Consider the following 57,671-nt stretch of genomic DNA (forward strand, 5'->3'; position numbering starts at 1 on the left):
CTAATGCAGATTCAGCAATAAGCTCACCGGCATTTGTACCGACAATTGAAGTACCGATAATTTTATGATTCTCATCATAAAGTACTTTAGTCATACCTTCAGTACGATCAATACTTAGTGATCTACCACTAGCTGCCCATGGAAATACACCTTTTTCATACTTGATGCCTTTTGCTTTAGCAGAAGTTTCAGTTTCACCAACCCAAGCAACTTCAGGATCAGTATAAGCAACTGATGGGATTACTAGCGGATCAAAACTATGATTAAGACCAGAGATAACCTCAGCAGCAGTTCTACCTTCCGGCACAGCTTTATGAGCAAGCATAGGTTGACCAATCACATCGCCGATTGCAAATATATGCGGTACATTCGTACGAAGCTGTTTATCTGCAGGAATAAATCCTCTCTCATCAACTTTAACACCAGCTTTCTCAGCATCTATAAGCTTACCATTTGGCTTACGGCCAATAGCCATAAGCACACGATCGTAACGCTCATTCTTAGCAGCATGGTCGCCTTCCATAGTTACATAGATACCATCTTTTTTAGCTTCCATAGCCGTTACACCCGTCTTCAGGCGAACTTCATAGCGAGCATTCATTTTTTGGTATGCTTTAACAATATCCTTGTCAACACCGCTCATTAACTGATCAGCAAACTCTACAACTGTGATTTTAGTACCAAGCTCAGAGTAAACTTGAGCCATCTCAAGACCTATAATACCACCGCCCACTACAAGCATAGTTTCAGGAATTTCTTTCATCTGCAAAGCGCCAGTAGAGTCAATAATTCTGTCATCTTCGGGTACAAATGGCAGATTTATCACACTTGAGCCAACTGCAATAATACAGTTATCAAATGATATAGTTTTTGTGCCTTCAGCAGTTTCTACAGCAATCTCTTTATCAGAAGTAAACTTACCATAACCCTGTACGATATCAACTTTACGAGCTTTTGCCATGCCTTTTAGACCAGTAGTTAACTTACTGATCACACCATTCTTATAATCAACGATCTTGTCTTTATTGATATCCATATCGCCAACTTTCACGATACCTAAAGACTCAAGGTGACGAGCCTCGTTGATAACTTTTGCAATATGTAACATAGCTTTAGATGGGATACAGCCCACATTTAAACATACGCCACCAATTTCACTATATTTTTCAACTAAAGTTACTTTTAAACCTAAATCTGCTGCTCTAAAAGCTGCACTATATCCACCAGGGCCACTACCCAATACTACTAATTGTGTTTTAATATCACTCATTTTTTTAAACTCCGCTAATATTGAATTTACATTATAATTTCGCGTAAATCAGAAAGAATCTGATTATATCTAGTCAAGAACTTAGCAGCTAACGCTCCATCAATTACTCTATGATCTGCTGACATAGAAAGTGGAAGCATAGTTCTTGGCTCAAACTCTTTACCATTCCAAACTGGTTTAACAGCAGCTTTAGATACACCCATAATAGCCACTTCTGGCATATTGATAATAGGCGTAAATGCTGTGGTACCTAGTACACCAATACTTGAGATTGTAAATGTAGCACCAGACATGTCTTTACTACCAAGCTTACCATCTCTAGCCTTACCTGCTAGTTCCATAATATCTTTAGAAATCTCAATAATACCTTTTTTATCGGCATCTTTGATGACTGGGACCATAAGGCCCGCTGGTGTATCTGCAGCAAAACCAATATTATAATATTTCTTCAAGATTAGATCTTCACCATCATTTGAAAGAGAACTATTCATTCTAGGGAATTCTTGCAACGCTACTGCAGCTGCTTTCACTAAGAATGATAATGGAGTAATTTTTACACCCATCTTTTCAGCAAATGCTTTTTTAGATTTCCTAAACTCTTCAAGATCAGAAATATCTGCATCATCATAGAAAGTTACATGAGGTATTTTCACCCAGTTTCTATGCAAGTTTTTAGCAGAGATTTTATTTATACGAGTTAATGGTTGTGTCTCAATTTCACCAAACTTAGAGAAATCAACCACAGGATCAGCTAACAAATCAAGACCTGACCCACTTGCAGCAATTTTACCTGTTTGAACTTGTGTTACAGCATTTTTAATATAGTTATAACAATCTTCTTTTGAAACTCTACCTTTGCGACCAGTAGCTTTTACTTTGCTTAGGTCTACATTCAAGATTCTTGCAAGCTTTCTAACTGCAGGTGATGCATGGGCATTTGAATTATCAACTTCATACTGGTTTACAGTATTTTGAGTTGATGTTACAGGTTTAGACTCTTGCTTCTTAGGTGTTTCCTGCTTGGCTGGTTGACTAGACGCTGGAGCTACAGAAGCAGATCCCTCTGTTTTAACCTTTAATATAAGCTTACCTTCACCAACTTTATCACCAATATTTACTAGAACCTCAACTACTTCTCCTGCTACAGGTGATGGCACATCCATACTAGCTTTGTCAGTTTCAAGTGTAATAAGAGCGTCTTCTTCTGCAATTTTATCACCAGCTTTAACAGCTATTTCAATAATTTCTGCTGCATCATAGTCACCAATATCTGGAACTTCAACATCAATTACTTCACTAGCTAATGATTGTGTCGCTGGAGCATCATTAGAACTAGTATCGCTAGAACCTTCAACAGTAGCGCTACCAGTTTCTACTTTAAGAATTAAATTACCTTCACCAACTTTATCACCGATATTAACTAAAATTTCTACTACCTTACCATTAACAGGAGATGGCACATCCATACTAGCTTTATCAGTTTCTAATGTAATTAAAGGATCTTCTTCTGAAATTTCATCACCAACTTTTACAGCCATTTCAATAATTTCTGCTGCATCATAATCACCAATATCTGGCACAGCCACATCAACGACTTCTGTAGAAGAAGACGTAGTTGTTTGAGTTTCTGCAGGTTTAGCTTCTTCAATAGTACTCGCTCCTTCAAGCTCAACTTCTAATATCACATCACCTTCACCAACTTTATCGCCAGTATTTACTGTAATTTTAGTTACTTTACCTGCAACAGGTGATGGAACTTCCATACTAGCTTTGTCAGTCTCTAATGTAATTAGAGCATCTTCTTCAGCAATACTATCACCGACAGCAACATTTATTTCAATAATCTCTGCTGCATCATAATCACCAATATCTGGTACTTTAACTATTTCTATAGACATCATTATCTCCTTTAATTAGCTATATAATGGCGCTAAACGCTCTGGGTCTATATTGTACTTTTTGATAGCTTTCTCAACTTCAGCGTCTTTCACCTTGCCTTCTTTAGCAAGACCATAAAGAGCAGCTACTACCACATGGTATCTATCAACCTCAAAGAAGCTTCTTAATGCTGCACGAGTATCTGATCGACCAAAACCATCTGTACCTAAGTTTACAAGCGTATTTGGGATAAATTCTCTTAACTGATCTGTATAAAGCTTGATATAGTCAGTAGATGCAATTACAGGACCTTGCTCACCCTTAAAGCACTTAGTTACATAGCTTTCTTTAGGCTTAGCTGTAGGATGTAACATATTTTCTCTAGCAACATCTTTTGCTTCTCTATAAAGTTCATTTGAACTAGTCATGCTCCAGATGTTTGAAGTAACACCGTACTCATCTTTAAGCATTACAGCAGCAGCTTCAACTTCTTTCAGAATAGTACCAGAGCCCATAAGCTGTACATGCTTCTCAGCAGGTTTATTATCTTCAAGCTTATATAAACCTTTAATAATACCTTCTTCGCTACCTTCCGGCATAGCTCTATGAGTATAGTTTTCATTCATAACTGTAATGTAATAATAAACTTTATCACCATCAACATACATTCTCTTCATACCTGAATCTAAGATCACAGCTAGCTCGTAAGCATAGGTAGGATCATAAGATACACAGTTTGGAATCAAAGATGCTTGAACTAAACTATGACCATCTTCATGCTGTAGACCTTCACCATTTAGAGTTGTACGACCAGCAGTACCTCCTATCACAAAACCTTTTGCCATAGAGTCACCGGCTGCCCAAGCCAAGTCACCAAATCTTTGGAAACCAAACATTGAGTAGTAAATCATAAATGGAATCATTGGCACATTATGCACACTATAAGAAGTCGCTGCTGCTATCCATGAACAGAAACCGCCTTGTTCGTTAATACCTTCTTGTAAAATTTGACCATCAACGGCTTCTTTATAAAACATTACTTGTTTTTTGTCTTCTGGAACATACTGTTGACCTTTAGGATTATAAATACCTAATTGCCTAAATAAACCTTCCATACCAAAAGTACGCGACTCATCAACTGTAATTGGCACTAAATGCTTACCAAGCTTCTTATCTTTTGCTAAATGAGTTAACATTCTTACAAAAGCTGTAGTAGTTGAGAACTCTCTTTCACCACTATCTTCTAAGAGCTTACCTGCAAAATCCTGATAATTTGGAATTTCTAAAGCTTGGTTATTTTCTCTTCTTGCTGGGATATAACCACCAAGAGTTTTTCTCTTAGAATGAAGATATTTCATTTCTTCAGAGTTTTCATCTAGCTTAATAAGCCTATAATTATCAATATCCTCTTTTGTAGCAGGCACATCAAACCTTTCTTTAATATACTCAAGAGCATCTGTGTCTAATTTTTTAACATTATGAGCAATGTTTTTAGACTCACCGTATTCACCTAAACCATAACCTTTTACAGTCATTGGTAAAATGAGTGTAGGCTTACCGTTAGCTTCTTCAGTAGCTTTTTTGTATGCTGCAAATACTTTAAGAGGATCATGTCCACCACGGCGAAGTGCTGCGATATCAGCATCAGACATATCTTTAGCTAAAGCTTCCAAATCTTCATCACCACTAAATACAACTTTACGGCACTCTTCGGCACCATGAGCTTTAATAGTATGGAACTGTCCATCATTTAGTGAGCTCAATCTATCTGCTAATTTTTTACCAGCTTTTTGGTCAGCAAGAAGCTTATCCCAATCACTACTCCATAACACCTTGATAACATTCCAACCAGCACCTTCAAACACACCTGCTAATTCTTCAACAATATTACCATTACCATTTACAAGACCATCTAGTCTTTGTAAATTACAGTTCACTACAAATATAAGGTTATCTAAACCTTCTCGACCAGCTCTTGTGATAGAACCAATTGACTCTGGCTCATCCATTTCACCATCACCACAGAAAGCCCACACTCTACGATCAGAAGTTTTAGCTAAACCTCTTGCCTCTAAATACTTCATGAATCTAGCTTGATAAATAGCCTGTAACGGACCAAGACCCATAGAAACTGTTGGGAATTGCCAGTAAGTTGGCTGTAAATAAGGGTGCGGGTAAGATGAAACAGCATTATCACCATCAAATGCTTGCTTACGGAAATTATCTAATTGCTTCGATGATATACGACCTTCAAGGAATGAACGAGCATATACAATTGGAGATAAATGTCCTTGATAGAATATCAAATCACCTGCATGGTTTTCATTTGGAGCCTTCCAGAAATGGTTAAAACCAATTTCATACAGAGTCATAGCACCGGCACCAGTACCGATATGCCCACCAATAGAGCCATCCTTTTTATTTGCAGCTGCAACAATAACTGTAGAGTTCCATCTATTTATTGCTTCAATGCGTTTCTCAAGTTCTATATCACCTGGATATGCTGGTTGATTACTCACATCAATTGAGTTTATATAGCTTTTTACTTTAGCGCCAGCATAAGAATTTTCTATACCAAGCTCACTACTTTTAGTAAGTAACTGCTCAAACAAAAACTTAGCGCGATCTGCACCTTCTCTACTGACAACATCTTCAAAAGCCTCAAGCCACTCTTGGGTTTCTAAAACATCTATATCTTTAGTGAAATCCGACATCGTATATCCTCCGAATTTATCGAACATTGTTAAATGAAATTACATATAAGTGAGATTATAAGTTAATAGCTTATCAACATCAACAAATAACACACTAAGTGAATTAATATTATTAATTCAATGAGACACTAACTCTTAACGAAAATAAACCCTTAAAATAAAGAATTTATAGAAAATTATCACCTATCATTATCTTTACACTATCTTTTAGGTTTTTTTTATACTATTATTGTCTGGGTAAGGATAACTTGTGACTATAAATATATTTTCCAGATATTCAATTACAAATGGTGTAAACAACTTCGTTTACTACTAAATTTAAATAAACAAAATAAGAGAATAAAATAATGAGTAATCAAGAAAAAGGTACAGTAAAATTTTTCAATGAACAAAAAGGTTTTGGTTTCATAACTCCAGAATCTGGTAGCAAAGATATCTTTGTTCATATCACAAACCTAAATGGCGGAAGTCTTTCAGAAGGTCAAACAGTTGCATTTGAAACTCAAGAAGGCAGAAAAGGTCCTGAAGCTATAAATATAGAGGTACTATAATGCCAAGTATTAGAGTTGACGAGCGTAAGCCTTTTGATATAAGCCTAAGAAACTTTAAGCGTGCTTGTGAAAAAGCAGGCATTAAGCAAGAGCTAAGAGATAGACAACACTATACTAAGCCTACTGAAAAAAGAAAAATAGCTAAGCGTTTAGCTGTTAAAAGAGCAAGAATTGCTACTCGTAGAGCTTTTGCGTCTTAATAACTTTTTTCAATCTATCTATCTCTAAAAACCATTCTTAAACATAACATTTCAGTTATAAAATTCTTACAAATAAAACAATATCTACATATGCGGATTAACCGTATATTTTGCTATATATTAAACATATGTTTAATAACTACTCATTTAAAAACCTTGATTTAGCTATGCACCCATTTTATAAACACATATTAGAGGTATTGGCTTTTCTAGGGCTTTCAACAAAAATTATTAATAGGTTTAATAGCTTTTTTATAAATTCTGTTCAAGTAAAATATTTTCTGAGCCACCTTCTTTCACAACCCATAACAGCATTGTTTTATATGGCTTGATAGATATGGTTTCAAGCTTATCATTAACTCTTACAGTATATACACCTTTATCTAAATCAGCTGAAAAGACTGATACTGCCTGCGGCAATAAATTCCAACTTCTTTGATCCGCTTGAGTCGTTGCCATATTGTAAATTGATGTCCCTATTGCGGCAAGCGCTGTGTAATCACCCGAGCTCTGAATTGCTGCTGCTGATATAGCTGTTTTTGTAATAAGTCTCAAAACCTCTCTTGTAACTATAGCTGGATACCTATCAGATAATGATTTAGCTGCCATTGCAGTAGTATCAACTAAAATTTCAGTTTCACCTTTTTTAACTGACCTACCTGACTTCATCACATCTATACTTGCAGGGCTTCCAAGTGTATAAGTTTTATAGTAAGGCAGAGAAATTTTCTGCATTCCAGCTACCTGGAAAAACAATATAATTGGTAAATCAAACTTTTGAAGAGATTCAACCCAGTCATTCTCGTAGAGGATTACTAATCTTCCTTGATTGTTATCATAGAGCTTACCCGCTCCATCAAATGCCTGCTTAACTCTCTCAGCATCATGCTTCACATAAGAGTTATTAGGAACCACACTTAATGCATTCTGCATAGAAAGATTAGTATTATTAAGATCGGTATCATAAGCTTGGTATATCATTGCAGCTAAATAGTATCCAAAAGCATTCTCATACGAGTTGTTTATTTTACTGGCGATACTTGATAACTGGCGATACTGATTAGAAGTATTTATTTCTGAAGATATTTTCGTAGTATTAACGTGTCGCATCTGACTATAGTTAGCTCTAGATACAGTATTAGATAACTGCTTAGTCTGATATGTTGCATATTGTGCATACGAAAGATTTCTTATACTTACGGCTGCATTCTCTAGATCATTCATTTTTAAATAATTCAATGACTGATATGCATATAAAAATGTGACCTCATAATCAGAAAGATAATAATATCTCTCTTTATCACTTAATAGCGTAGCCTGTACATTTTTTATAACATTTCTAACTCGAATTTTAGCTTCAGCTTCTGATTTAGTAACATAAGCTGTGGCTTTAGAATATTTATTTAAAGAAGTATCAACATTACCAACAAGCTGTTCAAACCTACCTGTTTCTAAGAAACCAAGAGATGCATTGACACCATCCTCTGCAAAAGAATGCAAAAACTTATTCTCGATAATACTTGCAGAGTTGTTTTGAAGAGCTTGCTTTGCATTATCAACCTTACTAGGGTGGCTACCACTAAAAGTTGCACACCCTGAAAGACTTGAAAGTATAATAGCTACACTAATGATCTTAGTTTTCATTTGTTTAAGAACTCTGTTATTTGACTAAATAAGATCTCGCGCCCTTTTGAATCTTGCTAAGACTGCCGTCAACAACTATACCTATGGAGTACTTAGGCATAACATCAGTAATTCTTACCTTAGCTAAGACTTTCGCATCTAGCACAATATGTTGTCCAGTAGCCTCATCAACCGTAGTACCCCCACTCTGGCGTACCTCATAGATACTACCTTCTTTAACTCTATTACCACCTTGGTTAAAATAAATTTCTCCATCAATAACTTTTAGTACTTGAAGAGGGTATATTGCTCCAATAGCTTCATCAGCAATTCTTGAACCAATCTGTTCATCAAGATAAGTAGCTATCGCAGAAAACTGTCCATCATTTGATTGCATTGTTTCATTTGCAACATTAGTTGGCACATTAATTTTCACAACGTTAGACCATTTAACTTCCATAGTCGCAAGCTCTAACACTCTATAAGCAACTGTTGCAGAGACACTCCATGTAGTAAAATGCTCACCATAGTACGATGTTTTCTTTTGATGTGAATTAACTGACAATACATTTCCAGTCAAAATAAAATCTGCACCTATTTTCTTATTTAACTTAGTTCTATCATCCTTAGAATCACTATTTATAATCTTTTCTATCTCTTTTTGATAAGCCTTATCGTCAGTATCATCCCTGCTTGCCACTCTAAATTTACGTGACTGCGTAAATTCAGCAACAATAGCTTGGTTCAGGCCTCTTTGAAAAACTTTAGCATTTGTGTCTTTAGGCAATTTAGATTCATCAACCTCAAATGGTTGAATAGCAATACTAAACATTTCCAATTTATCACGCTCATCGACACTCTTATAAGTACTTCCTGAGTTTAATTGCGCTTTATTAGTTGTATCAGCAAAACCGCCTGTCAGACTCAATAAAGCTGCAATACTTGAGGTTATTATCTTTTTCATATCAACTACTTAAAACTGATTTAAATACTGATTATCATCACTTTGTCTAATAATAACCTTGCCATCTAAAGAACTTTCGCCTTGTTGTTCTTTTTTAGTATGTTTACTACGATATTCATCATAGTTGAAATTCTTGATTTTATTAGCAGTTGCAACTTGTTTTGGATCCCATTTCAAAACCACTCCGTAAACTGTATTTTCAGTACTTGGAAGTTTGTATCTCCATCTTTTAACTGTTTTCAAACCGATAATATCAAGCTTAGCTTTTGTTTGATAGTAAGTAGATAAACTCTTCTCAATGTTAGAGCTATCTATACGACGAGTCTGGTTTGTTTTTGTATTTTTAGCTAGTGTGCTAGAGATGTCTTCAGATAAAGTTAGCGCCTCTTTAGTTGACATTTGTCCAGCTATTAAAGTCACAATATTTGCTCTAGCTTGTATAGCTGCTTGCTTATAACCATAATCTCCTGCTGAAACTCCTTGAATTGATGGTCCAGTATACGAGCCTTGCCCATAAGATAATATATACGGCTTACTATCTTCACCAAAACCTACACGAATACCATAGTCACCCATCATATCTTCACCTGATTTATCTTTATAGAGATCAGATGGAGCTTTACCACCATTACCAACTATAACAGGCTCATTTCCATGCTTAATGTCTTCAAACATGCCTTTTATTTTATCCGAATAAATAACCACAACACCAATAGCTGCATTACCATTTTTCTCAACGACAAAAGTTTTAATTGGTAATAAGCCAGATAAATTACCAAAACCAGTTGTTAAACTCTTAACTGTCATTTGCTGACTTAGAAGTGCTTTCTTCTTTTCATCAACAGAAGTAAAGCTATCAGGATCTAAACCTTGCTCTTTTAACTGTTCATTAAGCTTAGCTTCTTCAAGTGCAGTTTTCTTAGCATCAACAGCTTCTTGCGTACCTTCTTTTGGCTTGTTGTTACTATCTTCTATAGTATTTGCCTTAGTACCTTGATTACTATCAATGCTCATACTCTTATCAACTTGAGTATCTGCTGATATAAATGATATATATTCTGCTTGAGCTTTAATTAAAGCTTTCTCAAACGCTAATTGAGCACTATCAACATAATTTGAGTTAGTCTGATTTTGTGATGATACTCCAATAGCTGAGCCAACATAATCATACCTATCACGCAAATTATTTTCATCAATATAGCCTTCCATCACATCATTTAGAATTTCTTCTGCTGATCTTTTATCTTCAGATGCTTGAGCAACTGGCTTTGACTCAGCTGAAATGGCTGAATTTAAATTTGCTACATCTGCACCCATATCTACTTTAGATGTCGTTGCTTCACCTTGCTGTTCTGCCTGATTTTTTGCTACAGAAGTTCCTTTGACCTCATATGCGAAAACGCTGGTCGCCATAATTGACGACAAAATTATAGTACTTAAAATATTCTTTTTCATATCATATCTCCTAATAGTTCAACAGCTACTCATAAAAGAGCAATTACCTAAAACAATCGCCTACCAACCAAATGTTGATTTAGTTTGTGATTTACGAATTTGCTTATCATCCTGCCAAATAACAAGACCAGTTTTTAAATCCATCATTTTCAATGTCGCCAAGAAAAACTTAGATCTTTTATCTTTATCAACACTCGTATTATCTATATCTTGAATACTACCATAAACCATATATCTAGCACCTATATGCTGACCTATCTTCGTAGCCGTACTTTGATCAACCATACCACTATTTGCCTGATACCCAAGCTGCTCTTTCACATTTTTAATTTGTGTCATATCTGTAACTTGAAAAAGCCCAGACTTAATAATTTGTGTTTGCACAGTGTTTGAAAGCATGGTTGTATTTATATGCTCACGAGTTTCATTTCTAATATTACTAAAGAATAACGTTGGCGTATCCATCGCTGTGATTTTCTTAACTGATCTTGAATTCAACATATCTTCGGACATATCTTTCGTCATAGCTTGTAAATCTGTAGAACTAAAGTCTATCGATGTAGTATCTATTCCATTAGCATCCTCATAAGCGACTGTTGTTTTACCGCATGAAGCTAAAGATATAACCAGTCCTGCTGCAAATGCAGTTGTAAGCATTTTATTTTTCATTTATTTAATAAATCTAAATTCCTTATAACTTCGATTATACATAATGCAAATCAAAATGTGGAATTTATATCGAGGTATTGAAAAATTTACTCTAAGGTTATTAATCCTTAATTATTAGCTATAAAGCCATATTTAACCAAAAAAATACTGATAAATGGAAGTGATGTAAACTAGAGTGGTTATTTTATAGGGTTCGACATAGAAAAAATACAAACTGATCCTACTTGGCTTATTTCATGATTTTCAAAATTTTTTTTTATGTATTGCTCAATTTTTTCGTAAGAATCATTTTCGTTATCAAAAATACCCTTTTTATTAAACTTATCTGCAACATTTATAGCCATTTTTGAATCATACCCATTAATAATAGTAGAACCAAAAGCCACGCCTGTAGACTTCAGCATCTTAGCAAGATTTTTAAAGACCATATCTTTAGTATTATTATCTGGCAAACAATGTATAAGGTAATTTGCACCAATTGAATCAAACTGATTATGAAATGATTCTGGCACATTCACAAGTATGTCCGTCTGAACTTTGCTAACTTCTTTATCTTTTAACACATTTTCAACATAATCAAGGCATGTCGGGTTTAAATCCATTAAAGTAACTTTATCTAATTTATTTCTAACTTTATTAAGTAAATAACCAGAGCCAACACCAACATCCAAATGATTACGGCTAACATTCTTACTATAAAGATCAACTAAGTTAGAGGTTTTGCATTTCCAGAGAAACCTATTATTAAAAAATAAAACCCAAAAATTATAGATTTTTAATACTGTTTTAGAATAAATCTTTTGTCCTGCATCAGAGCTTTTATTAGACATATAAACCTCTTATAGAATGATTTCTTTAATCTCATATACTAGCATATAGACTATATTCTGGATAGAACTTTAATCGTTATAACTTCAAATCATCAAGCTTATCAGCTGGAACTTCTTTCTCGACAGTTTTTACACTACCATTATTATTGGTTGTTTTAATAACCTTAGCCGTTTTACCATTTGAGTTTATAGTTATAGAACTAGACTTCTCACTAACTTGGGTCTTAGCTGTCGAACCACTACTAGGAATATTCGTAGAAATATCTGCATCAGCATCTATGCTATCCATCATTTTTTGAAAATGCTGTTGCATCTTTTGCTGTCTTTCTTGAAACCTTGCAAAGACTTTATCTACCATTCCTTGCTTACTAGCTTTTTCAGCTGCTGTACCTTGTTCAATCCAACCAACTTGGCCCGTAGTTTTGTCTACTATTTCAACCCAGCTATTTTTTACAAAAATAGCCTCATATTTAGGACTATTATTATCAACCCTAGCCACTTTTTTTGATGAGGTATCAGGTTTTTCATATACGGTATATGTTTCTGCAAAACCACTTGTTACTAAGCCTAAACCTAGAATTATCATAAGTGCCTTTTTCATAGTCTAATCTCCACTATCTTATTTAAGGAATTCAATTACAACATATAAAGTAATTTCTATTATTATTTTTTTCAAGATTTTTCATTGCGACTGATATAATTATCTTGATATCCATAAACAATACTTTTTTATGTCCGATAAGATAAATGTGCTAGTAGCTGACGATGATAAAGAAACTGCTAACTTCATAAAAACTAGATTTGTAAGAAATAACATCAATGTAACTGTAGCTCATGATGGTAAAGAGGCTCTATTTCTGATAAACACTAATGAATACGATGTAATTGTTATTGATTGGATGATGCCTTATCTTGATGGTATTTCTCTACTTAAAATATTACGCAAACAACAAGTAACCACACCAGTCATAGTACTTAGCGCTCTTGACAGTACCGAAAATAAAATCGCAGGTCTTACAGCAGGTAGTGATGATTATCTAACTAAACCTTTTTCTATAGATGAGCTAATGATTAGAGTGAATATTTTACATAATAGAACCAAACAATTATCACAGCCTACTACACACAAGATAACCTGTAATGATATAGTTCTTGATGAGTTAGCTCATGAGGTTCACCGTAATGGAATATTAATTCCTCTTCAACAAAGAGAATACAAAGTACTACACTTACTTCTAAAGCATCAGAATGAAGTCATAAGTAAAAATATGATACTTAAAGAAGTGTGGGACTATGATTTTGATCCACAAACAAATGTTGTTGAAGTACACATCTCAAGACTTCGTAACAAACTCACAGAGAATGGTGGTTTTGACCCAATAAAAACTGTACGAGGCTTTGGCTATGTCATACAGGACCAATCATAACCAACCAATTCAACGACAATATATAATCAGCTCTAGCTTTAAAATGGCAATACTTTTCACCATATTACTTGCCATGAGTATAATGTCTTGGGGTTATGTAATATACTCTTCAGTTGGTGGCAAAATACTTGAGCATATCGTTCCATTAAGTATCGGGATATTCTCAACTTTAAGTGTAGTTATTATAAGTTTTGCTATAAGTATATTTGTGGTAAGAACTATTAACCATATATCAAGCTCAGCAGCATCTATTGTAAATACTGAAGATTTTAGTCGCCGAATTAAATCTATTTCTAATTGGGATGATTTGAGTAACCTTTCAAGTGTGCTTAATATCCTTTTTGGAAGTATTGATACACTTCTAAAAGATATAAAAAGTGTAACAGATAATATAGCTCATGACTTAAAAACCCCTCTTACACGTCTAAAAAACAAACTTGAAAATATCCATGAAACTAACCCAAACAAAGAAATACTAGATGCTATGGATGAGTGTGATAAATTACTGGAAGTTTTCAATAGCCTACTTAAATTAAACAGACTTGAACATGGTCGTGAAAAACTTCAAAAAAAGCGTATAGAAATATCTTATCTTATAAATGATGCGACTGAACTTTATACACCAATTTTAGAGGAAAAAAATATTACAATAAAATCCCAACTGGCTCAAAAAACCTTAAACATTGATAAAAACCTAATATTTCAGAGTATTGTAAACATCTTAGATAATTGTTATAAATATTCTGGAGAAAATACTTGCGTTTCGATTAAAGGTTTTATAAAAGGTTCTAGTTATAACCTAAAAATCTCGGATTCTGGAAATGGAGTTAATTCTGACAATAGTGATAAAATTTTTGAAAGGTTTTTTCGTGAAGATACTAGCAGAACTCAGGTCGGTAACGGCTTAGGATTAGCTCTTGTTAAAAATATTATTGAGCTACATGGTGGTAGCATTGAAGCTAAAGCAAATATCCCTCAAGGTTTAACTATGACTATCAAACTTCCCTTACATTAACAAACTTTAACTCGCCTCTTAACCCTCTAACATATATTATTTCTAGCATAATAGATATAGAACTCAAATATCATGAAAAAAATTGCAATTATAGGTAGTGGAATATCAGGTCTAGCTTCTGCTTACCTCTTAAAAGATAAATTTGAAGTAACTCTGTATGAAAAAAATAACTATTTTGGTGGTCATGCTCGTACTTTAGATGTAAGTGATACACCTGTTGATACAGGGTTTATAGTTTTCAACCATGAGACTTACTATCATCTTACAAGATTTTTCAACCATCTTAATATCCCTACTGCTAAAAGCAATATGTCTTTTGGTGTTTCAATTAAAAATGGTGCTTTAGAATATGGTTCAAATGCACTATCAAGTTTAATAGCTCAAAAATCGAACTTACTAAAACCTAGCTTTTATAAAATGCTTAAGGATATTTTTAAATTTAACAGAATATCCAAACAACACCTTGAGAACGACACTCTTGATGCTAATATTTCATTAGCAGAATATCTTGAACAAATAAAAGCCGGTAAATGGTTTAAAGACTACTATTTGCTAGCAATGGGAGCTTGTATATGGAGTACCCCTCTTAAAAAGATGTATGAATTTCCTGCTCTTAGTTTTATTAGGTTTTTCAACAACCACGGTTTACTGACTGTAACAATGCCTGTGCAATGGTATACAGTTCAAGGTGGTAGTAAAACTTATGTCACTAAAGTAGTTGAAGAGCTTAAAAAAAGTGGCGTAAAATTTAAATATGGAGCATCTAAAGTTTTGCGTGATAAAACTATCGAAGTGACTAACTCAGATAATAGCACGAGATCCTTTGATAAAGTAATATTTGCTTGTCACTCAGATGAGGCACTTAAACTACTTGATAACCCAACAACTGATGAAAACAATCTAATTGGTGCTATCAAATATCAACCAAACAAAGTAATACTTCATACCGATAAAAATATCATGCCAAAGCGTAAAAAAGCTTGGTCAAGTTGGAATTATTTGAGTAAAGATTTAGATGACTCTCGCAAAGTGGTTTCATTAAGCTATTGGATGAATAATTTACAACCTTTAAACACTACCATCGACTATTTTGTGACGGTAAACCCAGACCAAAAACCAGATACAAGTAAAATAATTAATGAGCATGACTTCTCTCACCCAGTGTTTGATAAAAAAGCTATAGATGCTCAAGCTAAGATTCCAAGCATCCAAGGCGATAATAATACTTATTTTTGTGGAGCATATTTGCGTTATGGTTTTCATGAAGATGGTATACTTAGTGCAGTAAATGTAGCGAAAATATTAGGAGCTAATACTCCGTGGTAAAAAACTTTATTTTAAATTCTGAGGTGTTTCATAAAAGGCACCATCCAAAAGTTAACTCTTTTAAGTATAAGTCTTATTATATCGTCTTAGATATGCTTAACTCAAAAGCAAAAGCAAACCTTTTCAGTATCAACAAATCTAATATATTTAGTTTTCATGATAAAGATCATGGTAATCACGAAAGTTCTAAAAGTGTTGAATGGGCAATAAATCTGCTCAATGAAAACAATCTAACATTTGATGAGATTAAACTGATAACAATGCCAAGAATTTTAGGCTATCTTTTTAACCCAGTAAGTTTTTGGCTTTGCTATCATCAAAAGAAGCTCATTTCAGTAATCGCAGAAGTAAATAATACTTTTAAAGAAACTCATAGTTATATCTGCCATAAAAATGGTGATGAAATATCTGATAAGTGCTGGTTTAAAGCACAAAAGGACTTTCATGTATCACCCTTTTATCCAAGACAGGGTCACTATAAATTCAACTTTAAACTTAATTTTTCAGATAACGCTAAAAATCAAATTATCATAAACTACTACGATGATGATAAATTACAGCTTGGCACATCGATTTCAGCTAACGCAAAAGAATTAGCCAGCTCAAACTTGATAAAACAATTTTTTAGATGTCCCCTTTTAACTTTTAAAGTAATGTATTTGATACATTGGCAAGCTTTGAAAATTGTATTTAAGAAAATCAAATATATACCAAAACCCGAGCAAAAGAGTTTTAATATTTCTAAAGCAAAATATATTGAAAATAACCAAGCTGATAATTTCTAACTGAAGTTACAAACTTAATTCTTAATACTATTTAACCATTAAATCTATTTTATTAACAGCAGTTTATGTGTATATTCAAATCTAGGCAGATTATTAATTTTCTCAAAGGATAGTTCAATGGATACCGAAAATGCAAAAAAAATGACTTTGTTCAGTGCTGTTTTAATTGGCGTAACATCTATGGTTGGCTCGGGTTGGCTATTTAGTGCTCAGCTCACTGCTAAAGCTGCTGGTAATTGGGCTTTTTTATCATGGAGTTTAGCTGCGATCATGATAATGATGGTCGGACTATGTTTGGCAAAAGTTGTCTCAGTATATCCTGTTAGGGGAGCTACCACTAGGTCAAGTGCATTATCACACAATAGTGTTTTTGCTATGCCTTTTGCTTTTGCGAACTGGTTTGGAATAGTGGTAATGATTTCAACAGAAGCCCAAGCAACTACTCAATACCTCGCAGGTTTGGAGAGCTTTCACGGGCTTATGCAAAATGGTGTAATGTCAAACTATGGAGTTATGCTTTCATTATCTATACTTATGATTTATCTTATAATAAATTTCTATGGAGTTAAACTTCTTGCAGGCGTGAATAATGGCATTACAATATTCAAAATGTTTGTTCCAGCAATTATTGTAATTATATTTTTAATATATGCATTCACTCACACAGGTAATCATCACAGTCTCATATCCACAGAAATTCCCAACAATAATTTCACAATATCAAATGCTCTAACAGCGATTGTAGCTGGTGGGTTAGTATACACATTTAATGGCTTTCAAATTGTAGTAGCCTATAGTAGTGAGATTAAAAATCCTTCTAGAAATGTTCCTCTTGCAATAATATTTTCTTTACTACTGGTACTTGTACTATACCTTGGACTTCAATATGCTTTTATGCAGGCTGTACCTCATGATTACCTAGTTTCAAAAGGTGGTTGGGCTGGACTAGATTTTGAATCGCCATTATTGCAAGTTGCAACACTTATTGGCCTTGGCTATATTGCTATATTGCTAATCATTGATAGTATCATTAGTCCATCTGCTACGGGATATAGTTACCTAGGAGCATCTTCAAGAATGCTTTATGCTATGTCTGCAGAAGGCCAAATGCCTCGCTACTTTGCTAAATTAAACCAAAAAGTAAATATCTCTCGCAGAGCTCTTATTGCAAACTTCTTAATTTGTGCAGTTTTCCTAATATTTTCAGATAGCTGGGCTGCATTGATGCTAATAGTTACAGGTTTCAATATAATAGGTTATATGGCAGCTCCAGTGAGTATGGGTGCGATAGCTCCTAAAACGCGTATTTTTGGTGTGATAGTTTTTGCTCTATTAACAATGCTTCTAAATACTGTAGAGGTTGAAACAAATATTCATTTGAGCATCATATTAGTAGTTCTTATGACAATATTTGGTGCTTTTGAATTTCGTAGGATTGGATTAAAGAACCTCATGGTACTTGTAATTCCATTTATAATTTTCGTATGTATAGTTTCTCCTATGGACCACACTCTTTTTGAAGGATTAATTGGAGCTATATTTTACTTAATAGTTACAGATAAACGCTATGTGGCTTTTTGTAAAAAAACTGCTAATGCTGCCAACAAGATTGAAGATTAATACAAAACTAGTATTACAATTACCTTTATTTATATTGATTATGTCACTAATATTGCTTGCTTTTATAAAACTATGAAAGAATAATCCAACAAATTAAGAAAATATTATTTTGAAGCTTCTTAAGCAATTTAGAACTTTGAATCATCTTATAACCACAAATATTATCGTGTTTGTTTTTTGGCTTAGTCTAATCGCCGTATGTTTAAATGGTTTAGCTCAACATTCTCTAAAAATATCATATACGATATTATTGAGATAATCTTCATAGCTATTTTTACTAAAGTTTTTATAAAACGCTTATGGTACTTTTCAAAATAAATAGTAGTCTTAAAAAAATTACTCATTTTGTAAAAAATAAACCCTTATCTTGAATAAGGTTTTGAAAAAACAATAAATCACCTAAATTTTAACACACTAACTTAGGGTAGTATTTATACTATAAATGCTACTTAAACTTAGATATACTAAACTCAATACCTTTATTAATTGCCTCTAGGTTTATGAAAGAAAATACTCTGTCTTTCTTAAAAGTATCCTATGGAAATATACTTGAATGGTACGATTTTTCATTATACATTTTTTTTGCAACATATATATCTTCAAACTTCTTTCCTTCTGATAACCATCAACTGTCATTATTGTTGACTTTTTCAGTATTCTTTATCGGCACTATTATTAGACCTGTAGGTGCTTTAGTTATGGGTTATCTAGCAGATATCTTCTCATATGCTTATGTCGTTAATGCTTGTACTATAGCAATGGGGATTTCTACAGTACTTATTGGATTAATTCCTAGTTACTCCGAGATAGGGATATTAGCACCCATTTTACTTATAATATTTAGGATCATCCAGGGCTTATCTGTAGGTGGGCAGTTTCCAATATTAATAACACTAGGGGTGAGTGATTCCAAGAGAAAACCAGGCGTTTCTGTAGGTTTGATCTTTTCAATTTCTTCAATGGGTTTCCTATTAGCTTCAATCGTTGGAGCAATCTCTGAATTATTATTTGAAAATCATAATCAGCTTATATGGAGAATACCTTTTATTTTTAGCGGTGTGCTTTTTGTTATATATTTATATATAAATAGAAATGAAAACCATATGCATCAACCAACTCACAAAAACAACCAAAGTGGATTATTTTTTTCTCTTAAAAACCAATATAAACAGATAATTATTGTCTCATTAATTACATGTATGTGCGCATCTCTATACTATATGGTATTTACTTATTTAGTAAACTATCAAATAGAATATTTGAAAGTTTCTGAAAGTTATGCTTTATTACTCAATAGTTTTATACTATTGTTCGCATGCATATTATACCCATTATTTGGCTATTTGGCAGATAGAGTTGGTTACATGAAAGTATTCTATGTATCGTTAGTTCTGCTAGGTATAACTTTTTATCCACTAATAATGTTGCTTGAAGTTAATAACTTCATAGTAACTTTCTTTTCCATGCTGGTGTTTTGTGCCTTAATGGCTGCTATACAAGGCTCAGTATCTCCGTATTTTTCGTTAGTGTTTGATGAAAAGTGGCGAGCTACTGGGTGCGCTATTAGCTATAGTATTGGTAATGGTTTCAGCGGGGCAGCCCCATTGATTGCTAGTATCTTCACTGCAAAGTATGGTATCTCAGGACTAGGAATCTATACTTTGATTTTAATAATTGCTGGAATACTAGGCGCTATAGGAATATATAAAACTATGCGCTTGAACGTCATTTAATAGAATTTTTTAGTTTATTTTCTATAATAGCTTTTCTGAGGTCTTTTCAAATCTTCATAATCCAAAACTGACATCCAAAAAACTAAAGTCCTGTATTAAATACTTTTTTGAAAAACGAAATCTCTGCTATAATAGTCCGCTATCTAATAAAATTAAAAGATTATTCTTATGTGGAAATACTCCCCTTTAAAAACGATTTTTATTCTTGGCCCAATGGTCTTCTCATTTGCATTAGCTATGGATATATATATGCCTGTATTACCAGAAATGCAAAAAGCATTACATACTTCTCAGCAAATGGTACAAGTTACATTGTCACTATTCCTAATTGTAACCGGTGTCGGGCAATTGATTTTAGGGCCTCTATCAGATCAGTTTGGTAGATTTAAAATAGTCCTAATATCATCTTTGCTTTTTTTAATTGGTTCAATTTTATGTGCTATATCAACAACTATAGATTTTCTAATATTCTCTAGAGTAGTCCAAGCTATAGGATGTTGCGGACTTTCTGTATCTGCATTTGCAATAATCAGAGATGTTTTTTCCGGGAAAACTAGCTCTATGATTTATAGCCTTATAAATGCTATTATCTCGGTCTCTCCAATTGTTGGACCCTTAATTGGCGTACAATTAGCAACTCACTTTGAATGGAACTCTGCTTTTATACTACTATCTGCCATGGCTTCTATAGTTCTCCTAACTGTAATTTTTCTAGTTAAAGAAAGCTTACCTATAGAAAGACGCAAGAAAGTATCATGGAATGTCTTTCTAAGGTATTTTGAGGTTTTAAAATCACTACAGTTCTGGGCATACTCACTAACTGCTGTATCGGGAATGTCTGCATTCTTTATATTATTCTCAATGACTCCATATATTATCACTTATCTAGGGTTCCCTATATCTAAAATATACATAATGTTCGGCTCTGCTGGTGTAGCATTTTTATTTGGTTCATTATTTGCTGGAGGAATTGTGAATGCACTAGGTGTTCATAAAACTGCTTTACTTGGCGTAGTTTTAGTATTTATAGCAGGTTCACTATCACTTGGGATATACCTTGTATATGGTTTAAGCTTATGGGGCTTTTTTGCACCTTGTTTTTTTGCAACATTTGGCTGTGCTTTAGTCGTAGGAACAGGTGCTAGTGGTGCTATGGAACCCTTCTATGAAATGGCTGGCGTGGCTGCGGCATTATTTGGTACTATGGAGTTTGCATTAAGTGGTGTTATAGGAAGTATAGCTATGCTTTTCCCTGCAACAAGTTCTCTTCCAATTGCCATAGCTATGCTTCTAATGTCTAGCTTATCATTCATCTTATTGCTTCTGGTAAAAAATAAAGCCTAGAAAACTACAAGTATACTGCAAGATCTAGCGTTAATGTGTTCATATGCCTACCATCATAAAAACGCTGATATGCATATTCTGGACCAAATAAAACATAATCATCAAAATATGCACGCTGAGCTGAAAATATTAGCTGTTTTTCTATGCCTGTTTGAGCAAGACCATCTTGTAATGGACTAGCTGCTATACCCATAGGTATAGCAGCTGCATTATAGCTTTGCCCGTATGTTGCATTGAAGTTCGTACTTCTACCAGCAAGACTTAAACTGTAGTTTGTACCAACATACCAAGCCCCTGTTAGCACATCATTACCATCACCATTAAAGTTATCTTTACCGGTTGTAGTTCCCCAACCAGTATTAATCTGAAAGACTCCTCCTCCAATAGTATAAGCTATGTTAGTATCAATATTAAAAACACCAACTGTTTTACCATCTGATACAACTGATTCAATAGTAAAGTTTTCCGCACCATTAAGATCATAAACATAACCGGCATTAAAACCAACAGACAAATTATCTGTCCATGAGTCCGCATAAAAAAGACCTGTAGAAAAGTTTGCTTTTTTATCATCAGTACCAAAAACTGCAATACTGGCATTTAAAGTACTTGTCTTATAGTTTAATGAAATATTTGTTGCTCGACCTGTACCAAGAAAATCAGCAATAGACCCTGTTGATGATCCTCCCCCCCCAATTGAAGCCACTGAGAGAGTACTCCTACCAACTGTCACAAAAAATGGTGACGCAGACATATTACCAAAAATAACAAATGCATTTCCAATAAAAAATTGCTGTAACTCATTTGTACTAACATCATATTCAGCAGTAACATAATCACCAAGATTAGATAAGAAATATAATCGCGATGAAGTCAAATAAATGTTTTGCCCACTACCGTTAAAAGATGAGGTAGGTGTACCATCAAAATTCATCCTTGGAATATTATCACCATACCAAGTTTGAGCATCCATACCAATAAAGCCACCCAAAAATATCGAATAATCGTCAAATTTTTCTTTTTGCGTTACTAAACTAGAGGCAAAAAGCTTTGATGGTAACATCCCTATAGGTATATTGTTATTACCAGAATAGGAACCCAAATAAGAAACTTCTCCACGAGTTGTAATTGGTGCAGAATTAGAAACATCTACACCATCTCCATTACCAAATATATTATTTACACCACCATCTGTAAGATTTATTATATCTCCATCAACACTTATATTTTTCATAAGGTCGATGTTTTTTAATGCCCTTCTTTCTTTTAACAATTGCTCAGCATTTTTATCATCATCAACAACTGAGCTATATGTATATAAAGTAGGAGAGTTATTATCAGAATCAATCGTGTTTATTTCTTGTTGTAAATCTTGTATTTGCTCTTGTAATGCAATTATGGGGTTCTGTGAATCAATCTTTTCATCACTAGCATACAACGATGACGAAGCTGAAAGGCATAGCAATAAAACTTTTGGCAAATGCTTCTTCATGTAAGATCTAGTTTATAAAATATAGAATAATTTTAATCTATTATAATACTATGCTAACATTTAATCTAATCTATTTTTTTAAAAGAAAAAAACTACGCAACCAATATCAAATAAAGTAAAAGTATAAGCAGTACATATATGATCGGAAAAATAATTCTAAAGAAAATATCAAGGTTTCGGGCTGCTTTATCTTTGTTGAGTTTAACCAACCAATAAACTCCTAAACTTTCAACAATAGTTGAAAATAGAATTGCAAACGATAAGAGTAAGAAACCATCAACAAAAGTAAAGTAGTCGATCCTTGGCATATCTCCCTCTACAAGAAATTGATAAGCAATTACAGATAAAATACCTATGAAAGAAATATTTAACCTATCAGATAAAGCATCTTTACTCATCCAAAAAATTGACCACATTGCTAGTACAAGAAGCGTTAATGGCAGTAAAACCTTCCAAATAATGTTCATTGGTTTTCTATCTAAAGATATTGTTAAAGTAAGCATTGAGATTTGATCAGAGTCGCCATAATACTGTTTTATTGGCTCATCCACACTAAGTTGATAATCTTTAAGTTTCCACTCGGCGATATCAACTTTAGGATTGTTTTTTATATAATCTTTAACAAGAATCAGATACTTAGGATTAACTCTAAGTTGAACTTCATCACTATTGAAACCAAATGGGATAAGATAAGCTTTCAAAGCCTGTTTATCAAAAGGAAACTTCTGCAAAGCCATAGGGGTTTCTAACGACAGAGTACGATGCTCTTTAAGTATTACATGCCCATCAGGATAAACCCTAACTTGTCTTTCTTTTATTTGAGGACTCCCCACTTCATTTATTATAGATACTTGTGGGCGCCAACCTTCATAGACTTCATCATATTGAAAATCACCCTGGTACAATTGATATTTTTTACCAACTTTTTGCTCATTATAGGTTAAACGAGAATCTTCCCACTCATACTGGAATATAGCATCAACTTGAACCTCCTCATTTAATTCATCAAGGTTTTGAATATCTGTTATAAATGCTGTTACATCAATGATTGTTGGTGATGCTGGGGGTGGATCCCCCGCATAAGATAGAGATGAAACCATAATAGATAAAATTAGCATTAAAAAACTATATATTTTCATAAAAATGTTTTTAAAATTTGGTACCTAAAATTAGTATACTAAACTCATATAACCTTTCAAAGAGTTAAGCAAATATCTTTTATTACAAATGATACAGGTAGTTTCAAAAAGATATTGCTTGAACAATATCTAAAATAATCGAAATAAAAGGTCTCATTATTTGTGATAGTAAATTGCCTCCATTTAGAGGGATTATTATTAATGCAATTAATATCATAAAACCATACCTTTCGATACTATTATATTGAAAGGCCATTTTAGCGCTCATAAATGAAGAAACTATCTTACTGCCATCTAATGGAGGAATAGGTAAAAGATTTAATACCATCAATACGATATTTATCATTACCCCATAAAGTGCCATAGTTGATACATAAGCATGTAAGTCTATATGATTATAAACAGCAGCCCAAATTACAGCCATAAGAAAATTTGCCATTGGGCCCGCTAGAGCTACTAAAGCCATATCTAATCGTGGTTTTTTAAGCTGCCTATAATCAACTGGCACAGGCTTAGCCCAACCAAAAACAAATGGAAAGCCTGTAGAAAGTGTTGATAGGAGCATCACCCCTGGAACTAAAATAGTACCTACTAAATCAATATGTGATACTGGGTTTAATGTTACTCGACCAAGCTTATATGCAGTACTATCTCCTCGTAATTTAGCAACCAAGCCATGCGCTGCTTCATGTAAAGTAATTGCAAATATAAGAGGAATACCAAACATCAGTAAAGTTATGAGTATCTGATACACATCCATAAGATATCTCTATTTTTTGTTTTATTATACTAAAAATTTTTAAACTTATTTTTTATTTTTTCAGCCAAACAGGTTGTGTTGTAATATCTGCTATGCTATAAATTATAGTGCTTAAGGCAAAAAACTTTTAAAAGTTTACATTTTAAACTATAAACTATATGAGGATTTAAACTATGAAAAAAATTATTGCAACAATTATTGCGGTTAGCTTATTAGCTTCATGTGTCAGTACTTATAAGCCTATACCTCAAGACAATAATCAAACAGCTAGCGAAGCAAGCTAAAAGGAGATTGATATGAAAAAAATAGCCGTAATTGTACTATGTTCAATGGCTTTAATGTCATGTGTTACATCTAATAAATGTGCAACAGCTACAGATGCTCAAGGAAATAAATATCTTGATAAAAATAGTTGTACTCAGCAAACTTATTTAGCTGGTTTAATTCCTGTCGGTTAAATAATTTTTCTTCTAATTTTCTACGGACCATATATTTATGGTAACTTAAAATAAAAATATGGGACAACTTTTCATAGCACCATATCAAAAGTACAGTAAACGTATTGTTATCTTGTCTATCTGCTAAATATTAAATCAGGATTTATTTAAACCCTATATCTGAAAACTATTTTTTATCATAATTAGCTTTATTTAGTTAACTCTTTTTTAAAATATTTCCTTATAAAAATTGCACTAACCTAACACAAAAATTAAAGTAAAAAATCTGCTGTATAAAAGCTTGTGAGAGCTTTTACAAGGTGTATTATAAAAGATTCATGTGAATTAAATAATGGAGGGCTTGATATGGCAAATCAATATACAGGCAATTTTGAACAAATCATGACACGAAAATTTAACTGCTCCGCAAAAGAAGCTCTTTTAATATGTCAGTCAAAAGGACTAAGCTATGAAGATGCTGAAGAATTTTTAGGTTTTAAGCATGTAACTATCAGAAAATGGGCTAAACGACTTGATGTTAAACTTTCACCAACATCAAAAACATACAAGTCTGAAAATATCTCTAATAAAGGGACTGAATATATAAGAAACTGTAAATCTAAAACGCTAAGCGCTAAAAATTTACTTAGTAGATGTTGGATAAATATGAGCCTTTACTCTACTATTAAAGCCAAATCCTGATTAACCTGAACTACAGAATCTTTTTCATCAAATTGAAATTTTATTTTATTATTAGGTGCTAAAAAAATCACAGTTGAACCAAAGTTAAACAAGCCAATTTCTTCTCCTTTTTTATAATCCAACTGAAATTTATCACAATCATATGACCACTCTTGTACTCGGCTATAGTAGTTAGGTGCAATTTTTCCATGCCATTTAGTTTCTATTCCAGCAACTAATAAAGCCCCAACAAAAATCACAGCCACTTCGCCTATAGCAGTTTCAAAATAGCAAACTAGTCGCTCATTTTTCGCAAACAAACTATTTATATTATTTGCTGTAGTCTTATTAACAGAAAAGAGCTTACCTGGTATGTAGACCATTTTAGTGAGTTTACCATCTATTGGCATATGCACACGATGATAATCTCTTGGAGATAAATACACTGTCGCAAAATCCGTAAACTTTGTCTCAGAACTACCTGCGACAAGAGACTCTAAAGAGAAACCTTTTCCTTTAGCTTGAATCAATGTATTATTTTTAATTTTACCAAACTCACTCAAAACACCATCTGCTGGTGAACTGATCGTATTTGAGTCAATATTTAACGGTCTAAGACCATCTTTCAACTCTCTTATAAAAAACTCATTAAAACTTGCATAATCATCAAGATTTGATGACTTAGCCTCTTCAATATTTATATTAAACTTTTTTATTGCTAGCTTTATCAAGTAATTTTTTAAAGCCTTATTTCTAGACTCCGCCAACTTACTAACTAACCGAGAAGTTACAGCTTGTGGGATCATATACTGAAAATATATAAATAAATCATCTTTCATAATTGTTTTACTCAAAAATATTACAATTTGGTTTGTGATATTTAGTATATCACTGTGTTATAATATTTAGCCAACTTAATTGGCAAATATCTTTTAATGAAAAACATAGTCAAAACATTAATTTTGATAAATTTTATTGCCTTAATACAAGGCTGCTCATCTAATAATGTTGAGAATGACTTCACCTATGAAAGTCTTACTGACACTGTTGATGGAACACCTTTCAGAAATAGAAAGTTTGATTACGCAAGAGCTAAGGTTGAAGAAGCTCCATCCTTAAAGATACCTGTAGGTCTTAATGGTCAGTCAATAAAACCAAGATTCAAATTACCAAGTGGTAACAATAATTTTGCTAAATCTCAGGTTCCTGAAGCAGAAAAAGAAATGTTACCTCCTAACTATGTTGATAAATTTGACATAAATAAAATTATTAATGAGCAAATATCTAAAGTTGCTATAAATGTTGTCTATGATGATAAGGGAGCTTTAAAACTTGTTTTCCGTGAGCCATTAACCATATCCATCAAGCTATTAGATGAGTATTTTGAAGGCCTCCCTAAACAATTTAAGATTAATTCCGAAACAGATAAAATGCTTTCTGGACATATTATCTCAGTCAACGATATCCAGAATAAACAAATATTCAATATTAAAGTAAGAAAAATTGATAATCTATCTAGTTTGGTTACCGTAATTTCAGTGCTTGAAGAAGATGGAGATACCATTGTTCCTGACCATATAAATCAAGGGGTTAAACTTTTAAATGGTGTAAGAAAATCTATAAATGGTAAATCCATATCAACTAGAGATCTAAAATCTGTGGAGCAAACCACACAACAGGTAGCTGTTCAAGACAGTCAACCGAAAAAGAAATCTAGTCTGGGAGGATTATCAGGATCTGCCGGATCATTCGGGTTTGGTTCATACGATAGAGCAATTAAACAAGATAAAGAAAATCAGGTAAGCAACTCTCAAACAGCAGATTATCAAAATATTACAACACCTTCTTCTGGAAGTAGTGTTTATGATAGTAATGCAGAGGCTCAGGTCTTAAATACCGAAGCTCAAGCTCTAAGTACAGGTAAGTCTTCTTAATATGTATAATTTAGCTGTTTTTGTTGGTCGATTCCAACCGTTCCATAAAGGCCATCTTCATAATGTTATAGAAGCTTTAAATGTTAGCGAGAAATTGCTAATAATTATTGGAAGCTCATTTAATTCTCCTAATATCAAAAACCCCTTTTCTTTTGAACAAAGAAAAAAAATGATCAAAGAAGATTTAAAATATTCTTCTATAGACTTAAATCGAATAAAAATAGAGCCTTTAGCTGATTACTTTTATCAAGAAGAGAAATGGGAACAAGCTCTGCGCAATAATGTATCAAAGCACTCAGACCCAAAAGATAAAGTTGCAATTATTGGTCATGATAAAGATGAGTCGAGCTATTATTTAAAAAGTTTTAGTGAATGGGGATTTGTCCCTGTTACAAACTACAAAAATTATAATGCCACAGACTTCAGGCAAGAATTTTATCAAGGCAATATCTTAATTGAGTATATGTGTGCTAATACAAACGAGTACGGAACACATAAATTTTTATCAGCCTTTCTAAAAACAGATGCTTACAATGATTTGATTACAGAAAACCAATATGTTATCGAGTATAAAAAATCATGGCAAAATGCTCCCTACAAACCTAATCTAGTTACTGTAGATGCCTTAGTTATGGTTAACAACCATATATTACTAGTTCAAAGAAAAAACTCCCCAGGGAAAAATCAATGGGCGATGCCTGGTGGATTTTTAGAGTGTCATGAAACCATTTTATCTGCAATATTAAGAGAGCTAAAAGAAGAAACAAGTATAGAACTAACTATAGAACAACTTGAATTGGCAAAAAACTCCCAAGAAGTATTTGACTATCCTTCTCGATCTGTCCGAGGTCGCACTATAAGCCATGCCGCTATATTTATCTTAGATGAGTGGCCTGACTTACCAAATGTTAAGGCAGCTGATGATGCAAAAGATGTCAAATGGTTTTCTCTTGCAACAATCACCACACAAATGTATGATAAAATGTTAGAAGATCATTATCAAATGATTAATGTTTTATTAGAAAGATGTAATAGAAATATATAAGGGGATCTCATGGGATTATCAGTAGTGATTTTAGCGGCTGGGAAAGGCTCTAGAATGAATTCAAATAAGCCAAAAGTACTACAAACACTAGCAGCGAAAACGCTTATTGAAAGAGTCGTTGAGAGTGTTGAAAAGCTCAATGCCGACAACATTATCGTTGTAACTGGCCACTTAAAAGAACAAGTTGAAGTTGCCTTATCTGGACACAACATAACATTTGTTCATCAAACAGAGCAGCTCGGAACAGGTCATGCTGTACTGCAAGCATTACCTCATCTTGAAGAGCAGAAAGTCTTAATTCTATATGGTGATGTCCCACTTATATCTTCAGAAGTTTTAGATAACCTTGTAAAAACTACACATGATGATGATCTTGGTATTTTAACAGCGTTTATGGATAATCCAACTGGTCTTGGTAGAATAGTTAGAGATAAGTTTGGGGCAGTTTCAGATATTGTTGAAGAGAAAGATGCTACTGATGCACAGAAACAAATTAAAGAGATAAATACGGGTATTTACTGTGCACACAAAACTAGCCTTACTAAGTGGCTACCAAACCTAAACTCAAACAATGCTCAAAATGAGTATTACTTAACAGACATCGTTAGGTTTGCAAAAGATGATTCTTTATCAATAAATGTTTCACACCCTATTAATGAGTTTGAGATTCTAGGGGTAAATGATCGCATGCAATTAGCAAACCTTGAGCGAGTTTGGCAAAGAAATGTTGCTGAAAAAATCATGGCTCAAGGTGTGAGTATTGCTGACCCAAATAGGTTTGATGTTAGAGGTGATTTGCGTGTAGGAAAAGATTGCTGGATTGACATTAATGTTATTGCAAAAGGTAGTGTTAAAATAGGCAATAATGTTGTAATTGGTGCAAACTGTATTTTAAAAAACTGCACTATAGAAGATAATGTAAAAATAAAAGCAAATAGTATGGTTGATGGCTCTATAATTAGAAATGGTGCTATAGTTGGACCATTTGCTAGAATTAGACCAGAATGTGATATAAAAGAAAATGCGGTAATTGGCAATTTTGTTGAAACAAAAAAAACCACAGTTGGTAAAGGCTCAAAAGCATCTCACTTAACATATCTAGGGGATGCTGAGATTGGTGAGTTATGCAATATAGGCGCTGGGGTTATTACTTGTAATTATGATGGCATTAATAAACATAAAACCTCTATAAAAGATGAGGCATTTATTGGTTCTGACTCTCAATTAATTGCTCCTGTTACTATTGGCAAAGGAGCTTTTGTTGGTGCAGGATCAACAATAGCTAAAGATGTCCCAGATCAACAACTAGCGGTATCTAGAGCAAGACAAAGACATATTGAAAGCTGGGATAAACCCGTAAAGAAGACTAATAAGTAATTTAAAAGTAAAAGGAATAGATATGTGCGGAATAGTTGGAGCAAACTCAACCAGAAATGTCACAAACATTTTAATTGAGGGCTTAAAAAAACTTGAGTATCGTGGTTATGATTCAGCAGGGCTAGCTATTTTAAACAAAAAAATAGAGATCTGTAAAGAAGTTGGCAAAGTAGTTGAACTAGAAAAATCTGTCAATAAGAAAGATAATTTTGTTGGGAATATTGGTATAGCTCACACACGTTGGGCAACACATGGCAAACCATCTCAAGCTAATTCACACCCACATAGATCTGAAAAATTTTGTATAGTTCATAATGGTGTTATCGAAAACTTTGAAGAGTTAAAAAACTCACTAAAAACAGATGGATATAACTTTGTCTCAGATACTGATACTGAAGTTGTTGTTCATTTATTAGATAGAGATTGGGATGATAATAAATCAATAATAAATAACATTTCAATCATCACAAAAAACTTAAAAGGTGCTTATGCTCTAGCAGTCATTTCTGAAAAATTTCCAGATAAAATAATTGCCATAAGATCGGGGTCTCCTTTGGTTATTGGACTGGGTATTGATGAAAACTTTATTTCTTCCGATGCCCTTTCGTTACTTCCTGTTACAAATAAATTCGCATACCTTGATGAAGGTGATGTCGCTATTGTTGAAAAAAATAATGTAGAAGTATTTGATAATAATGGAATCTCTAAAACATTAGAACCAGAAGAGTATAACTACAGCTCCGGTAGCGTTACAAAAGATGGTTACAAACACTATATGCTCAAAGAAATATATGAGCAGCCAGAAGCCGTTTCTAACACCATAGCAGCGAATTTAAATAGTGATGGTCAACTATCTTTAGAAAATTTTAACAAAAGTACTATTAACCTTCTAGAAAAAACTAAACATATTTGTATAGTTGCATGTGGTACTAGCTATAATGCAGGACTAACTGCCAAATACTGGTTAGAGAAATATGCAAAAGTTTCTTGTAGCGTTGAAATAGCAAGTGAACTTAGGTATCGTGACAATGTTGTAGTTGATGACTCACTTTTTGTAAGTATTTCTCAATCAGGTGAAACCGCCGATACTTTAGAGTCTTTACGCAAAAGTAAAAAACAAAACTACATAGGTAGTATGTGTATTTGCAATGTGCCAAATAGCTCACTTGTAAGAGAATCTGATATTTCATTTATGACAAAGGCTGGGGTTGAAATAGGTGTAGCTTCAACTAAAGCTTTTACTACTCAACTTGTAGCTTTAGCAATGTTTAGCTTAACTGTCGCACGCATTAAAGAAGTTCTAACTGAAGAATCTATATCTAAGCATATGAATGAAATAAAAAACATTCGTTCTTTGATAATGGGATCACTGAAATTAGATTCGGAAATTGATGAAATTAGTGAATACTTTACTGATAAAGAACATACTTTATTTTTAGGTAGAGGTCTTTATTATCCAATCGCAGTAGAGGGGTCTCTAAAGCTTAAAGAGATTTCATATATCCATGCTGAGGCATATCCTTCAGGTGAGCTTAAACATGGCCCTCTTGCTCTTGTAGATAAGAGTATGCCTATAGTTGCAGTAGTACCTAATGATAACTTGCTTGATAAAACCTTATCAAACCTGCAAGAAGTTCATGCACGAGGAGGCAAATTAATTCTATTTGTTGATTCTGCTATAAAACATAGGGTGAACTTTGATAACAGTATTGTATTAGAAATTAATGCTGGTAGTGACTTTAGTGCTCCTGTAGTATTTACTATTCCACTACAGCTACTTTCATATCACGTAGCCATTATCAAAGGGACGGATGTTGATCAACCCCGTAACCTAGCAAAATCTGTAACAGTAGAATAGTTATATAGTGATTAGAATTTCAGATAATATTTGTTTAGAAAAACTTTTATTAACTGATGCAGATAAAATTTTTCAATTGGTTGAAGAAAATAGAGAGACATTTCATTATCTAGACTGGGTTAGTAATGTTAGATGTGTAATATCCGCTCAAGAATATATATCTAAGCGAATACTAAATACAAGTGTAAATTCTGAATGGTTCAAGATAACTCTAAATGGCAAAGTTGTTGGAGTTTTTGGTATAAAATATATTTGTTATGATAAGTCCGAATCAGAGATTGGCTATTGGTTAGCTAAGAAAGCACAGGGTTATGGTGTTATTTCTCAATCTATAAGTTCAATTAAAAAACATTTAAGAAAGAAAAGAGTTAAAACAATAAAAATCTCGTGTATTAGTGAAAATAAAAATGCTATTGCTGTGGCCATTAAAGCTGAAGGTGTTAGAGTTAATGTCGTGAAAAATTATAAATCTATAAATGGAAAAATATTTAATTTAAATGTATATTCTATAAGACTGTAGGCACAATCTTTTTAGTTAATTTATATAATCAATTCGGTATATATAAGGTGAAATTATGAATTTTAATAAATCTCTTTCACATGAAGATGTACATCTTCAGATAATGACAAAAGGTGATTTTGATAGGTTATTTGATGTTGCTAAAGACCCTGAAGTTTGGGATCAACATAATGATAAGGAACGATACAAACCAAATGGGTTTAAGAAGTTTTTCGATAGTGGAATAAATAATCTTCAAAACTGTTATTTGATATTCTATAAAGATGATTTGGTTGGATCTACAAGATATTATGAATATGATTTAGCAACTTCATCAATAAAGATAGGTTATACTTTTTATGCAAAAAAATGCTGGGGCACAGGATTAAATAAAAAGGTTAAGAACTTAATGTTGGACTATGCCTTTAAATTTACTGATAATGTATTTTTTGATGTTTGGTCTAAAAATTTTCGTTCACAGCAAGCTGTTCAAAAACTAGGTGCAAAACTCATAGAGAAAAATAAACTTAATGACAAATATGTTTTCCTATTAAAGAAAAAAGTTTGGATAAGATAAATAATAAAACTTCTAAAAGCTCTTAAAAGAAAATACTCTTTTTCATTATGGCTACACACTATAGCTTTATTTTATTTCAGAAAATACTGATTATTATAAATAGAGAGATATTATGTAAAGATATTATTTTGAGTTTAAGCTACGATACTAGCTTTATATTTTTTCTTAGCATCGATGAATTCGATTTTAAGATCTTTATATTTAGATTTAATAGCTTTAATGTCGGCTTTAGAAAGTACATTATCTTTTTTAGCTTTAACATATTCTTGCTTAGCACTATACATGCTTTTAACATTAGCAACTAATTTGGCATACTTTTCTTCTATACCAAAATGTGAAGTCTTTGTTTTTCTTAAAAGAGCCTCATCTAGTTTAACTCTTGCTTTTGCAATTTCAATCAAATGCTTAGGAGTTCTTTTAAGGTCAGTACACCAGCCTATTTTAGCTAAACCTGCGATAAGCCATTTAGAAGGATCAAAATCAAACCATCTAATACCATTTCTATAGTCACCAGCAAATGCATGATGATAATTATGATAACCTTCACCACCAGTAACTAAAGCAGTTATAAAACTATCTCTAGCAGTATTTTTAGTATTATATGGCTGTCTACCTAGTATGTGAGCTAATGAGTTGATACAAAAAGTAGCATGATGCACCAATATAACTCTAACAAGACCACCTAAAAGTATAAAACTTAAAGTTCTCCACAAAGCTGCAGAAAGAGTACCTTCGCTTGCAAAGCCATATATAAAACCAGCTAATGCAGGCAAACCAAGACAAGCTAATGTCGCAAGTATTGTATAATGCTGATGCTGAAATACTACAGCCTTATCTTTCAAAAGATCATTAACGCCACGGATTTCTTGTACATCTGCATTGTTATACTTGAACAACCAAGTAAAATGAGAGTACCAAAAACCACGCGTAGCCGCATAAGGGTCTTTGATAGGATCATCAACGTCTTTATGATGTTTTCTATGATCTGACGCCCACTGTAAAACACTGTTTTGAAGTGCTGCAGTACCAAACACAAGCAGTATATAAGATACTACCTTATTTGCTTTATATGTCTTATGAGACCACAATCTATGGTAACCCATAGTTATAGATATACCCGTTAGGACATAAAAAGCAAGTAAACACATATAGTCCGCTTTTGTAAAGCCAACGCTATAAGCGAACCAAGGTACAACAACTAGAGCCACTATTGGGAGTATTAAGAGTCCAACAATACTCTTCCAGACGATGCTGCCTTCTTTTTCTATTTCTTGATTTATTATTTCGTTATTCATTTAAGTATTTTATCCCTTTTTTATGAAGTCATATTCAAACAACCAGAAGAACATTTAATCTACAGTCGCTTGGCATTTAGTTTTTGCAGTGTAACACACTTAATGAAAAATAGCTAATCGGTCTTCACCCACCCACAAAAATATTATCTAAAAAACCATTAAAACACAAGGCTTTCAGCCCTACTAACAAAAAGTCATTAATTTAAAAATAGTTTTTTAATGCTATCTAATTTTGTTTTTATCTTACTTTCAAAACCGTGACTCGTTGGGTTATAAAATGTTTTACTTATGTTGCTTGGCAAATATTTCTGCTTTACAAAAGAATTTGGATAGTCATGGGGGTAGATATATTTACTATCTTTATAATTCTTAAGGTGCTGAGGAACTTCTATATAAGTAAGTTTTTTTACAGTTTGTGAAGCCTCTGCTAAAGCTTTATAGCACGCATTACTTTTAGGTGCTACAGCAAGATAAATAGCTGCCTGAGAAAGTACAAGTCTACCTTCTGGCATCCCTAATTTTTCATAAGCATTCCAAGCATCCATAGCTATTCGTAAAGCTTGAGGATCCGCATTACCTATATCTTCAGAAGCTATACAAAGCATTCTTCTAGCAACCACAAGAGGGTCCACTCCGTTATCAAGCATTAAACTTAACCAAAATATTGCTGCATCAGGATCTGTCCCTCTTATAGATTTATGAAAAGCTGATAGTTGCTCATAAAACTCTTTGCCTTCTCTATGAAAATCTTTTGAAGCTTCGCCAACAGCTGTATCAAACAACTCTTTACTAAAACTTATAGTCCCAGATTTAGTACTTAAAAGATACATTCTTTCTAAGAGATTCAAAACCTTACGACAATCTCCTTGACTATAGCTAAAAATTGCTGAATAAATACAATCATCAATCACAATTTCTTGCTCCGATAAAATCTCATCAGTATTTATTGCAGATTTAACTAATTGCTCTACTGCATGGTGATTAAGTCTTTTCAATCGTAAAATAAATAGCCGAGAGATTAAGGCATCATTTAGATAGTAAGTAGGATTTTCAGTAGTTGCTCCTATTAGGATTATCTTACCTGATTCGACATAAGGCAAAAGTAAATCTTGTTGCGATTTATTAAAACGATGTATTTCATCTAAGAAAAGTACAAAACTGTCTAAAGCTTGGTTTTCAGCTATAATTTTTTTTACTTCCTTAACCCCTGAATCAACAGCTGATAATTCAAAAAATTCAAGATCTTTTGATTTTGCTATTATTCTCGCTAATGTTGTTTTGCCAACCCCTGGTTTACCACATAAAACTAATGAGCAAATCCCTTGACTTTGAAGTATCTTAGTTAGCACTCCATTACTTGAAAGGAGATGTTCTTGACCAATTACATCTTCAATTTTTTGCGGTCTTAGTCTCGCTGCTAATGGGATATACTTCATGAAATTGTTATCTTATATTTGTTTTTAACTAACTCATAAAGCATCCCTTCTCGTACCGCCCCATTAGACAAAGACATCTGTGATATGCCCAAACTTTCAAACACTGCATACAAGATTGCAACACCTCCGGCAAGAACACTTTCACGATCCTCACGAAGCCCTTCAAATTGTATATGCTCAACAAACTTTTTATCCATCATTTTTGTAATAAGGTCATTTAGAAATTCTTTAGTGATAATTGGGCTACCAGTCATCTCTTGGCAGATTCCTGTAACAGAAGTAATCGTCCCAGAAGACCCTAACACTGTATTCCACGAAATGCGCTTATATTTGGTAGCTATTGGATCAAGTATCTTTTTAGCCTTACTCACAGCATTATGAAAATTATTAAAATTAAGCTTTTCATCTACAAAGCATTCTTTCTGAGCTCCAACACAACCCATATCCAAGCTTTTAGCAATAAGTATTTTATCTCCCTTACCAATGACACATTCCGTAGAGCCTCCACCAATATCTATTACTAAGGTTTTTTTCTTTATATCATGATTATCTCTAGCTCCAACATACACAAGCCTAGCCTCTTCTGGTCCTGATATAATCTTGATCTTAGTCCCAAGAGCTTTATCTAATTTTCTTTTAAACCCTTTAATTTTATTTTTAGCTTTTCTAAGAGTGTAAGTACCAACAGCTTTTACATGTTCAACATTATAGTTTTCTATCTCTTTCGCAAAAAACTCTAAACATCGTATAGCTCTTTCTTGAACATCTTTGCTGATAGTTAGATTATTGTTCAAACCAGCTCTTAACTGAACCTTTTGCTTTTGTTTTGATAGTGTAACAACCTCACCATCAGACATAATCTCACTTATTAGCATGTGAAAACTATTAGATCCTAGATCTATTGTAGCTACAATTTTTGACATCAACGCACAACCAAACACTTAAAAGATGTACCAATTATAAAAAAAAAGCGTATAAATAGCTAAAATAATTTTGTCTAGCCGTAATTATTTGTTTATAATAACTCTCAGTTAGTTAAATCCTTATAATCAACATTTAGCAAAATTCTTGCAAAATCAAATTAAAAAATCACACAAGGAAAAATCAAAGCATGTCAAAATGTATAGATATATCAGATAGCCAGTTTCAAGATGAAGTAATTAATAGCTCTACTCCTGTAGTTTTAGATTTTTGGGCACCTTGGTGTGGTCCTTGTAAAATGATTACCCCTATACTTGAGCAAGTTGCCGAACATTATGGTGATAAAGTTAAAATCTGTAAAATCAACATTGATGATAACGAAGATACTGCAATGAAATTTGCTGTACGCGGAGTACCAACACTTATGATTTTCAAAGACGGCGAAAATAAAGAAACTAAAGTTGGTGTTGTTCAAAAGAGCCAATTAATTTCTACAGTAGACAAATATTTATAAACTCATATTAACCCCTCCCCCTTTACACAATAGAGAATCCTCATGAATTTAAATGAATTAAAGTACAAATCAGTTAATGAGTTAATGGATATTGCACAAAGCTTAGACTTAGATTCTTTGCGTGCAAGAAAACAAGAACTTATATTTTCAATCTTAAAATACCATGCAGATAAAGGTGAAGACATTTATGGTGAAGGTATATTAGAAGTACTTCAAGATGGTTATGGTTTTTTAAGATCTTCTGATAGTTCATACTTTGCATCACCTGATGATATATATGTATCCCCAGCATTTATAAGAAAGTTAAATCTAAGAACAGGCGATAGCATTCTTGGTAAAATTCGACCTCCTCGTGATAATGAAAAATATTTTGCTGTTAAACATATTGATAGTGTTAACTTCGACTCTCCTGAGCTAGCAAGAAAGAAGATACTTTTTGAAAACCTAACTCCAGAATATGCTAAAGAAAGACTTACCATGGAAATTGGTAATGGTTCAAATGAAGACATTACAGCTAGAGTTATTGATTTAGCAGCTCCATTTGGTAAAGGTCAGCGTGGACTAATCGTAGCACCTCCAAAGACTGGTAAAACAATCATGATGCAAAATATCGCAACTTCAATTGCAAAAAATCATCCTGAATGTAACCTAATCATGCTTTTAATTGATGAAAGACCAGAGGAAGTAACAGAAATGCAACGCTCTGTGCGTGGTGAAGTTGTTGCATCTACATTTGATGAGCCTGCGGCTCGTCATGTACAATTAGCTGAGATTGTTATCGAAAAAGCCAAAAGATTGGTTGAGCATAAGCAAGATGTTGTGATACTTCTTGACTCAATCACTAGACTTGCTCGCGCATACAATACTGTATCTCCAGCATCTGGAAGAGTACTTTCTGGTGGTGTAGAAGCAAATGCTCTACAAAAGCCAAAAAGATTCTTTGGTGCAGCTAGAAATACTGGTGAAGGTGGTAGCTTAACTATCATTGCAACAGCTCTAGTTGAAACAGGCTCAAAAATGGATGAGGTTATCTTTGAAGAATTTAAAGGTACTGGTAACATGGAGCTTCATCTTGACCGTAAAATATCAGAACGCCGTGTTTATCCAGCTATTAGCTTTGACAGATCTGGTACGCGTAGAGAAGAGCTTCTTACATCTCCGGAAGAATTACAAAAGCTTTGGGTATTGCGTAAGATTCTTGGTGGTATGGAAGATGTACAGGCTATGGAATTCCTTACAGAAAAAATGAAAGGCTCTCTTACTAATGAAGAATTTTTCCAGACAATGAAGAAAGGCTAATTTTAAACTATTAATCTTTTTTAGCTATATAAGCCCCTGTAGCCCCACCGACAACACCTGCTGCCATAATCCAACAACTATTAAGTGAAAGTGCAAGGAAGCACGCTAGTGATATATAAATGATTTTTTTCATAATTGACCTATATAATAAAAATGATTATTTTATATGATACATGCTTAATGCACTTTTTTGTACACTCAATTTACTCTCAAGAATAGTTATATTTTAATTGAAGTTATGACTACTCCTACATATAATGAAAAGCACCTTAATTTTTTCATACATAACCTATGTACTTCGGCGTCGACTATTACCCAGAACAATGGGATTACTCTCTTATTGATGAAGATCTAAATCGCATAGCTAACTCAGAACTAAATTGTATCCGTGTTGCTGAGTTTGCTTGGCATCTTATGGAGCCAAAAGATGGTGAGTTTGACTTTAGCTTTTTTGCTATGGTTTTAGATAAAGCTCATAAACTAGGTTTAAAAGTTATGCTTGGAACTCCTACAGCTACAGCTCCTGCATGGCTTTATAAAAAAGATCCCAAGATATTCGAAATTGATGAAAACCTTATTCAAAAACATTTTGGTGGCAGAAGACAAGCTTGTTTAAACTCACCCACTTATAACAAATATGCTAATCGTATAACACAAAAGATGGTTGAAGCATATAAAGATCACCCTGCTGTTTTATTATGGCATATAGATAATGAGCTTGGTCATGAAACAAGTGATATGTGTTATTGTGATCAGTGTGAAGTTGAGTTTAAAAAGTACTTAAAAGAAAAGTTTAACAATGATATACACTCTTTTAATGATGCTATTGGTAGTGTTTTTTGGTCACAAACTTATAATGATTTTGATGAAATAAATATTCCTCGTTTAACAATTCCGGCAACCAACCCTGGGATGATTTTATACTTCAATCGCTTTAGAGCAGATACTACAACTAACTTTCTTGCTCGACAAGCTAAGATAATAAAAGACATAGATCCTGCCAAAGAAGTTTTACATAATTATACAGGTGATTACTTCTCAAAAGCTCAAGACCATACAGACTTATCGGAAAAACTTGATGTTGTAGCACTAAACAACTACCCTGTTTGGGGTGGTCAACATACTCCAGTAGAGTCATATAAAACTGCCTTAAAACTAGATCAAACAAGAGGCTTTTTAAATAAAAACTATTGGATAACTGAGCAACTAATTGGTGCTCAAGCTCATAATATAATGGGCTTTGTGCCACGCCCTGGCCACGCTAAACTCTGGTCATTTCAAGCTATGGGTAGAGGATGCGATAATCTAATATATTTCAGATGGCGTACAGCTACAAAAGGTGCTGAGCAGTTTTGCTATGGTGTGTTAGATCATGACAACAAGTACAATCACCGTTACAATGAAATGTTAGAAATTATTAAGCTCGCAAAACAACATAAAGAAGCTATAAAATCTCCAACAAAATCTAAGGTTGCTCTTTTATACTCTATGGATAATATCTATAGCTGGCGTATTCAACAGCAATCAACTGCTTTTGATATTCAAAATGAACATACTCGCCTTTACAAACCATTTTATGATAATAATATTAGTGTTGATGTGTTAGATATTCGTCATGATTTTAGTGATTATTCTGTAATACTTCTTCCGGTAGCAATGCTTATAACAGATAAAAATATCTCTAGGCTTGAAAAGTTCATTAAAAATGGTGGTACAGTTATTGCAAGCTTTAGAGCAGGCTTAAAAGAGTATCATAATGAAATTCGCTTTGGTGTTGAAAATCCTATTCATAAATTAGCAAACGTTAGTGTAAATTACTTCGAACCATTACCAACGGATACTAACTGTATCGTGAATTATAAAGATCAAGAGCTCCACGCAACTGTTTGGCGCGACATGTTAACACCAAAAGAAAATACTCAATCGCTATGTAACTATACAGATGAATTTAAAGATTATAGTGGTGCAGTAAAATCAAAAGTTGGCAGTGGCGAGATTTACTATATTGGTACAGGTATTGATGATGATTTATTTTGGCATGATATTACTCTTCAAATAGCCAAAGAAAAAGAGCTTCAATACTTCAAATCTCCAGATAGTCTTGAGATCATAGTTAAAGGTGAAGGCGCTAATAAGATAGTCATGCTACTAAATCACAACCGTTTTGATGTTGGGTATCTTGGTAAAACCATTACGGCACTCGATACACAAATTATAAGCTTTGATACTTTCCAAAACGAGTACTTAAAGCACTATAGTTAAGACACTTTTTATACTTATAAGCCAATCCGTTTAAATATGAAATTCTAGTTTTTATATTTAGGGATCTAAGATCATCTAGGAGAAAATAATGAACATAATATGTCTAAATGGGAAAAATTCTTCTTTTATAATTAGCTGTAACGATAAAAACCCTCCTCAATGTATCTATTGGGGAGAAAAACTTCAGCTTAATCAGGATGAAATCAAGCAACTTTTAGCACAAAATTCTGCCATACCTCAGGGTACAATAGATGAACCTAGTCACGGATCACTAATCCCTAGTCTTGCTCAAGGTGACTTTCATATAAATGCTATTGAAATAATCTCTAGCACTCATTGGTCACCAAATTTTGAACTTATAAATACAAAGCTTAGTTCTCAGTCAGCTAAGCTAACTCTAAAAGATGATATTGCCAAGCTAAGTATAGAAATAAATATCTCTATTGATAACAATGATATATTACAAAAGAACATCAAATTAACTAACCTAAGTGATGAGAAAATCATAGTTTCAAAACTTTTAAACACCCTTACACTCCCTAATACTATAAATGAAATTACGCAATACCATGGGAGATGGATTCAAGAAGCACAAGAGCAGACAAGCCACTGGGATCAGCCTAACTATATAGTTGAAAATATTCGAGGGCGTAGTTCTCACGACAACCCTCCTATATTAAGACTACAAGAAACTGGTAGCAACAATAACGCCGGAAACTGTTATGGGTTTAGTCTAGCTTGGAGTGGTAATCATAGCTATATTCTTCGCAAATTAGATGATGGCAATAAAGTTGTTCAATGGGGTGAAAAGCTTATTTCAGATGAAATATCTTTAGAAAAAAATCAAAGTTATACTACTCCTACTCTATTAGCTACTTTTAGTAGTAAAGGATTCAATAGTCTTCGTCATAATTGGCACAACTTTATTCGTAAAGACAACAATCTTGCAATTCATACTAACAAATACCGCCCAATCCAGATAAATACTTGGGAAGCTGTGTACTTTGAACATGACATTGACACCTTCAAAAAGATGATTGATAAATCAGCTGACCTTGGCATTGAAAGATTTGTGCTTGATGATGGCTGGTTTAACGGTAGAAATAACGATAGAGTCGGACTTGGTGACTGGTTTGTAGATAGAGCTAAATATCCACAAGGACTACACCCACTAGTTGACTACACTATCTCAAAAGGCTTAGAGTTTGGTTTATGGTTTGAGCCTGAGATGTTTAACCCTGACTCTAACTTATATCGCAAGCATCCTGATTGGGCGTTACAGATTAATGGCTATAAGCAAAAACTTGGGCGATATCAATATGTGCTAAATCTAACTAACCCCCAAGCCTTTAAATATATCTTAAAATGTATGCAAGATATTCTATCTGAATACCAAGTTTCTTATGTCAAATGGGATATGAATCGTGACTTGATACAAGCTGGTGGTACAAATGGTAAAGCTTGCTACCACGACCAAGTACTAGCCACACATAAACTTCTTGGTGAACTTAAAAAATTATTTCCAAATATTGAGTTTGAGAGTTGCTCATCAGGTGGTGCTAGAACTGATTTTAAAATACTAGAGCATACTAATCGTTTTTGGAGCTCCGACTGTAATGACCCTCTTGAAAGACAAAATATTCATAAAGGTTTGAGTCAATTTTTCCCACCAGAAATGCTAGGAGCTCATGTTGGACCTACAGAAGCTCATACAACATCTAGGCTCAACAAACTTGAGTATTCTTTAATAACTTGTTTTGCAGGTCATTTAGGTTTTGAAAGAAATGTGATTGAGTTAAACAACAATGAGTCCGAAGTAGTGAAAAAACATACCAAGCTATATAAAAAATATAGAAGTTTACTTCATAACTCGAAACAGTATTATCTTGATACTAATAACTCAAGCTCTGCACAAACTTTCATATCAGATGATAGATCTCAAGCATTATTAATGTACTGTCAAAATACAATGCCTGAAAATATGCTTCCGCAAAAACTAAAAATACTAGGCTTAAATGCTAGCAAAACATATTGTTTAAAAATGCTAAATGAGATTGATAATGTTGGCTATGTGATGAAAGCTCTTCCTAGCTTATGTAATAGTGATATAAGGTTAACTGGTAACATTTTGGCTAATATTGGCTTAGACATTCCTTTACTGCACCCACAAAGTGCCATTTTAGTAGAAATTAATGAGGTTAAAAATGATTAAATACAATACACGCCGTTGGAACCCTTTCCTAATAGCTATACCAGATATTGGTATTGGTATGTTTTGGTCTTTAACAGGAACTATTGGCTCTTGGATTGCATATCAACATACAAGCTCAGCTCTACTTGTGGGCTTACTTTTATCTATGGCTGCTTTCACTGGGATATTCATGCAAACTATTGCCGGCATAGTTTCTGATAAAACACCAACTAACTTTATGTTTGGTAAAAGGACTACTTGGTTGTTGTTTGGACTTATACTAACTTGTATTTTTCAAATGCTTTGGGCTTTTGCTCCAAATTATGCAACTCTATTTATCATTGCTTTTTGCACCTATGCAAGTATTAACTTTTTTCAAGGACCTTACTATACTCTTGTGGTTGAGGTTGTAGATTTTGATCAAGTTCCTTTTGCAATACTCTTAGCTCGTACTACTGCTCAAATTGGCACAATATTAATTGGTCTTATTGCAGCATTTATGTGGAATGCTGGCGGTGATCTTATAAGCTGTATAGTTATATGTCTTATACTTATTATCCCTACAGTAGCCATATTGCCAACCATCGTAAAAGAAAGACCTGAAAATCAGACTAAGAATGAGTCAAAGTTAAGTCTTAATGTATTTAAAAACAAAAATAATAATATGCTTTTTCTTGCAACATTTTGTGCAATGACAGGTTTTGGTGCTTTTATGCCGATGATGGGTGGCTATATGAATGAATACTTATCATTTAACATAAACTTTACCGGTTCATTAGTAGTAGCATTTGGTGTTAGCTCAGTAATTATTGGCTTTTGTACAGCAATAGCTTTAAAAAGACTCAATATCACTATAAAGAAGCTTTTCGGTGGTGGAATGTTAATATTTGCAATATCTCTTTTTGGAGCATCCTTTTTGAAAGAAGATTGTTATTGTTGGTATACAGTTACAGTTTTTGTAGCACTTGGGTTTATCTTGACACAAGTTTCTAGTTATACAATCATTGCAAGACTTGCACCTGATGGTAAACTTGGTGAATATATGGGATGGTTAAATATGTTTTTCTCACTACCTCAACTTCTAATACTTATCTCTGGAGGATGGCTAATAGATGCTGGGTTTGGTTCTTATCTATATATTATAGCTAGCATAATTCTATTTATAGGCTTTATTGCTGTGACACAAATAAAACTACCTACAGAAACTATCCATCAAGAAAGCTAGTCTCTTTCTTCGCTTCTCTTTTATAAAGATTCCGATGCTTTAAAATTTCTTTTTTTTGTGCTTCTGATTTTTGAGGATTTGTTTTATCAAACTCTTTTAAGAATTTACCTGCTTCACTCACATACTCTCTATCTTTTTTATTATCAAAAAGATGTGCTAGCCTTAAAATTATTTTCATCATAGCGAAACCTCTTATTAGTATTTTATCTTGTAGCTTGAAGGTAATTATACTAAACTAAATGACAAAGTCACCTTTTAACTGTTAAAGCTTTAAGCACAATTATGGGATTAAGCCAAAAGCCAAAAATTATTGGAATTTTCTTAATGTTTTTGAGCATTACTATGCTAAGTCCTGTAGTTATCGATCATATTTATGAAGAAAATACATCGTACCCTTTTTTAGTAAGTTTCGTAATCACTTTTCTTTCTGGGTTTATGATGTGGTTTATAGCTCGAAAATCAACAAAAAAACTTTCAAATAGGGATGGCTTCCTTATAGTTGCTTTAGTATGGGGGTTTGTGACATTATATGGTGCGATTCCCTACCTAACCTTTCCTGGACTAAACCTTACATTCACTCATGCTGTATTTGAATCAGCTTCTGGGTTTACAACTACTGGTGGTACTGTTATATCTGGTCTTGAGTATTTGCCTCACAGCATATTATTTTACCGTCAGCAGACTGAATTTTTTGGTGGTATGGGTATTATTGTACTATCAGTCGCGATACTACCTCTTCTTGGTGTTGGTGGAATGCAGCTATATAAAGCTGAGATCTCTGGTCAATGGAAAGATGAAAAGATAGCCCCTAAAATATCAAGTACAGCTAAAGCACTTTGGTTAGTATATTTACTCTTTACATTTTTATGTTTCTTATCGTACTTACTCGTAGGCATGAACCCATTTGATGCAATTTGCTATACATTCTCAACTGTATCTACCGGAGGCTTTGCCCCAACAGATGCTAGCATGACTGACAAATCTACTGGCGTGCTTATAGTTTGTGGGATATTTTTATTTCTTGGTGCTACAAGCTTTAAAGCTCACTATATAGCTCTATCACGACTAAGCATCAAACATTACTTTAAAAATGTTGAGTTTAAAGCGTATTGCTATCTGCTTTTTTTCTCATCTGTAATTGTTGCTATAACAATGATTTCATTCTCTAATGATCTTGCAAATATTCCTAAGACAATAACAGATAGTATCTTCCAAGTAGTAGCTCTTAGCTCCAGTGCAGGATTTGTTTCTGATAACAACTTCTATCTATGGCCTAGCTTCTTACCTATTATGCTGATGTTTTTAGCTATTGTAGGTGGTTGTGGAGGCTCAACTGCCGGTGGCCTAAAAATGATACGAGCAATATTATTTAAAGAGAAAGCGGTATTAGAAGCAAAAAGAGTAATCCACCCTCAAGGTGTTTTCACTGCTAAACTTGGTGATATTCATATATCTGAGCAAGCTTTAAATAGAGTTTCTGGCTATATCTCTGTATACATAATAATTTTTGGTGCTGCTTGGCTTGCCTTACTTGGTTGTGGGCTTGATGTTACAACAGCTTTCTCAACAGCCGCTACTACTCTTTCAAATGTAGGTCCAGGACTAGGTGAAATCGGCACAAGCTTTAGCTCTTTACCTGATAAAGCATTATGGATATGTGACTTAACAATGATCGCTGGAAGACTTGAAATATTTACTATACTAGTTTTATTTATGCCTGAGTTTTGGAGAAAATAATTCATACCAGTCACACTCACTCTTCCACAAAAGTGTTTATAACCTTCTCTAGAATCAATATATAATGCTGAAAAGTGCTAAATAATTAAAGAAAGCATGAAAGATATCAATGCATTCTAAGATGAGTATAAGATTTTAAAAAAATTAGAATTCTGATGCTTCTGCCATATATGATAAATTGCCAATTCGAGAATAAGTAACACCTTTAGCAATTGCTGTTATTTTATAATCTATATTTGACTCTTTACCAACACAGATTACTTTCACAAGTGTATCTTTAGGTGATAAATATGCTTTGAAACTTGAAGTGTTAGTCTCCTGACCTTCTTTACCATCTTCTGATGCCGTATAAATCACTTTACAGTCTTTGTTATCACCTACATATAGTTTAACTAAAAATTCTGTTGGTGATGCTTTATCTATATTATTTATTCCTGAAGGGACTGCATCATAGTCAAAACCTAAGGTCTTATATGCTGTAGCTTTAGAACTTATAAACTGATGATCTGTTAAAGTCAGACCTTTATACTTATTTTTAACATCTTCACTAATACAACCAATTAATAATACTATCAAAGAAATTAATGTAAATATAATGCCTATTTTTTTCAATTTAACTATTTTTTTTCCCATTTTTATATCACCTAAAACACTTAAATCCTTGTGTTGTAAGTAAATATACCCCCTAAGTACTATTATTTCAATAGTTAAAAATTAATTTTTAAAGAAATTATTACTAATCTTCTGATTTGACTTCTTCTTCGTTCTTTTGTTTTTTGTGTTCATAGTAATCTTTCATACTAAGACCTTTAGCTCTAAACTCAGCCTTTTCAGCGATTTCATCAAGCCTTCTCTTAGAGTATTCAATATGCTCTGGAGCATAATCTTCAACTGGTTGACCATGTAGATTAAACCTTTGTTTTAATTCAAATACAGCCTTATGATAACGAGTATCTCCAACATAGCGACGCAGTACATTTCTTAAAACCATCTTATCTAAAGGTGAAAAATGCTCATTTTGATAAATTATTTCAATTTCTTCACTTATTCCAACTTTTAACGGCTTCTTATTGATAGGATCAAAACATTTAGAAAAGCGAGTACATAACCATTTAAAAAGTCTTGCCTCTTCTTTCTCTCTCTCTTTTGCAACATCAACCTTGATCACTAACTCGTCATTATCTACACTAGTTGGATTTTCTAGCTCGTTAATAACCTTGTTGTTTATTCTATGGCCATACTGAGGGATACGAATAAAAGTTTCATCATCTGTAGCTCTAGTATTTGTTTTATTCACATTTTTACTAGTTTTATTTCTTGAGATATTTTTATCTCTAGCCTGCTTCATTCTTGAAGTTTTTTCTTCTATTTTAGAAGAACCACCCAATAAAGATTGTAATAAAGAGAAGTCGTTTAATTTATTTCTACCGTCAGACATATTTTTATACTTTTGTTTTAAGCTTTTGCTTTAGTTAAATTAATTAGCTATATCGTACTACAAACTAATCCCTTTTGGCAAGTAATAAACCCCTTTGAGATATTTTTTCATAACAGTGCTCAATTATCATTGACAATATCCATATTTTAAATATAATATTCTACATCTTTGTGGCTATGTAGCTCAGCTGGTTAGAGCACAGCATTCATAATGCTGGGGTCGATGGTTCAAGTCCATTCATAGCTACCACGAAGATTTCCATAGACAGTAAGCCTTCAAAAAAACAAGCATATACCTATAAAATAAACACTATTAAATATAAAGAAGATAACTAATTGATATATTTCTTTGACCTACTATATATAACGAAAAGTTTTAATTATAGTACATAATCTCTACCTTTTAGAACAGTTAAGATTTATAAGTCATATATAAGTTTATTTTATAATTTCTGCAACACGTTCAATGGAGTCAGCCTTAGCAAGTGATAATCTAACAATACTGTTTTCAATGGCATATAGACTGTGTTTTACATGTGCTTCTAAATAAATCAAGTCACCAATTTCTAAGTGAATTTTTTCATCATTTACATAAAAATCAAGATCACCCGCAACTAGCATAACTGTTATTGGTTGAGGAGCAGAATGCTCTTTCATGGTAAGAGCTTTAGGTAAACTTATCTGTATTTCTTTGGTAATTGGTGTTTCAATCAACTTTTTAATTACGACTTTATTTTGGCTAAAATCTGCATTTTTAGCAAAATTCACTAACTGTGACATAATTATTCCTCTTTGTGATTAATTTAAATTATATTCCTTCAACACACCAAGCTTGAGTGAGCTGGCAATATTTGATGCTTTAGCAATAATATTTTTAGCTGCATCATCATCAAAATGTAATTTTGCTTGCTCTTCAAAGAGGTTTAACCATCGCTTAAAATGTATCTCTTGGATATCTGCATGACTAGCTAAGACAACATGTTTTTGGTAAGCATTGCCACTATATTCACCAGTCTTTAATAAAACAGAGTTCCAAAATTTGATTAATTTAGGAATATGTTCTAACCAGTCAACTTTAGCAACATCATTAAATATAGGGCTAAGCAAAGTATCTTCATTTACTTTTACATAAAATTGTTTAATAAATATTTCAATTTGTTGCGATGATATATTCATAACTAATCTCTGTTTCAAATTAAGTCTAAACTTTTAAAAATGATTCTCTGTTCATTGTTGTTAGATGGCAATACATCTTTTAGCTTATATTTTTGTAATACCGATGTATAAGCACCAGATGCTTCAGCTAAAATAGCTTCGAGTTTACACATGCCTGCAATCGGGCAATTGATCCCAGTACAATCAATAGATTTGAATGATGATTCAAATTTACTCATAATCTCGAACAAATTTAATTCCAGTGCATTAGGATGAATCTTTATTCCACCACCATTACCTCTTTGAGTGATGATGTATTGGAGCTTAGCTAGTTTTGCAATTATTTTAGTTAAATGATTTCTTACGATATTAAATTTTCTTGAGATTTCATCTAACTTTACTAAATCATCATGAGACTTAAGGGTAAGAAATATCAGTACTCTTAGTGCATAGTCAGTTTGACGGTTTAATTGCATTTATAGTTACTCCGATTAAGATATGATTTTTTCCTTTCTATCTATTCTATCAGCTAAATCATGATTTACACCTCTATGTTCTTCTTCATCTGCTTTTACTACAATAACAGCTTCTTCTAGCTAACCAACAAATATAATAAAGCGCTCAAACCAGTTTGGTTGGGCAATATGAATAAATGTCATCAAATGCATGCGTTCATTTTCAGTTTCATCAAGTAACGTTCTAATCCAACCTTCATCATTTTTAATTTTTCTAAGGCATTTAAAGAGAAAATTAGCCGCTCCAATCATACCTGGTATAGATGCAACAGTTTCCAAAAAAAAATAGCATGATTGCCGTAGCGTTTTCTGAAAAAAGTGTCTGCAAAAAACCTAAAGAATTTAACTAAACTATAAGCGACCTTATCACTTATTTTTTTCTGGTCGATGTTTAATGCTCATATTAACTCCTGTAATCTAATTTATTTGTTTTAGTAAATAAAGGCATCACTATAGATATTGCTGGAAGCTATCCCTGCTAAAAATGCTGCGGTTTTTAGTTTCTTCGTAATTTCTACAGGCCCACATACATATGCTTTTGCTGTTTTATATTTAGCGGCATGCTGTAGAAAAATTTTATCTATAGTCCTGCTATCTTTGTCATCCAACACACTAGAGTAGTATTCTATGTTTGAATAAGCTTTAGCAAAAGCTTGTAGTTGATCATTATAGTAAAGATCTTGGTTACTACAACCACCATGCATTATTATCATTTTACCTTGATGATTTTGTTTGATTGCATCTTTTATAATACCTATCAATGGGGCTAACCCTGTACCTGTGCCAGCTAATAGTAACGGATAGCTTTCTTTTTTTGGATTATAATAAAAACAATCACCACTAGGGCCTCTTAACTTTACAGTGGAGTTAACTTTAGCATCATTCTTTAGCCAATTGCCAATCTTGCCATTATCTATAATTTTTATATGTAACTCTATATAATTATCACTGTAAGGAATATTCGCAATAGAGTAACTCCTAGAATCTCCATCATTATTTATTAAATTAATGTATTGTCCAGCTATCCAAGCCGAAAAATCACCGACAATAAGCTTCACGCTCATAACATTGTAATTTAGATAGTCTAATTCTTTGATTGTAGCTGTAGTTTCAATAACATCATTTTCAGAAGTACTAAATGTGATGCTAGATTCTAGCTTAGCAATACATGGTAAGAAATAACCTTGTGATTGAAGTGTTTCTTTTAAGCCTTTTTGCCATAAAGAATTGATATCGCCAGTCGAAATTCTGGCAATACAAGATTGGCATATGCCAGATTTACAAGAATGATTGTATGAAACATTATTTCTTAATAAACAATCTAATACTGTTTCATCATTTTGAAGTTTGTAGGCTTGACCTTCATAATAAAAAACCATAATTAAGTTACCTATCTAGTACATCATCCCTAACACTATTAGCTATATTAGCTACTTGCTGGATATCTTCATCACCTACGCCAAGCTCACTCAGGGTAGTGCCTAGATGTTCTATAATAATATCAACATGAGTATCATTCAATCCACGAGCTACTAAATGCTTGTGGCCTTGACGCATGTCTTTGCCTGTGTAGCTATTAGGTCCACCGAAAACCATTGTTAAAAAAGCTTTTTGCTTTGGAATCTGTTTATCCATATCAACATCATCAAAAAAGAAGTTAACTCTTTCATCAACCAAAACCTTGCGATAAAAAATATCAACTGCTGCATCAACTGCTACTTGTCCGCCCAATTTTTCATAAAGTGTTTTTTTCATAATTACTCCTGTTGTTTAAAGATGCATTCTAAATACACCTTTAATTGTACGGTATAACTTTTATTAAAGCAATGTCTTTGAAAAACTTAAATACAAACAGCTAAAACACCTTAAGTCGCATTGCAATTGGAAAGATATGTTAACCTGTTAAAAAACATGATTAGTTAGTTCCTAACTAGGCGTTTAATTAGAAACTAAACAGTTGGCGCATTTCAAATTACAATCTATGTATTGAGAGTTTTGTTTTTCAATGTTTTGATAAGACTACTCTTATCAGTATCATAAGGATACAAAATAGACACTTTTTTATTATTCAAAGCATTATTCAAACCTTCTCTATATTTTTATTTGGAATCAAGAATCTATACTGATTTATTTAACTCAAGTTTATTTGCTAGACTTAAACACCTATCTATAGTGCCTATAGTTAATAATACTAAGAGTATATCTTGATATGTAGGCGAAAATAGTGATTTTTTTTGAAGGATTAAATAAGTATATTGTTAAGGAAAACTAATCAACTATAACCATATCCCTTGTGGAACGAATCTCTATATTTGTAAACTTACCAGTTTTTTTAATTCTACCAAACACTGCAAACTTAGCGATTTTACTTTTATCAAAATCCAAGTATTGCACTTGATTTGGTGCTATAAATATAGAAAACCTTGCATCTTGATTAACCTTAAAAAGCATTTTTACACTATCTCCCATTAAGGATTTAGATATACCGGAGATACCATATATAAGTCTATATTTACCATTTAAGCTAGCTGCATTTTCTTCTGTTAATTCAAGAGCATTTATTGTTGCAATGTCTTGTTTAACATATTCTTTGATTTTATTATTAGCTAAGTGTTGTTTTTTTTGTGGCATTAGCTCAAGAGTTTCATCACCTCTTAGCTCACCTCCAACCTCTAGCTTTGTTAGTAAATTTATAGTCTTCTCAAGATTTTTATTTACAAGAAAGTTTATCTTGCTCATATCTTTTTTAGAGTCACTATTAAGTAGCTCTTTAATTCTTGCTTCATCTACTAGCTTAGCTACTCTTGGGCAAGCATCGTCGTGTAGATTATCTTCATCCTTAATAACTTCAAAAAATGATCCTTGATTTGCCTTTCTAATTATTTTAACTTTTGCTTTACCACAATCTAAACAATAGATATTTCCCGAGTGAAGCTTACTGCTATATTCGCTTGTATTTATAAAGCCTTTCTTATATCTAGCTATGTTCATTTTTTACCTTAACTTTCTCAAAAAGTATATCTGAAATTGTATGATCTAAATTTTGTCCTCTTTTCTCAAACTTAGTTAGCGGTCGCCATTCTGGACGAGGTGCATAACCATTATGTAGGTTTTGATAATTTTTATCTTTTTCTAACAAATCAAGAACATCTTCGGCATATGGCAGCCAGTCACTCGCATAATGAAGTACCCCACCTTTTTTAAGCTTCTTAGCAAAAAGGTCTAAGTTATCCTGATTTACAAGTCGGCGTTTATTATGTTTCTTTTTATGCCAAGGGTCAGGGAAATATATTTGAACCCCACTTAGAGTTCCATCATCGATCATTTTGGTTAATATTTCAACAGCATCATAACTCATAATTTTTAGATTATTAATATCTTGATGTTCGATTTCATACAAAATATTACCAACACCTGCTTGATGTACTTCGATACCAAAATAGTTTTTATCAGGGTTTTCTAAAGCCATCTGCACAAGAGAGCCACCCATTCCAAAACCTATCTCTAAAATTACAGGGTTAGTATTACCAAAAAGCTCATCAAAATTTAACTTTTTTTCAGAGTATTTGATAGCATGTTTATCTGCATAATTATCTAATGCTTGTTGTTGTTTTTTGGTAACTCTACCGGCTCTTTGTACGAAACTTTTTATCTGTCTCAAGTTTTCTTGTTCGTTTTCTGACATTTTTGTAGATTTATGGCTTATTTATTACTACTATTCTATATCAACTAGACAAAAAATAAGAGTCTAACAGTGCTAATCTTTCTAACAATCCTTGTTTTGCAAGTAAGTTGTCTTATCTTACCAGGGCCAGATTTTTTTATAACGATAAGTAATTCAGTAAAATTTGGCTATAAAGAAGGACTTACTACCGCCTTTGGTGTATCTAGTGGAATACTTATAAACACACTAATAGTCTATTGGTGTGGCTCGTTTTTGCTATATAAAGAACCTCAATTATTTAATATACTGATACTAGCCGGTGTAGCATATCTAGCTTATATTGCTTTTAACTTATACAAAGATATATTTACATCTACTCCTGAACTAAATCCTAATGCAAGTGAACATATAAAAAATATAAAATCTTTTGAAAAACCAACAAACATACAACTATATGTTAAGGGAGTTTTCACAAATCTAGCTAACCCTAAGGTTATGGTATTTTTTAGCTCAATGCTTAGCTTGGTTGAAGAGTTGCCTAGTTTTGGTAAAGTAGCTATATGGCTAGCTATTGGAATTACAACACTCATGTGGTTTTGTACTGTAGCAATATTTTTTGGTAACAATAAATTACGACAATTATTTTTTAGGAATATTAAAAAAATTGAGTTTGTATCGGCAATATTTATAACCGGATTTGTAATAATAATCTTAGTTGAACACTTCTTCTAAAATAACACCTTACCCCAGCCCAACTTTTCTCTAAGTGTCGCATAATAGTTATAATCTTCTAAGTGAAGTATTTTTACGCTCTTTTGTGCTTTTCTAATTGTTATTTTTTGATGTGCATTAAGAATTGTATCATGTCGACCATCTATACTAAGTACCGGCTCAGGATTATTATATTCTGTGATATAAATGTCTATAACACTACTATCAGAAATAACTAAAGGTCTACTATTTAAAGAGTGAGAACAAATAGGAACTAAAACCATACTATCATGATTTCGACATAAAATTGGGCCTCCTGCTGACATAGCATGAGCTGTTGAACCTGTTGGTGTTGATATTATAAGCCCATCACCACGTTGATCAAAAGCGTACTGACCATTAATATACACTGTTAAGCCAAACATCAAACCTCGAGATGATGTTATTGCGATTTCATTAAGAGCTATTGATTTTTCAAGAGGATAACGAGTTTTATCATCTACCTTACATTTCAACATAGACATTGATGATTGAACACTTTCGCCATTTAATATAGATAGCAATGACTTCTTAAGAACTCTTCTATCGGGACTTATTGTTGTTAAAAATCCTAGTTTACCCTTATTTACACCAACTATATCGATATCACTATACAAAGCTAAAACTCTTGATGCTTGTAAAAAATTTCCATCACCACCGACTATTATCGCAAGATCACAATCTGCTGCAATTTCATGTAATGTTTTAGTTTTTAGGTTTTTTATAGTTAAATCACCTGCCGATACAGTCTCCACACAAGCCTCTATACCAAACTTGTATAAAATCTTATATACAGCAACTACTGATTCACTTATTTCTTTATTATAGTGCTTACCTATAATAGCAACTTTGTTATATGCAAACGACATCTGTACTTTTTTAGAACCCACCTAATAATAATTATAACAAATCATAAATTACTAAAGTAATATTCTTTTATGGATTTTTTATGATGAAAAAGCTAAAGTATCTTTTATATAGAAGTAAAATAACAAATACTATGAATAAAAATGAAATGGTAAGCATAATAATCCCTGTTAAAGATGAATCTGAAGGTGTTAACTACCTATTCGATCGTTTAAATGTAGTTTTAGAAAAACTACCCGTTAATTACGAGCTTGTTTTTGTTAATGATGGTAGTACTGATAATACTCTTGATTTACTTTTAGAAAAACAGCAACAAATCCCTCAAATTAAAATTGTTGATCTCTCTAGAAATTTTGGTAAAGAGTCAGCTTTATATGCTGGATTTGCTAACTGTAATGGTGATGCTGCTATTTCCATTGATGCTGACTTACAAGATCCTCCAGAACTTATTCTTGATATGGTTAAATACTGGCAAGAAGGCTATGAAGTTGTTACTGCTGTTAGAGAAAATAGAGATTCTGACACTAAAACCAAAAGAAAATCTGCCGGACTTTTTTATAAGCTGATGAATAGTATAAGCGATACTAAACTTACGCCTAATGCTGGTGATTACAGACTGCTTAATAGAGCTGCTATAAATGCCTTTTTAGAACTCAAAGAAAAAGTTCGTTTCAATAAAGGTCTGCTTAGTTGGATAGGTTTCAAAGAAAAAACCTTATATCATGCTCGTGAGGAAAGAGCTGCTGGCCAAACAAAGTGGAACTACTGGAAGCTTTTTAAATTCTCTATCGATGGTATTACAAGCTTTAGTAAAACTCCTCTTGAGATATGGTCTTACCTGGGTGTACTTATTGCACTAAGTGGGTTTGTTTATGGATCATGGTTTATATTAAAGACCATTCTCTTTGGTGCTGATTTACCAGGTTACCCATCATTAATAACATTTATCTTATTTTTCAGTGGATTACAAATGATAGGTATTGGCATGCTTGGCAGCTATATTGGTAGAATTTTCATAGAAACAAAACAAAGACCTTTATATATTGTTAGAAAAGTTTATTCAAAAGAAAATACCAAATAAACTTAGAAATTATTTATCTAATATAACTTTACTCGTATTGATTGGAATTTCAATACCTAGTCTTTCAAACTCTTTCACAATAGCTTGTCTTAAATTACTCTCAATAACTAACCTATCTACTCTTAAGCAATACGCTCTTAATGTAAAATCTAATGTATACTCACTATATCCTTCAAATATAACAAAAGGTTCTGGATAATTGACTATACCCTTGTATGTTTTAGTAATAGACATTAGTAATTCAAATATCTGCTCTACATCTTGATTCAAATTAACACTAATTTTGAGATTCATCCGAGAAAGTGGATTATATGTCTCATTCTTTATCGAGCTATTCATAAATTGACTATTAGGCACTACGATAGTATTTAGATTAAAATCTTGAACTATTGTTGATCTCAAGCGTATTTTTTTTACCTCATTTAATATACCATCAAGCATAACATAATCACCTATTCTAATTGGTCGCTCAACTAACATCATAAATCCAGCAAAAAAGTTTTTCATAAGATCTTGTAAAGCAAAACCTACACCTACAGACAAGCCACTAACTATAAATGCTAATGCTGTTCCACTTATCCCCATTGATGCTATGAAAAAGATAATAGATAAAAATAAACCCATATACCACACAGCTGTAGAAATTGCTTTTTGGGTACCTTTGCCCATCATTGTATACGGAAGAATATTTTTAGCAAAAACTCGTTCCACTACTTTTGAAAGTGATAATCCTATAAGAATTACCAATAAAGACTTTAACAATGCTGCAATAGCAAAATAATTCGTTCCACCAACTCGAATACCAGTAAAAAATATTGTATAGAAAAAATCTCTAATTTCTTGATATGGAATTCCTAGTATTACTAAAGAAATAACTATCGCAATAACTATAAAAATCATCTTGATTATAGTCCTTACCCAATATTCTGGTAAAGTTTCTTTTTCTTGATTTTTTAAACGGTTTATTAATGAGGTTTGACTCCCTTTATTATGAAGAGTCTTTGAAGCAATATAATGTAAAAGTATTACTATGACACTATACATAGAATGAGAAATTATAGCTACAACAAATATTTGTAAGAAATTAACCATCAATAACGTTGCTAAGCTATTTAACCCCATAAATGTTAGCACACAATAAATCAATGAAAATATGATTAATGCCATTCTTAATATATTAAGTTTTTTATTTCTATGCGTGAGCTTTCCAAGCTGAAAATATATAATATAAGCTATAAATAATTGCATTATTGAAATAATAAAAGTAACAACTATATTTCCATAAAGTCCAAATACAGGCTGAATTATAGTAACTGCCGAAAAGAAATTCACTCCCTGCAGAAAGATTAAAAGCATTAATATAAATACATAGCTTTTAAGCCAAATTTGCACTTTATTTCCTGGTGAAACTTTCAAAAATCTTAAGAAAATAACCAAACTATTCTGTAAAATAAAGTAAACACATATTGTATACGCCGCAAAAAATTCTTCTATTCTATGATATTCAAAAAGTTTCCCAAGAATCAGTACCAAAACTGTTGCAATTAAAACATTCCAAAAAACTCTCAAGAAAAAGCTTAAGCTACTAATAATAACTCGATAACGACTAAATTTTAAACGAACTAATTTAAGACTGATATAAAAAGCTATAGAGCAAACCTTATAAATAACAAAAACTAACGCTATCGAAAATAAATATTTTAAAAGAGATATAAAGCTTATTTTATACTCTATCTGACTAAGCCCTTTTTCCCATGAACTATAATGACCAAGGAATGCTCCTTTCGTAAAGAAATCTCTATTCCGAATCTTTATTCTAGTATCTAAAATTAATTTAAGATCTTTACTCAAGGTCTTCTTAACATCTCCAACATAAGATAATGCTTGCTTTGTTTCAAGATAGCTTTCAACAAGATACTGATACCTTTTCTGGATTATGTTCGAATCAAAATCAATATCCTTATAGTTTTGTTCTGTATGGTGGTTTTCTTTTGATGGCTTATTTCCAGCAACAACTTTATAAAGGAAATTATCACTTAGCTCAAAACTGCCTTTATTTTTATCAGAATCTAAAGAGATATATTCTCTAAGACTGTCTTTTGTCTGCTTAATTTTAGTT

Annotated in this window: 55 protein-coding genes and 1 tRNA gene (2 of these 56 only partly in view); 26 read left to right on the forward strand and 30 right to left on the reverse strand. The window is 32.8% G+C overall.

Annotation, left to right across the window (positions count from 1 at the left end):
• The 3 genes in view from lpdA to aceE are tightly spaced (at most 26 nt apart) and all read right to left on the reverse strand, a layout consistent with a single transcriptional unit that may run on beyond the window.
• Positions 1 to 1,270: the 5' portion of a dihydrolipoyl dehydrogenase gene (gene lpdA / locus FLM55_RS03565; RefSeq protein WP_178948069.1), read on the reverse strand. It extends 140 nt beyond the left edge of the window; only the first 1,270 of its 1,410 coding nucleotides appear in the window; it begins with the start codon at positions 1,268 to 1,270; its stop codon lies beyond the left edge, outside the window.
• A gap of 26 nt (positions 1,271 to 1,296) precedes the next feature.
• Positions 1,297 to 3,168 (reverse strand): pyruvate dehydrogenase complex dihydrolipoyllysine-residue acetyltransferase, encoded by a 1,872-nt coding sequence (gene aceF, locus FLM55_RS03570; protein ID WP_178948071.1) that lies wholly within the window; start codon positions 3,166 to 3,168, stop codon positions 1,297 to 1,299.
• A gap of 15 nt (positions 3,169 to 3,183) precedes the next feature.
• Complete coding sequence (gene aceE / locus FLM55_RS03575; RefSeq protein WP_178948073.1) at positions 3,184 to 5,862, reverse strand: pyruvate dehydrogenase (acetyl-transferring), homodimeric type; 2,679 nt, start codon at positions 5,860 to 5,862, stop codon at positions 3,184 to 3,186.
• A 347-nt stretch (positions 5,863 to 6,209) separates the two neighbouring features.
• Between aceE and FLM55_RS03580 the strand changes: the two genes are divergently transcribed.
• Both FLM55_RS03580 and rpsU read left to right on the forward strand, forming a co-directional pair.
• Positions 6,210 to 6,413, forward strand: a complete 204-nt coding sequence (locus FLM55_RS03580; protein WP_112869525.1) for a cold-shock protein — start codon at positions 6,210 to 6,212, stop codon at positions 6,411 to 6,413.
• Positions 6,413 to 6,613, forward strand: coding sequence for a 30S ribosomal protein S21 (gene rpsU, locus FLM55_RS03585; protein WP_112869524.1), 201 nt, complete (start codon positions 6,413 to 6,415; stop codon positions 6,611 to 6,613). Before FLM55_RS03580 ends, rpsU begins: the two co-directional genes overlap by 1 nt.
• Positions 6,614 to 6,865: 252 nt before the next feature.
• Here the strand turns inward: rpsU and FLM55_RS03590 are convergent, their stop codons facing one another.
• The 6 genes from FLM55_RS03590 to FLM55_RS03615 all read right to left on the reverse strand — a co-directional run bounded on the left by FLM55_RS03590 (position 6,866) and on the right by FLM55_RS03615 (position 12,755).
• Positions 6,866 to 8,257 (reverse strand): COG3014 family protein, encoded by a 1,392-nt coding sequence (locus FLM55_RS03590; protein WP_178948075.1) that lies wholly within the window; start codon positions 8,255 to 8,257, stop codon positions 6,866 to 6,868.
• A 16-nt stretch (positions 8,258 to 8,273) separates the two neighbouring features.
• Positions 8,274 to 9,200, reverse strand: a complete 927-nt coding sequence (locus tag FLM55_RS03595) for a CsgG/HfaB family protein (RefSeq protein ID WP_178948077.1) — start codon at positions 9,198 to 9,200, stop codon at positions 8,274 to 8,276.
• A 9-nt stretch (positions 9,201 to 9,209) separates the two neighbouring features.
• Positions 9,210 to 10,655: a DUF6844 domain-containing protein gene (locus FLM55_RS03600; RefSeq protein WP_178948079.1), complete on the reverse strand. Its 1,446-nt coding sequence runs from the start codon at positions 10,653 to 10,655 to the stop codon at positions 9,210 to 9,212.
• A gap of 60 nt (positions 10,656 to 10,715) precedes the next feature.
• Positions 10,716 to 11,324: a penicillin-binding protein activator LpoB gene (gene lpoB, locus FLM55_RS03605; RefSeq protein ID WP_178948081.1), complete on the reverse strand. Its 609-nt coding sequence runs from the start codon at positions 11,322 to 11,324 to the stop codon at positions 10,716 to 10,718.
• Between the two features lie 179 nt (positions 11,325 to 11,503).
• Entirely contained in the window at positions 11,504 to 12,154 is a 651-nt protein-coding gene (locus tag FLM55_RS03610) for a bifunctional 2-polyprenyl-6-hydroxyphenol methylase/3-demethylubiquinol 3-O-methyltransferase UbiG (RefSeq protein WP_178948083.1), read from the reverse strand.
• A gap of 76 nt (positions 12,155 to 12,230) precedes the next feature.
• Positions 12,231 to 12,755, reverse strand: a complete 525-nt coding sequence (locus FLM55_RS03615) for a hypothetical protein (protein WP_178948085.1) — start codon at positions 12,753 to 12,755, stop codon at positions 12,231 to 12,233.
• A 130-nt stretch (positions 12,756 to 12,885) separates the two neighbouring features.
• Here FLM55_RS03615 and FLM55_RS03620 point away from each other — a divergent pair, with 130 nt between their 5' ends.
• The 7 genes from FLM55_RS03620 to FLM55_RS03650 all read left to right on the forward strand — a co-directional run bounded on the left by FLM55_RS03620 (position 12,886) and on the right by FLM55_RS03650 (position 21,404).
• On the forward strand, positions 12,886 to 13,581 hold the full coding sequence (locus FLM55_RS03620; RefSeq protein WP_178948087.1) for a response regulator transcription factor: 696 nt from the start codon (positions 12,886 to 12,888) through the stop codon (positions 13,579 to 13,581).
• Positions 13,559 to 14,596: a HAMP domain-containing sensor histidine kinase gene (locus tag FLM55_RS03625; RefSeq protein WP_256868916.1), complete on the forward strand. Its 1,038-nt coding sequence runs from the start codon at positions 13,559 to 13,561 to the stop codon at positions 14,594 to 14,596. Before FLM55_RS03620 ends, FLM55_RS03625 begins: the two co-directional genes overlap by 23 nt.
• Positions 14,597 to 14,668: 72 nt before the next feature.
• Entirely contained in the window at positions 14,669 to 15,922 is a 1,254-nt protein-coding gene (locus FLM55_RS03630; protein WP_178948089.1) for an NAD(P)/FAD-dependent oxidoreductase, read from the forward strand.
• Positions 15,923 to 15,945: 23 nt separating this feature from the next.
• Complete coding sequence (locus FLM55_RS03635) at positions 15,946 to 16,707, forward strand: DUF1365 domain-containing protein (RefSeq protein WP_256868930.1); 762 nt, start codon at positions 15,946 to 15,948, stop codon at positions 16,705 to 16,707.
• Between the two features lie 117 nt (positions 16,708 to 16,824).
• Positions 16,825 to 18,327, forward strand: coding sequence for an APC family permease (locus tag FLM55_RS03640; RefSeq protein WP_178948093.1), 1,503 nt, complete (start codon positions 16,825 to 16,827; stop codon positions 18,325 to 18,327).
• 500 nt (positions 18,328 to 18,827) lie between these two features.
• Complete coding sequence (locus FLM55_RS03645; RefSeq protein WP_178948095.1) at positions 18,828 to 20,060, forward strand: MFS transporter; 1,233 nt, start codon at positions 18,828 to 18,830, stop codon at positions 20,058 to 20,060.
• Positions 20,061 to 20,228: 168 nt separating this feature from the next.
• Complete coding sequence (locus FLM55_RS03650; RefSeq protein ID WP_178948097.1) at positions 20,229 to 21,404, forward strand: multidrug effflux MFS transporter; 1,176 nt, start codon at positions 20,229 to 20,231, stop codon at positions 21,402 to 21,404.
• A gap of 4 nt (positions 21,405 to 21,408) precedes the next feature.
• Here the strand turns inward: FLM55_RS03650 and FLM55_RS03655 are convergent, their stop codons facing one another.
• From FLM55_RS03655 to FLM55_RS03665, 3 genes are all read right to left on the reverse strand, one after another.
• Positions 21,409 to 22,896 (reverse strand): DUF3573 domain-containing protein, encoded by a 1,488-nt coding sequence (locus FLM55_RS03655; RefSeq protein ID WP_178948099.1) that lies wholly within the window; start codon positions 22,894 to 22,896, stop codon positions 21,409 to 21,411.
• A gap of 92 nt (positions 22,897 to 22,988) precedes the next feature.
• Positions 22,989 to 24,035, reverse strand: a complete 1,047-nt coding sequence (locus FLM55_RS03660) for a ligand-gated ion channel (RefSeq protein WP_178948100.1) — start codon at positions 24,033 to 24,035, stop codon at positions 22,989 to 22,991.
• Positions 24,036 to 24,138: 103 nt separating this feature from the next.
• Positions 24,139 to 24,795, reverse strand: coding sequence for a site-2 protease family protein (locus FLM55_RS03665; RefSeq protein WP_178948101.1), 657 nt, complete (start codon positions 24,793 to 24,795; stop codon positions 24,139 to 24,141).
• A gap of 296 nt (positions 24,796 to 25,091) precedes the next feature.
• Between FLM55_RS03665 and FLM55_RS03670 the strand changes: the two genes are divergently transcribed.
• Together FLM55_RS03670 and FLM55_RS03675 are read left to right on the forward strand one after the other, a co-directional pair.
• On the forward strand, positions 25,092 to 25,253 hold the full coding sequence (locus tag FLM55_RS03670; protein ID WP_174208881.1) for a hypothetical protein: 162 nt from the start codon (positions 25,092 to 25,094) through the stop codon (positions 25,251 to 25,253).
• Between the two features lie 345 nt (positions 25,254 to 25,598).
• On the forward strand, positions 25,599 to 25,934 hold the full coding sequence (locus FLM55_RS03675) for a hypothetical protein (protein ID WP_178948102.1): 336 nt from the start codon (positions 25,599 to 25,601) through the stop codon (positions 25,932 to 25,934).
• Here the strand turns inward: FLM55_RS03675 and asd are convergent.
• Positions 25,907 to 26,752, reverse strand: a complete 846-nt coding sequence (gene asd, locus FLM55_RS03680; protein ID WP_178948103.1) for an archaetidylserine decarboxylase — start codon at positions 26,750 to 26,752, stop codon at positions 25,907 to 25,909. The genes FLM55_RS03675 and asd overlap by 28 nt on opposite strands.
• A gap of 96 nt (positions 26,753 to 26,848) precedes the next feature.
• Between asd and FLM55_RS03685 the strand changes: the two genes are divergently transcribed.
• Genes FLM55_RS03685 through FLM55_RS03710 form a run of 6 tightly spaced genes read left to right on the forward strand, consistent with a single transcriptional unit; the run spans position 26,849 to position 33,203 of the window.
• Positions 26,849 to 27,847 (forward strand): hypothetical protein, encoded by a 999-nt coding sequence (locus FLM55_RS03685; RefSeq protein ID WP_178948104.1) that lies wholly within the window; start codon positions 26,849 to 26,851, stop codon positions 27,845 to 27,847.
• Between the two features lies 1 nt (position 27,848).
• Positions 27,849 to 28,892 carry a bifunctional nicotinamide-nucleotide adenylyltransferase/Nudix hydroxylase gene (locus FLM55_RS03690; RefSeq protein WP_178948105.1) on the forward strand — a complete coding sequence of 348 codons (1,044 nt, stop codon included), beginning with the start codon at positions 27,849 to 27,851 and terminating at the stop codon, positions 28,890 to 28,892.
• Between the two features lie 9 nt (positions 28,893 to 28,901).
• Positions 28,902 to 30,269 (forward strand): bifunctional UDP-N-acetylglucosamine diphosphorylase/glucosamine-1-phosphate N-acetyltransferase GlmU, encoded by a 1,368-nt coding sequence (glmU, locus tag FLM55_RS03695; RefSeq protein ID WP_178948106.1) that lies wholly within the window; start codon positions 28,902 to 28,904, stop codon positions 30,267 to 30,269.
• A gap of 22 nt (positions 30,270 to 30,291) precedes the next feature.
• A complete protein-coding gene (gene glmS / locus FLM55_RS03700; RefSeq protein WP_178948107.1) occupies positions 30,292 to 32,127 on the forward strand; it encodes a glutamine--fructose-6-phosphate transaminase (isomerizing) in 1,836 nt (611 codons plus the stop codon).
• 7 nt (positions 32,128 to 32,134) lie between these two features.
• Entirely contained in the window at positions 32,135 to 32,647 is a 513-nt protein-coding gene (locus FLM55_RS03705) for a GNAT family N-acetyltransferase (protein WP_178948108.1), read from the forward strand.
• A 55-nt stretch (positions 32,648 to 32,702) separates the two neighbouring features.
• Positions 32,703 to 33,203 carry a GNAT family N-acetyltransferase gene (locus FLM55_RS03710; protein ID WP_178948109.1) on the forward strand — a complete coding sequence of 167 codons (501 nt, stop codon included), beginning with the start codon at positions 32,703 to 32,705 and terminating at the stop codon, positions 33,201 to 33,203.
• 134 nt (positions 33,204 to 33,337) lie between these two features.
• Here FLM55_RS03710 and FLM55_RS03715 read toward each other — a convergent pair whose 3' ends face one another.
• The 3 genes from FLM55_RS03715 to FLM55_RS03725 all read right to left on the reverse strand — a co-directional run bounded on the left by FLM55_RS03715 (position 33,338) and on the right by FLM55_RS03725 (position 36,857).
• Positions 33,338 to 34,498 carry an acyl-CoA desaturase gene (locus tag FLM55_RS03715; protein ID WP_178948110.1) on the reverse strand — a complete coding sequence of 387 codons (1,161 nt, stop codon included), beginning with the start codon at positions 34,496 to 34,498 and terminating at the stop codon, positions 33,338 to 33,340.
• Between the two features lie 197 nt (positions 34,499 to 34,695).
• On the reverse strand, positions 34,696 to 35,934 hold the full coding sequence (locus tag FLM55_RS03720; RefSeq protein WP_178948111.1) for a replication-associated recombination protein A: 1,239 nt from the start codon (positions 35,932 to 35,934) through the stop codon (positions 34,696 to 34,698).
• Complete coding sequence (locus FLM55_RS03725) at positions 35,931 to 36,857, reverse strand: Ppx/GppA phosphatase family protein (protein WP_178948112.1); 927 nt, start codon at positions 36,855 to 36,857, stop codon at positions 35,931 to 35,933. Before FLM55_RS03725 ends, FLM55_RS03720 begins: the two co-directional genes overlap by 4 nt.
• A 188-nt stretch (positions 36,858 to 37,045) precedes the next feature.
• On the opposite strand from FLM55_RS03725, the gene trxA reads away from it, so the two are divergent.
• Positions 37,046 to 37,369 carry a thioredoxin gene (gene trxA / locus FLM55_RS03730; protein WP_112869497.1) on the forward strand — a complete coding sequence of 108 codons (324 nt, stop codon included), beginning with the start codon at positions 37,046 to 37,048 and terminating at the stop codon, positions 37,367 to 37,369.
• 42 nt (positions 37,370 to 37,411) lie between these two features.
• Entirely contained in the window at positions 37,412 to 38,668 is a 1,257-nt protein-coding gene (gene rho / locus FLM55_RS03735; protein ID WP_112869496.1) for a transcription termination factor Rho, read from the forward strand.
• A gap of 10 nt (positions 38,669 to 38,678) precedes the next feature.
• Here rho and FLM55_RS09485 read toward each other — a convergent pair whose 3' ends face one another.
• The gene (locus FLM55_RS09485; RefSeq protein WP_256868917.1) at positions 38,679 to 38,801 is read right to left on the reverse strand and encodes a hypothetical protein; all 123 of its coding nucleotides are present in this window, start codon (positions 38,799 to 38,801) and stop codon (positions 38,679 to 38,681) included.
• A gap of 158 nt (positions 38,802 to 38,959) precedes the next feature.
• On the opposite strand from FLM55_RS09485, the gene FLM55_RS03740 reads away from it, so the two are divergent.
• From FLM55_RS03740 to FLM55_RS03750, 3 genes are all read left to right on the forward strand, one after another.
• Positions 38,960 to 40,930: a beta-galactosidase gene (locus FLM55_RS03740; protein WP_178948113.1), complete on the forward strand. Its 1,971-nt coding sequence runs from the start codon at positions 38,960 to 38,962 to the stop codon at positions 40,928 to 40,930.
• Between the two features lie 88 nt (positions 40,931 to 41,018).
• Positions 41,019 to 43,142, forward strand: a complete 2,124-nt coding sequence (locus FLM55_RS03745) for an alpha-galactosidase (RefSeq protein ID WP_178948114.1) — start codon at positions 41,019 to 41,021, stop codon at positions 43,140 to 43,142.
• Positions 43,135 to 44,346, forward strand: a complete 1,212-nt coding sequence (locus FLM55_RS03750) for an MFS transporter (protein ID WP_256868918.1) — start codon at positions 43,135 to 43,137, stop codon at positions 44,344 to 44,346. Before FLM55_RS03745 ends, FLM55_RS03750 begins: the two co-directional genes overlap by 8 nt.
• Here FLM55_RS03750 and FLM55_RS03755 read toward each other — a convergent pair.
• Positions 44,327 to 44,527, reverse strand: a complete 201-nt coding sequence (locus FLM55_RS03755; RefSeq protein WP_112869493.1) for a CBU_0585 family protein — start codon at positions 44,525 to 44,527, stop codon at positions 44,327 to 44,329. The two genes, FLM55_RS03750 and FLM55_RS03755, sit on opposite strands and share 20 nt — an antisense overlap.
• Before the next feature lie 101 nt (positions 44,528 to 44,628).
• Between FLM55_RS03755 and FLM55_RS03760 the strand changes: the two genes are divergently transcribed.
• Positions 44,629 to 46,083, forward strand: a complete 1,455-nt coding sequence (locus FLM55_RS03760) for a potassium transporter TrkG (RefSeq protein ID WP_178948115.1) — start codon at positions 44,629 to 44,631, stop codon at positions 46,081 to 46,083.
• Between the two features lie 144 nt (positions 46,084 to 46,227).
• Here FLM55_RS03760 and FLM55_RS03765 read toward each other — a convergent pair whose 3' ends face one another.
• Complete coding sequence (locus FLM55_RS03765; RefSeq protein ID WP_178948116.1) at positions 46,228 to 46,716, reverse strand: hypothetical protein; 489 nt, start codon at positions 46,714 to 46,716, stop codon at positions 46,228 to 46,230.
• A 103-nt stretch (positions 46,717 to 46,819) separates the two neighbouring features.
• A complete protein-coding gene (locus tag FLM55_RS03770; RefSeq protein ID WP_112869490.1) occupies positions 46,820 to 47,521 on the reverse strand; it encodes a ProQ/FINO family protein in 702 nt (233 codons plus the stop codon).
• 172 nt (positions 47,522 to 47,693) lie between these two features.
• Between FLM55_RS03770 and FLM55_RS03775 the strand changes: the two genes are divergently transcribed.
• Positions 47,694 to 47,770, forward strand: a tRNA-Met gene (locus FLM55_RS03775).
• A gap of 188 nt (positions 47,771 to 47,958) precedes the next feature.
• On the opposite strand, the gene FLM55_RS03780 is transcribed toward FLM55_RS03775, so the two are convergent.
• From FLM55_RS03780 to trmB, 8 genes are all read right to left on the reverse strand, one after another.
• The gene (locus FLM55_RS03780) at positions 47,959 to 48,300 is read right to left on the reverse strand and encodes a cupin domain-containing protein (protein ID WP_178948117.1); all 342 of its coding nucleotides are present in this window, start codon (positions 48,298 to 48,300) and stop codon (positions 47,959 to 47,961) included.
• 18 nt (positions 48,301 to 48,318) lie between these two features.
• Positions 48,319 to 48,696 (reverse strand): group III truncated hemoglobin, encoded by a 378-nt coding sequence (locus FLM55_RS03785; protein ID WP_178948118.1) that lies wholly within the window; start codon positions 48,694 to 48,696, stop codon positions 48,319 to 48,321.
• A 14-nt stretch (positions 48,697 to 48,710) separates the two neighbouring features.
• Positions 48,711 to 49,151, reverse strand: coding sequence for an Rrf2 family transcriptional regulator (locus tag FLM55_RS03790; RefSeq protein ID WP_178948119.1), 441 nt, complete (start codon positions 49,149 to 49,151; stop codon positions 48,711 to 48,713).
• 120 nt (positions 49,152 to 49,271) lie between these two features.
• Positions 49,272 to 49,469: an alternative oxidase gene (locus FLM55_RS09490; RefSeq protein WP_256868919.1), complete on the reverse strand. Its 198-nt coding sequence runs from the start codon at positions 49,467 to 49,469 to the stop codon at positions 49,272 to 49,274.
• Between the two features lie 152 nt (positions 49,470 to 49,621).
• Entirely contained in the window at positions 49,622 to 50,569 is a 948-nt protein-coding gene (locus FLM55_RS03800) for a 2Fe-2S iron-sulfur cluster binding domain-containing protein (protein ID WP_178948120.1), read from the reverse strand.
• 7 nt (positions 50,570 to 50,576) lie between these two features.
• Positions 50,577 to 50,945: a group 1 truncated hemoglobin gene (locus tag FLM55_RS03805; protein ID WP_178948121.1), complete on the reverse strand. Its 369-nt coding sequence runs from the start codon at positions 50,943 to 50,945 to the stop codon at positions 50,577 to 50,579.
• A 513-nt stretch (positions 50,946 to 51,458) separates the two neighbouring features.
• The gene (locus FLM55_RS03810; protein WP_178948122.1) at positions 51,459 to 52,181 is read right to left on the reverse strand and encodes a hypothetical protein; all 723 of its coding nucleotides are present in this window, start codon (positions 52,179 to 52,181) and stop codon (positions 51,459 to 51,461) included.
• Entirely contained in the window at positions 52,168 to 52,875 is a 708-nt protein-coding gene (gene trmB / locus FLM55_RS03815) for a tRNA (guanosine(46)-N7)-methyltransferase TrmB (RefSeq protein ID WP_178948123.1), read from the reverse strand. Before trmB ends, FLM55_RS03810 begins: the two co-directional genes overlap by 14 nt.
• A 69-nt stretch (positions 52,876 to 52,944) precedes the next feature.
• Here trmB and FLM55_RS03820 point away from each other — a divergent pair, with 69 nt between their 5' ends.
• The gene (locus tag FLM55_RS03820; protein ID WP_112869475.1) at positions 52,945 to 53,586 is read left to right on the forward strand and encodes a LysE family translocator; all 642 of its coding nucleotides are present in this window, start codon (positions 52,945 to 52,947) and stop codon (positions 53,584 to 53,586) included.
• On the opposite strand, the gene FLM55_RS03825 is transcribed toward FLM55_RS03820, so the two are convergent.
• Complete coding sequence (locus tag FLM55_RS03825; protein WP_373193965.1) at positions 53,583 to 54,494, reverse strand: NAD(+)/NADH kinase; 912 nt, start codon at positions 54,492 to 54,494, stop codon at positions 53,583 to 53,585. The genes FLM55_RS03820 and FLM55_RS03825 overlap by 4 nt on opposite strands.
• 110 nt (positions 54,495 to 54,604) lie before the next feature.
• On the opposite strand from FLM55_RS03825, the gene FLM55_RS03830 reads away from it, so the two are divergent.
• Complete coding sequence (locus FLM55_RS03830; RefSeq protein ID WP_178949060.1) at positions 54,605 to 55,552, forward strand: glycosyltransferase family 2 protein; 948 nt, start codon at positions 54,605 to 54,607, stop codon at positions 55,550 to 55,552.
• Positions 55,553 to 55,561: 9 nt separating this feature from the next.
• Here the strand turns inward: FLM55_RS03830 and FLM55_RS03835 are convergent, their stop codons facing one another.
• Positions 55,562 to 57,671, reverse strand: partial view of a mechanosensitive ion channel domain-containing protein gene (locus tag FLM55_RS03835; protein WP_178948124.1) — the 3' portion only. 263 nt of this gene lie beyond the right edge of the window; the window shows 2,110 of its 2,373 coding nt (coding positions 264-2,373); the start codon falls outside the window, past its right edge; it ends in the stop codon at positions 55,562 to 55,564.

It is taken from the genome of Francisella sp. Scap27 (assembly GCF_013394105.1).
Taxonomy (GTDB): domain Bacteria; phylum Pseudomonadota; class Gammaproteobacteria; order Francisellales; family Francisellaceae; genus Francisella; species Francisella adeliensis.

Coding starts and splice junctions, on each gene's coding strand:
- aceF (WP_178948071.1), bottom strand. CDS start 3,168: ATGTCTATAGAAATAGTTAAAGTACCAGATATTGGTGATTATGATGCA.
- aceE (WP_178948073.1), bottom strand. CDS start 5,862: ATGTCGGATTTCACTAAAGATATAGATGTTTTAGAAACCCAAGAGTGG.
- FLM55_RS03580 (WP_112869525.1), top strand. CDS start 6,210: ATGAGTAATCAAGAAAAAGGTACAGTAAAATTTTTCAATGAACAAAAA.
- rpsU (WP_112869524.1), top strand. CDS start 6,413: ATGCCAAGTATTAGAGTTGACGAGCGTAAGCCTTTTGATATAAGCCTA.
- FLM55_RS03590 (WP_178948075.1), bottom strand. CDS start 8,257: ATGAAAACTAAGATCATTAGTGTAGCTATTATACTTTCAAGTCTTTCA.
- FLM55_RS03595 (WP_178948077.1), bottom strand. CDS start 9,200: ATGAAAAAGATAATAACCTCAAGTATTGCAGCTTTATTGAGTCTGACA.
- FLM55_RS03600 (WP_178948079.1), bottom strand. CDS start 10,655: ATGAAAAAGAATATTTTAAGTACTATAATTTTGTCGTCAATTATGGCG.
- lpoB (WP_178948081.1), bottom strand. CDS start 11,324: ATGAAAAATAAAATGCTTACAACTGCATTTGCAGCAGGACTGGTTATA.
- FLM55_RS03610 (WP_178948083.1), bottom strand. CDS start 12,154: ATGTCTAATAAAAGCTCTGATGCAGGACAAAAGATTTATTCTAAAACA.
- FLM55_RS03615 (WP_178948085.1), bottom strand. CDS start 12,755: ATGAAAAAGGCACTTATGATAATTCTAGGTTTAGGCTTAGTAACAAGT.
- FLM55_RS03620 (WP_178948087.1), top strand. CDS start 12,886: ATGTCCGATAAGATAAATGTGCTAGTAGCTGACGATGATAAAGAAACT.
- FLM55_RS03625 (WP_256868916.1), top strand. CDS start 13,559: ATGTCATACAGGACCAATCATAACCAACCAATTCAACGACAATATATA.
- FLM55_RS03630 (WP_178948089.1), top strand. CDS start 14,669: ATGAAAAAAATTGCAATTATAGGTAGTGGAATATCAGGTCTAGCTTCT.
- FLM55_RS03640 (WP_178948093.1), top strand. CDS start 16,825: ATGGATACCGAAAATGCAAAAAAAATGACTTTGTTCAGTGCTGTTTTA.
- FLM55_RS03645 (WP_178948095.1), top strand. CDS start 18,828: ATGAAAGAAAATACTCTGTCTTTCTTAAAAGTATCCTATGGAAATATA.
- FLM55_RS03650 (WP_178948097.1), top strand. CDS start 20,229: ATGTGGAAATACTCCCCTTTAAAAACGATTTTTATTCTTGGCCCAATG.
- FLM55_RS03655 (WP_178948099.1), bottom strand. CDS start 22,896: ATGAAGAAGCATTTGCCAAAAGTTTTATTGCTATGCCTTTCAGCTTCG.
- FLM55_RS03660 (WP_178948100.1), bottom strand. CDS start 24,035: ATGAAAATATATAGTTTTTTAATGCTAATTTTATCTATTATGGTTTCA.
- FLM55_RS03665 (WP_178948101.1), bottom strand. CDS start 24,795: ATGGATGTGTATCAGATACTCATAACTTTACTGATGTTTGGTATTCCT.
- FLM55_RS03670 (WP_174208881.1), top strand. CDS start 25,092: ATGAAAAAAATAGCCGTAATTGTACTATGTTCAATGGCTTTAATGTCA.
- FLM55_RS03675 (WP_178948102.1), top strand. CDS start 25,599: ATGGCAAATCAATATACAGGCAATTTTGAACAAATCATGACACGAAAA.
- asd (WP_178948103.1), bottom strand. CDS start 26,752: ATGAAAGATGATTTATTTATATATTTTCAGTATATGATCCCACAAGCT.
- FLM55_RS03685 (WP_178948104.1), top strand. CDS start 26,849: ATGAAAAACATAGTCAAAACATTAATTTTGATAAATTTTATTGCCTTA.
- FLM55_RS03690 (WP_178948105.1), top strand. CDS start 27,849: ATGTATAATTTAGCTGTTTTTGTTGGTCGATTCCAACCGTTCCATAAA.
- glmU (WP_178948106.1), top strand. CDS start 28,902: ATGGGATTATCAGTAGTGATTTTAGCGGCTGGGAAAGGCTCTAGAATG.
- glmS (WP_178948107.1), top strand. CDS start 30,292: ATGTGCGGAATAGTTGGAGCAAACTCAACCAGAAATGTCACAAACATT.
- FLM55_RS03710 (WP_178948109.1), top strand. CDS start 32,703: ATGAATTTTAATAAATCTCTTTCACATGAAGATGTACATCTTCAGATA.
- FLM55_RS03715 (WP_178948110.1), bottom strand. CDS start 34,498: ATGAATAACGAAATAATAAATCAAGAAATAGAAAAAGAAGGCAGCATC.
- FLM55_RS03720 (WP_178948111.1), bottom strand. CDS start 35,934: ATGAAGTATATCCCATTAGCAGCGAGACTAAGACCGCAAAAAATTGAA.
- FLM55_RS03725 (WP_178948112.1), bottom strand. CDS start 36,857: ATGTCAAAAATTGTAGCTACAATAGATCTAGGATCTAATAGTTTTCAC.
- trxA (WP_112869497.1), top strand. CDS start 37,046: ATGTCAAAATGTATAGATATATCAGATAGCCAGTTTCAAGATGAAGTA.
- rho (WP_112869496.1), top strand. CDS start 37,412: ATGAATTTAAATGAATTAAAGTACAAATCAGTTAATGAGTTAATGGAT.
- FLM55_RS09485 (WP_256868917.1), bottom strand. CDS start 38,801: ATGAAAAAAATCATTTATATATCACTAGCGTGCTTCCTTGCACTTTCA.
- FLM55_RS03740 (WP_178948113.1), top strand. CDS start 38,960: ATGTACTTCGGCGTCGACTATTACCCAGAACAATGGGATTACTCTCTT.
- FLM55_RS03745 (WP_178948114.1), top strand. CDS start 41,019: ATGAACATAATATGTCTAAATGGGAAAAATTCTTCTTTTATAATTAGC.
- FLM55_RS03750 (WP_256868918.1), top strand. CDS start 43,135: ATGATTAAATACAATACACGCCGTTGGAACCCTTTCCTAATAGCTATA.
- FLM55_RS03755 (WP_112869493.1), bottom strand. CDS start 44,527: ATGATGAAAATAATTTTAAGGCTAGCACATCTTTTTGATAATAAAAAA.
- FLM55_RS03760 (WP_178948115.1), top strand. CDS start 44,629: ATGGGATTAAGCCAAAAGCCAAAAATTATTGGAATTTTCTTAATGTTT.
- FLM55_RS03765 (WP_178948116.1), bottom strand. CDS start 46,716: ATGGGAAAAAAAATAGTTAAATTGAAAAAAATAGGCATTATATTTACA.
- FLM55_RS03770 (WP_112869490.1), bottom strand. CDS start 47,521: ATGTCTGACGGTAGAAATAAATTAAACGACTTCTCTTTATTACAATCT.
- FLM55_RS03780 (WP_178948117.1), bottom strand. CDS start 48,300: ATGTCACAGTTAGTGAATTTTGCTAAAAATGCAGATTTTAGCCAAAAT.
- FLM55_RS03785 (WP_178948118.1), bottom strand. CDS start 48,696: ATGAATATATCATCGCAACAAATTGAAATATTTATTAAACAATTTTAT.
- FLM55_RS03790 (WP_178948119.1), bottom strand. CDS start 49,151: ATGCAATTAAACCGTCAAACTGACTATGCACTAAGAGTACTGATATTT.
- FLM55_RS03800 (WP_178948120.1), bottom strand. CDS start 50,569: ATGGTTTTTTATTATGAAGGTCAAGCCTACAAACTTCAAAATGATGAA.
- FLM55_RS03805 (WP_178948121.1), bottom strand. CDS start 50,945: ATGAAAAAAACACTTTATGAAAAATTGGGCGGACAAGTAGCAGTTGAT.
- FLM55_RS03810 (WP_178948122.1), bottom strand. CDS start 52,181: ATGAACATAGCTAGATATAAGAAAGGCTTTATAAATACAAGCGAATAT.
- trmB (WP_178948123.1), bottom strand. CDS start 52,875: ATGTCAGAAAACGAACAAGAAAACTTGAGACAGATAAAAAGTTTCGTA.
- FLM55_RS03830 (WP_178949060.1), top strand. CDS start 54,605: ATGAATAAAAATGAAATGGTAAGCATAATAATCCCTGTTAAAGATGAA.